The sequence below is a fragment of the Bacillus sp. ISL-45 genome (genome assembly GCF_018613195.1).
Lineage (GTDB): Bacteria > Bacillota > Bacilli > Bacillales > Cytobacillaceae > Mesobacillus.
On sequence record NZ_JAGGQQ010000006.1, the window covers coordinates 57,672 to 115,053 of the forward strand.

Consider the following 57,382-nt stretch of genomic DNA (forward strand, 5'->3'; position numbering starts at 1 on the left):
GGAAACTCCCCTGACTGAGAAGGGGATGAAGAATGAACAATTTGTTAAAGCAATCAGAAGAAATACAGCTCTAAGGCGAGCTGGCAATCCCGATGAAATCGCGAATGTGATTGCTTTTGTCGCATCAAGTGAAGCTTCTTACATGACGGGTTCAGACATTCTCGTTGATGGCGGCTGGTTGATTAAATAGGTTTATGATTCTATTAAAATCTGAGAAAGGGTGAACGCTATGACGAATGTTAAGACGAGTGACCATTTAATCATCAACAAAAATGGGGCAGTACTTTCCTTGACCTTAAACAGACCAGAAAGCTTGAATTCCTTCAGCCCGGAAATGATTCTTACACTGACGGAGGAATTAAGAGAGGCACAGAACAACCCAGAGGTAAAGGTAATCGTTTTGTCCGGTGCCGGCCGGTCGTTCAGTGCTGGCGGCGATGTAAAAACAATGGGCGAGGCACAAGCGACAGGCGTATATGACCATATCGGAAGGCTGAATGAGTGTATTCTTGCCATGAAAGCTACAGAGAAGCCAATCATTGCAGCAGTTCATGGTTTTGCTGCGGGTGCAGGATTCAACCTTGCCCTTGCTTGTGACTTGATTGTCGCTGCCGATGACAGTAAATTTGCGCTGAGCTTCTCGCAGGTTGGCCTCGTCTCTGACGGCGGTGGTTCCTATTTTGTCCCAAGACTAGTTGGACCGCATCTGGCAAAACAATTCATGTTCACTGCAGAACCAATTCCGGCAGAGCGATTATACCAGTTGGGCGTAATTAACTATCTCAAACCTGTAACAACTTTACAGGAAGAAACACTGAAGCTTGCCACTCAGCTGGCAAATGGGCCGACCAGAACATATGGGATGATCAAGAAGCTGGTTGACCATTCAATGACAGCAACTCTGGAAGAAATTCTTGAGCAGGAACGTATCACACAGACCATGATGGTATCAACTGAAGACCATCAAGAAGGCATTGCAGCCTTCAAGGAAAAAAGAAAACCAAAATTTACAGGCAACTAAGGAGGCAATTCATGAAAGCAATCCAACTGAAAGAATATGGCGGTCCGGAGGTTCTCCTATTGGCAGAGATGGAAAGACCAGTACCTACAGATCATCAAGTATTAATTGAAATCCATGCGATCGGAGTCAATTATGCGGACACAGCAAGAAGAGAAGGACTGTATGTCATTCCTACTAAACTGCCGTTTATACCTGGAGCAGAAATTGCGGGAATTGTAGTTGAAACAGGAGAATCCGTAACAAATGTTCAGGCCGGCGACCGCGTTGTTACCTTAATCGAATCTGGAGGTTACGCTGAATTTGCCCTTGCTGACAGCCGCGGGCTCATTCCTTTGCAGGACCATATGGAATTTGAACAGGCAGTCGCTCTCCCGCTTCAAGGTCTAAGCGCATATCACATACTGAAAACGATGGGACGGCTGGAAAAAGGTGAAACAGTGCTAGTCCATGCAGCAGCTGGAGGAGTAGGCACTTTGGCTGTCCAATTAGCAAAGCTATCAGGTGCAAGCAAAGTAATAGCAACCGCTAGCACTGATGATAAACTCTCTTTAGCCGCTGAAATGGGAGCTGATGTACTTGTCAATTACACTGAACAGGGATGGGAAGAAAAGGTTTTGGAAGCAACCGGCGGTAAAGGTGTGGATGTTGCCCTAGAAATGGCAGGAGGGGAAATTTTCAATAAAACGTTGAAATGCCTTGCCACGTTCGGTCGGCTGGTTATCTATGGAGTTGCCAGCGGGGAGCAGAGCCGCTTTTATCCATCATCCTTAATGGCCAGAAACCAGTCAGTCATCGGGTTTTTCCTGCCGCAAATCATGAGAAAGCCGGCGCTGATCCAATCAAGTATGGCTGAAATGCTTGGATATTTATCGAAGGGCCAATTAAAACTGACAATTGGAGGCGTTTATTCGCTTGAGCAGGCAGCAGAAGTCCATCGCCTTTTGCAATCACGGCAGACGAAGGGAAAACTGATTCTAAAACCTTAATAAGGGGTGTGCTGAATGGCAAGTATTAATACGGTAACTGGTCCTATTAAAGCGGAGCAATTGGAGAAGACGCTTATTCATGAGCACTTTATCTTTGGGTATCCTGGCTTCCAGGGTGATGTGACATTGGGTGGATTTAATGAAGAATCAGCTCTCGAAGAGGCAATCAACATTGCCAGGTACATGCAGAGCTTTGGGGTAAAGACAGTCGTGGATCCGACCCCAAATGAATGTGGAAGAAATCCAGAGTTTTTAAAGAAAGTCTCGGAAGCTACCGGTCTCCAGATTATTTGTGCCACTGGCTATTATTACGAAGGGGAAGGAGCAACCCCTTATTTCAAGTTCAGGCAGGCATTGGGCACCGCGGAGGAAGAAATCTATCAAATGTTCAAGAAAGAGTTCACCGAAGGTATCTCAGGTTCGGGCATTAAGCCTGGAGTGATCAAACTGGCGTCCAGCAAAGGTGAAATCACAGAGTATGAAAAGATGTTTTTCCGCGCGGGCGCCCGTGTACAACAGGAAACAGGCGCAGTAATCCTCACCCACACCCAGGAAGGAACAATGGGTCCTGAACAAGTAAGGTTACTGATTGAACACGGAGCAGATCCTGGAAAAATCATCATCGGCCATATGTGTGGAAATACCGACCCCGAATATCATAAACAGGTTCTGGACCAAGGCGTCCGGATTGGCCTGGACCGTTTCGGCATCCAGGGTATGGTAGGTGCACCTTTTGACCATGAACGGGTACAGACTCTGCTGGCATTACTGACTGAAGGGTACGAAGATCAAATTTTACTTGCACATGATACCGTGAATATCTGGCTCGGCCGCCCGCCTGTTATGCCGGAGCAGGCCGCGAAGATTATGGAAAACTGGCAGCCAGGCCATATTTTCAACAATATCTTGCCACAGCTTAGAGAAAATGGAGTGTCAGAAACGCAAATTGATAAGATGCTCGGCGGAAATGCTGTTGGACTTTTCACTGGGGCTCCGGCAAAGGTAGTATCCTAGAAACAGTTCTCAGAGCTGATTCAAGATTCTAGTAGAAAGGGGCGATGACCTATCCAAACAATTATACCTCTTACGCTGGATTCGCCTTTTTCTGAAGGGATCGTGGTAGTGTATGCCGTTCTTGGTGAAACAGCAACACTTATAGATACAGGCAATCCAGGCGAGAAATCCTTTTACCAGCTGAAATCACAATTAAGAGAGCATAATCTCAGTTTTAAAGACTTTGACCATATAATCGTGACCCATATGCATACGGACCATTGTGGAGGAGTCAGCCTGATCCAGCAGGAAGCGAGCCTTCCCGTGTATGTACATGAGCTTGCAAGGCCAGTGATCACTGGAGGAGAACCAGAGTTTAATAGAATCAATCAGTTTTTTAGTGATTTTCTAAAGGAATGTGGTGCTGACCCTACTGTTCATCAGCATGCACGGAAATACAAAGAAGAAATCTGGCAGAATGTCCAATATGTCAATGAAGGCGATGAAGTACACATAGGAGGAAGACCCTACAGTGTGTTGCATGTTCCCGGACATAGCCAGACAGATATCCTTCTGATTGATGAGGAGCAGGGGATTACATTTGTCGGTGACCATATCATTCCCGAGCTGGCCGTCAACGCCTTTATTGAGCCTCCGGTACCAGGGGGAAAGCATCGTCCGTCTCCATTGATTCAATACAGGGAATCCCTGATTCGGTCAAAGGGGAGAAACCTGGGAAGATGTTATTCAGGACATGGACTTCCCTTCACACAGCACATTGAGCTCATTGGTAAAAGATTGGCTCAGCAGGATGCACGCTGTCAGCAAATACTTCAGGTTTTAAATGAGCGTGATAAAAAAGTTTTCGAGATTTGCCAGGAGGTCTACCCGCACTTGAAGGGGGAAATCGTTTTTCTTGGGCTCTCACAAATACAGGGGCATCTGGATTTGATGGAATCCCGAAATGAGGTGATGAAAGAGGTACAGGATTCAATTGTTTCTTATAAGCTGATCTGATAGTTGCCAAGGCTTCTTATACTTTTAACAGGAGAGGATTAAATGAAGCTGAAAGAGCTGCTTGAAAATAATATCAGTAAATACGGGGAATATCCATTTATCTATTATAAAGACCTGCAATATACAAACATTGAAACGAGGCAGTACGCTGACCGGATAGCGAATGGTCTCCAAAAGCTCGGAGTGGGAAAAGGCGACCGAATTGTCGTCTGTATGCCAAATAACCCAGAAGTGATATTTTCCTATCAGGGCATTACCAGAAGCGGTGCCATCATTGTTCCAATTATGTTCACCCTTCATCCGAAAGAAATTCAGTACATCATTAAAAATTGTGAAGCCAAAGTTGTCATTGCCTCTTCCTATACAGCAGAAAATTTGAAAAAGGCGTTAGAAGCCCTGGAAGTCAAACCAACCCTGGTCGTTACAGATCTTCCTGGTAGTAATGATTTTTTAAACCTCTATGATCTGATGTCTTCGGAATCAGCTGACTCCGAGGATGATTCTGACGAAAACGAAACCGCCGTGATTTTATATACCTCAGGAACGACTGGAAATCCGAAAGGCGTTCTATTGACCCACAAAAATCTCTACACCAATGCAGTCAACTCCGCAGCCCATAATGAAACCGAAAGAGGCGTTACGATTGGCGTCCTTCCGTTAGCGCATGTATATGGTCTTACCATATCGAATACGTGCTATATAACGGGAAGTTCAGTTGTTGTTTTCGCCCGGTTTGATCCAGAAGAAATTTTCAAAGCTATTGAGACTTATAAAGTAAAAGCTTTCTCCGCAGTCCCTGCTATGATTCATGCAATGGTTGGCAGCCCAAAAGCCGACCAATATGATACATCCTCCCTTGAGTGGATTGGCTCAGGGTCCGCACCGCTGCCTATCGCGCTCCTGAACGGTTTTACCCAGAAGTTCGGCGCGAAAGTATTTGAGGGTTATGGATTATCAGAAGCAGCCCCAATCGTAACAGCGCATAATAAAAAAATTGAAATAAAACCAGGTTCAGTCGGAATACCGATTCCAGGGGTCAACATAAAAATTGTTGATGATCAGGGAAGTGAAGTCCCTGCAGGAAAGGTTGGCGAATTGATTGTCTCAGGTGACAATGTTACCCGGGGATACTACCAGAATAGTGAAGAAACAAACAAGGTAATCAAGGAAGGCTGGCTTTTCACCGGTGATATGGCCAGAGTTGATAACGAAGGCTATCTCTATATTGTCGACAGAAAAAAGGATTTGGTGATCAGGGGCGGCTTCAATGTATATCCTCGTGACATTGAAGAGCTGCTGAACGCCCATGAGTCTGTCTCGGAAGCCGCGGTTGTCGGTATACCTGACGAAATGATGGGCGAGGAAATTGTTGCATGTGTCGTGAAAAATGCGGGCGCATCACCAACAGAAGAAGAACTGATCCTTTACTGCCAGGACAATCTGGCCAAAAACAAAACACCGAAGCGGATTGTTTTTATGGAAGCTATGCCACGGAACGGAGTCGGCAAGATCCTCAAGACCCGTCTAAGAGAAACAACTGCTACTATCATCACAAAATAAGCGATTTACCGAGGAGGAGTGCAAGTGGAACAAAGAACAATATTAACAACCAGCAAGCGGGGGTTGCAGACGGACTCATTCCCATTCCGTCTCTATCAAAAAGCGAAGAAATTCGGCATCTGGAACCCTGCTGACATTGATTTTACCCAGGACCAACAAGACTGGAGGCAGCTTGACGCCGAACAGCAAAATGATATTCTGCGCCTGATTTCACAGTTCCAGGCTGGTGAGGAAGCCGTTACCCTCGATTTGCTGCCGCTGATCATGGCCATTGCTAAGGAAAACAGGCTGGAGGAGGAAATGTTTTTAACCACCTTCTTATTTGAAGAAGCCAAGCATACAGAGTTCTTCCGGCTTGTCCTGAATGCGCTGGGTGAAACAGGTGACCTATCAGGACACCATACAGCTACGTATAAAACGATTTTTTATGAAATCCTGCCGACTGCGATGGACAGGTTGCTTTTAGACCAATCACCTGAAGCTATTGCCGAAGCAGCGACTGTTTACAATATGTTCGTTGAGGGAGTCCTTGCTGAAACAGGCTACTACTCATTCTATCAAAATCTTGAAACACTCGGTTTGATGCCAGGACTGCTCAGGGGGATTGGGAATTTGAAAAGAGATGAATCCAGGCATATTGGCTATGGGACCTTCCTGCTGCAAGATTGATTTGTGAGCATCCACATTTATACGAGTTTGTTGAAGGTAAAATGCAGGAATTGACCCCGCTTGCCATCCGTTTGAACCAGGAGGGATTCAAGGGGAAGGATGTAAGTACTTTCGGAAATCAGATCGAAGATACAATGAATTTTACAATGAAACAGCTTTCTGTCCGGATGGAAATCCTCTCCCGTGCAAGGGGCAAGCGGATTGAAGAGATTTATAGAGTTACAGAAACCGAGATGGGTGTTCTATAAAGAAATAACCAATTTAAAAGAGATAGAGGAGGAAGCAAAATGACTGTAAATCTCGATGTAAAAACGTTCCCGTTATTCATTAATGGAAAATGGGAGGCAGCGAGCAGCCAGGAAACATTTGATGTTTATAATCCGGCGACTGGAGAACTGGTGGCACGAGTGGCAAAAGGGAATGCAGCCGATGTGGACAGGGCCGTTGACGCAGCACGTAAGGCATTTGATGAAACCGACTGGAAGGATATGAAGCCAAAGGACAGATCGAAAGTGCTTTATGCAATTTCCTATCAAATAGCTGCCCATGCAGAAGAATTGGCTTACCTTGAAGCGGTCAGTTCCGGCGGTACGGTGAGGAGAATTGGCGCAAATGATATTCTGCAAATGGTCGATTTGTTCCAGACATTAGCCAAGTTCGTTGAAGAATATGAATTCTCGGAAACGCTGCCAAGTCCGCCATTCCCGGGACCGGCACATAATTTTATCTGGCGCGAACCAATCGGAGTTTGCACAGCGATTACTCCTTGGAACCTGCCAATGGTGATCGCTACATGGAAAATCGCTCCAGCTTTGGCAATGGGAAATGCGGTTGTCGTCAAGCCGGCAAGCTACACTCCTTTATCGACTTTGAAGCTGGCTGAAATCATTTCACAGGTCGTCCCTCCTGGAGTCATTAATGTCGTGACTGGCCCTGGTGCTGAAGTTGGGGAAAAGCTGGCAAGTCACCCAAAAGTTGATAAGGTTGCCTTTACAGGGTCGACTGAAGTGGGCCGAAAGGTGATGCAGCTGGCCGCAGGGACAATTAAGAACACAACACTTGAGCTTGGCGGTAAGTCACCTAACATCATTTTGGAGGATGCTGACTTAAGCATCGCACTGCCAGGAAGCTTATTTGGAGTGTTCCTCCACTCGGGCCAGCTTTGTGAATCGGGCACGAGACTGTTTGTTCCGGATCATTTGCATGATGTGATCGTTGAAAATCTTGTCAAGCTGGCTGGGAAAATCAAGCTTGGCAATCCACTTGACCCTGCAACTGATGTGGGACCGGTCATTTCCAAAAAGCAAAAAGAAACGATTTTATCTTATATTGAAGCAGGAAAAGCAGAAGGAGCCACCCTAGTTTGCGGCGGAAACGAAGCTATGGTTGCTGGCTGTGAAAATGGACATTTTATTCAACCAACAATCTTCACAAATGTAACCAATGACATGAAAATTGCCCGTGAAGAAATCTTCGGTCCGGTCTTGTCTGTGATTCGATATACAGATGTTGATGAAGCAATCAAAATGGCGAATGACTCGATCTACGGTCTAGCTGCCGGCGTATGGACCAGGGATGTGAATAAAGCTTATGAGGTTGCCCGCAAGCTGCAGGCAGGTGTGGTCTGGATCAATGACTGGCATATGCTGCGCAATGATGCCCCATTTGGCGGATACAAGCAGAGCGGAATCGGCCGCGAAATGGGCAAGCATTCACTGGATGCCTACACTCAAGTCAAGCATGTGCATACCTCGATGGTTCCTGAAGCACATAAGCGAACATGGTATGGACTGCTTTTATCCAATACAGCTGAATAAACGATTTTCAAAAAATTCATATGAGGTGAAAAGGATGCAAACGACAACATTATCACAGTTCTCCCTTCGTTCAGCAATCTACAGTGGAACAAACTCTCGTGCAATGGTACCTGATTTGTTCAAGGGCTTAGGGTCTAAAAGAGTTGTTCTTTTTAGCGACAGGGGTCTGGAAAAAGCCGGAGTAGTAGATAAAGTCGCACAGATTTTCGAGTTGACAGGTAAAGGTACTGGACCTGAACTTGCTGGGATTTACGTCGACATTGCCCAGGATGCTGAAAGCCGTTCGGTGAATGAAGCTCTCCGGTATGCGAGGGAAGTGGGGGCTGACGGATTGCTCGCTGTCGGAGGCGGCAGCGTGCTTGACACAGTTAAGGGAGTAAAGTATGCCATGCATAAAGGGCTAACCGACATCAAGGAAGCGATCCCCGGCGGCTTTTTATTCGAGCAATTCCCAAAGGCAACCCATATCCCCATCCCGCACATTGCCATTCCGACAACTGCGGGAACAGGATCCGAGGTGTCGCCGATCGCGGTCATTTACAATGAGGACATCCAGATGAAAGGCAATATCATCAATCCTTTCCTCAGTGCGGACATTGCAGTGCTTGACCCTGACTTGACAGTAGGACTGCCGCCGGCAATCACGGCTTTTACCGGCTTTGATGCCCTCACACATGCAATCGAGGCATTTGCATCTCCGAGTGCTACAGCACTGACAGATGCCCATGCCTTGCATGCAATCAGGCTGATTGAAAAAAATCTTCCGATCGCAGTAGCAGAAGGTTCCAATCTTGATGCGAGAATGGAAATGCTTCAGGCCAGCTTAATGGGAATAACCGCCTTCAGTTTTGCCTTGAATGCCATTCCTGTCCATAACTTCGCCCATGCATATGGAGCCTTGTTTAGAATCCCACATGGACTGGCAAATGCCATTTTCCTGCCTGTGGTGATGGAATATGTACCAAGCTTGTATCTTCCAAAGGTAAAAGAGCTAGCCTCAGCATTGCGGGTTGACTTTGATGCTCATGAAGAAAATGAGGACGTACTGGCAAAAGTGATTGAAAAGCTGCGCCTTCTTCAGCATAAGACTGGATTGTCATCGGACTTTACAGAATTCAATTTAACCGAGGAAGACCTTGAGCGGGTTGCGGGTGCCGTTGCCAGGGACCCTGCAGCCGTATCCTTCCCGATGCCAAAAGAACTGATCCAGGCTGTCGGCCAGCAGGTCGTCCCATTAGGTGTAAAATAAAATGGATATAAGAGGGGAATCCGTCTTTGATTCACCCTCTTTTTACAGTTTTCTAACAGCTAAAGTTTATAAAGGAGTGGTTAGATGATGAATTTTGATTTTACTGAGGAGCAAGAGCTATTAAGAAAAACGGTCAGGAGCTTTGTCGATAAGGAAATCATGCCTTATATAAAAGATTGGGATGAGAAACAGCATTTTGAAACAAGTATTTTAACAAGGCTTGCCGACCTGGGACTCATGGGTGTCTGTATACCAGAACAATATGGCGGCAGCGGCATGGATTATAATTCCCTTGCGATCGTATGCGAGGAACTTGAGCGCGGCGACACGGCCTTCAGGACAGCGGTATCGGTGCACACCGGGCTGAACAGCATGACCTTGCTACAGTGGGGGAATGAGGAACAAAAGCATAAGTACCTGGTTCCTCAGTCAAAAGGACAGAAGGGTGGAGCGTTCGGGCTTACCGAACCAAATGCAGGTTCTGATGTAGCCGCCATGCAGACAACGGCGCGTGACGCAGGAGATCACTACGTACTCAATGGATCAAAAACATGGATTTCATTATGTGATGCAGCAGACCATTTTCTGGTGTTTGCCTATACGGATAAAAGTAAAAAACACCACGGCATTTCTGCCTTTATTGTGGAGAGAACCTGGGAAGGATTTTCATCCAAAGCGATAAAAGGAAAGTTGGGTATTAGGGCCGGAAATACCGGTGAAATTTTCTTTGATAATGTAAAGGTCCCTAAAGAAAATTTGCTGGGTCAGGAGGGGGATGGGTTTAAAATTGCAATGTCTGCATTGGATAATGGCCGCTTTACTGTTGCTGCGGGGGCTTGTGGCACAATTATGGCGAGCCTTGAGGCTAGTGTGAAGTACTGTCATGAACGAAGCACTTTTGGCAAAGAGATCGGCAGACACCAGCTCGTCCAGCAAATGATCGCCAAGATGGAAGCGGGGTTGGTACAATCACGATTGCTCGTTTACCGTGCAGGCTGCCTTAAAAACCAGGGCAAGAGGAATACCCGGGAAACCTCGCTTGCCAAGTGGCAGGCATGCGACTATGCCTATGAAGCCGCAAATGATGCCGTCCAAATCCACGGTGCATATGGTTTCTCCAACGAATATCCGGTTGAACGGTATTTAAGGAACGCCAAGGCACCTGTCATTTACGAAGGAACACGAGAAATCCACACAGTCATGCAAGGAGAGTATGTATTAGGATATCGAATCGACAAGCCCTTATCCAATATGCTTCCAGCCTGGCCGTTTGAGTCCGTTACCGAAGAGGCCGTGAAATAAAGAAACGGGAGAGAGTGAGAAGGTACCTCAGCTTTTACCAATATCTCATACAAAAAAGGTGATCACTTCATTGCAGTGATCACCTTTTACTCTTATAAAATCATGTCAGATTGGACGTAGTGGTACAGGAGTTTCGCTGTGTTTTCGATAGAATCCTTATGTGTTCTTTCGAAAGCGTGGGAAGAGTCAATCCCCGGCCCGATAAGGCCATGGATGATATCATGTCCTGAACGGATAGCGGCAGATGCGTCTGATCCGTAGAATGGGTAAATATCGAGTTTGTAGCCGATTTCATTGTCGATTGCAAGCTGAGTCAGCCTTTTCCTCAGCTCGTAATGATATGGGCCACTTGCATCCTTTACGCAGATGGAGACTGTGTACTCATCGGTAGACTGGCCATCACCCATTGCTCCCATATCGACCGCCAGATACTCAACGGTTTCCGGCGTGATATTAGAATTTCCGCCATAGCCAATTTCTTCGTTATTGGATATCAAAAAGTGTGTTGTATAAGGAAGTTCGATGTTTTCTGTCTTAACTTGTTTGATCAACTGAAGCAGGATCGCGACACTTGCCTTATCATCAAGGTGACGTGATTTAATGTATCCTGATGGTGACATTTGAACACGCGGATCAAAAGAAACAAAATCTCCTACTTCAATTCCAAGTGCCCTCACGTCATCCACGCTATGTACTTTTTCATCAATTCGAACTTCCATATTGTCCTGGTTGCGTTCTGCTTTGCCTGCATCCTTGTAGACATGCACAGATGTCTGGTGCATTAAAATCGTTCCGGTAAACTTTTTGCCGCTTGAAGTTTCAATTTCACAATACTCGCCTTCAATCGAGTTATACTTGAAGCCGCCAATCAAATCAAGCTTTAGGCGCCCGCTTGGCTTAATTTCTTTTACAATCGCTCCGAGAGTATCAACATGGGCTGTCAGCATTCTGTGGTTCTGCTGGTCCTTGCCAGGAAGAGTGGCAATCAATCCGCCTTTGCGGTTTCGTTTCGTTTCAACCTGTAGTTCTTTTAAATAATTTTCTACATATGTAATGACTTCATTCGTATTTCCTGAAGGACTTGGGATGCTGACCAATTCCTTTAATAAACTCAACGTTTCCTCTGTATTAGGATATGCCATAATCAAACTCCTCTCATAATAATCTTAACATTCATATTATAAACTTATTACTTGAATCAAAGGAAACATTTATCTTGTTTTACTGTAATCACCTATCAGTTCTGTTCATATTTTGATTATGGATGCTGTTTTGGGGAGGAGATAAAATGAACGGGTATTGGTACAAATATTCATTGCTGCAATGGTGCAGCGAGATGGAAGCGAGATTGGGTTCATATAAAGGGCAGCTCAGGGGATCTGGTGATGAGGCCATATTACAAAAATGGAAGGAAAACCTTCTGACATTGAAACAAGATACGCAACACTCAGTCGATGACGAAGCACTGTATGCTCAGGCGAGAAACTTATATGACGAACTGGACAGTTATTTGGGTGGGTCTGACTTGGAAAGTGAGCGCCAGCAAGGCCAGAGACTTCAGCCTGTCCCTATAGGCGGCCACAGACTTCCTCCGTTGCCTTATGCTTATGATGCGCTTGAGCCTGTGATTGATCAGGAGATAATGAGACTTCACCATTTAAAGCACCACAAGAGCTATGTGAATGGATTGAACAAGGCTGAAAAAGAAATGCAAAAGGCAAGACAAACTGGGGATTTTGGTTTGATTAAACACTGGGAAAGAGAAGCAGCCTTCAATGGGGCTGGACATTATCTTCACACAATCTTTTGGAGCATCATGAGCCCAAATGGCGGCGGCACCCCAAAAGGACAGCTCGGAAAAGCGATCAACGACTCATTTGGCAGCTTTGATGCATTCAAAAAGCATTTTTCAGAAGCAGCGAAAAATGTTGAGGCTGTTGGCTGGGCAATCCTGGTTTGGTCACCGCGTTCCCATAGGCTGGAAATCCTCCAGGCAGAAAAACACCAGAATTTATCGCAATGGGATGTTGTCCCTTTACTTGTCTTGGATGTTTGGGAGCATGCTTATTATCTGCAGTATAAGAACGAGCGGGCTAAATATGTTGAAAACTGGTGGAAGGTAGTCAATTGGAAAGAAGTCGAGCAGCGGTTCAATAAAGCCCGAACATTGGCATGGCAGCCTTTTTGAGGAGTGACTTATTGTCACCCTTTTTTTGTCTAGCTCTTCTGTTAAAGCCCAATGTTGTTATAAAGCCCTGTTGATTAGTGGACGGCGCAGAAAATCAACAGTCGATTTAAACAGAGCATTTTGTATAAAAATCTCCTTATAGCGAACACTAAACATATGTTCGGGAGGTGTTTTTATGGAAAGTAAAGACTTTAACCAGATTTACAATGATTATAAGGAGCAAACCCGGGAGCAAGCGGAACTGGAAGCAAACACACCACAATCAGGAAAAGAACAAATCGTTGCCGTCCGTAAAAATGATGATGGCGACCTGATTGCTTTTAAAACAGAAAGCGGAAGAGAGCTTGATTATATTTCCGCCCTAACTGAGGCTAAAGCGGGGAAACTGGACCATGTGGATGTATTCCATAAATATGGCCGGGATATTCTCAGGAGCGAACCTGATGGAATTAAAGAAAACAACCTTGATCATTTACCACATTTCTAGCAGGGAGTATTCCCTGCATTTTTTATTTTTAAGTAATTTATAAGATGATTTAGTTATGGATAACTACAGGTAGTTTTCATAATCCAACTCCAGCGCTTGTCGAGGCTGGACAAGGCGCTTACGCTTTTTATATAAATAACTTGATTTTTCAGAAATTTCACTCTAAAATAAAACTTACATACCAACCGGTAGGTATGTAATTCGGAATCCAGACATATATTTTTAATAGACTTTCAGAATTGAAGAATACGATGGGAGTGACTTGAATGCATTTACGCCTTACAGAAGAACAAAAAATGGTGCAAAAGACCATTCGCCGATTTGTAGAAAAAGAATTAGTGCCGCTCGAAAATGAAGTGTTAAGAAATGAAAGAGAAGGACGTCCAAGCCTTCCTCCCGGAAAAATGCTTGAACTGCAGCTGAAAGCTAAAGAGGCGGGATTCTGGGGAATCAATACACCGGAACAATATGGCGGTGCAGATTTGGGCCAGATGATGATGGCCATCGTCCTGATGGAAGTTTCTAAAACGTTCGTGCCATTCCAATTTGGCGGTTCAGCAGACAACATTCTTTATTATGGAAATGAAGAGCAAAAGCAGAAGTACCTGATTCCAACCATCAATGGTGATAAAAAATCGTGCTTCGCGATGACAGAGCCTGGGGCGGGGTCGGATACAAGAAATATAAAAATGACGGCTGTGAAGGACGGGAATGAATGGGTCCTGAATGGTGAAAAGACGTTCATAACAGGCGGAAACGAAGCAGACTTTGTCATGGTCATTGCGATCACTGATAAAGAAAAACACCGTGCCACAGGCCGTGACGGGGTAACCTGTTTTATCGTCGACCGTGAAATGGGCTGGAAATCAGAATTCATACATACGATGGGCGAATGGGGACCGGCGGGGCTGGTATTTGATAACGTCCGCGTACCAGAGGAGAATATCCTGGGCGAAGTCGATGGCGGCTATAAACTGGGATTGGAATGGATCGGATTCGCAAGATGGGTTGTTGGCGCCAGGGCGATTGGTGCCGCTGAGCGCTTGCTGCAAATGGCCATTGATTATTCCAAAGAGCGGATTACCTTTGGCAAACCGATTGCTGAAAGACAAGCTATCCAGTGGATGATTGCCGATTCTGCTGTGGAAATCGAAGCGGCAAGATGGCTCGTGCTTAATGCGGCTTATACACTTGATGCCGGTGAAGATAACAGGCATATGGCATCGATGGCAAAATTGTATGGCTCAAATATGGGCAACAGAGTTGTCGACCGAGTCATGCAAATTCACGGCGGTATGGGCTACACAAGGGAATTGCCAATCGAGCGCTGGTACCGTGAAGCCAGACTTTGGAGAATTTACGACGGCACGGATGAAATACAGCGGATGATCATTGCCAGGGACCTATTGAAAGGGCATGTGAAGATTGGCCAGTTTGTATAACGGACAAATGAAAGCGTTAACAGTTCGATAGATAGAGGAGGAAATAGAATGGCAGGAAGATTTGAGGGAAGAGTTGCTTTTGTGACGGGAGGCAGCAGAGGAATCGGAAAAGGGATTGTTCAGCTTTTCGCCGAGGAAGGAGCAAAGGTAGCTTTTATTGACTTGAATGAGGAGGCATTGGCGGAAACAACAAACGAGTTGCGCGAGAAGGGATATGACGTTTACTCCAAGGTAGCGAATGTGACGGACTCCGAGCAGGTTGAACAGGCAATGAAAGAAGTGCAAGACACTTTTGGCTCTGTCGACATCCTTGTGAACAACGCCGGCGTTATCCGCGATAACCTGCTTTTTAAAATGACGGATTCCGACTGGCAAACCGTCATGGACGTTCACCTTAAAGGTTCATTCAATGCAGCGAAAGCAGCTCAGAAGTATATGGTTGAACAGAAATATGGCCGGATTATCAATATATCCTCAACCTCCGCCCTTGGAAACAGGGGCCAGGCAAACTATGCAGCTGCCAAGGCAGGTCTCCAGGGTTTCACTAAAACTCTTGCAATCGAACTTGGCCGTTATGGAATAACAGCCAACTCGGTCGCACCTGGGTTTATTGAGACAGAAATGACGAAGGAAACTGCAGCTCGTATCGGAATCTCATTCGATGACCTGATTAAACACAGTGTCGCTGGCATTCCGGTCGGCAGGAGCGGAAAACCTGCGGATATCGCCAACGCAGTCGCGTTCTTTGCTGATGAAAAATCGTCCTTTGTCAACGGCCAGGTCATTTATGTAGCTGGCGGTCCAAAAAATTAATGTGAGGTGACAAGTCAGTGTTCAAAGAGCATATTGGCAAACAATCCAATAAAGTAAAAAACTTTGTGGAACGCGGCGCTGTCAGGAAATTTGCCGAAGCCATCGGAGATCTTCATCCCATTTTCATTGATGAGGAAACAGGCAAAAAGTCACGATATAACAGGAACATTGCGCCGCCTACATTTCCAAGGGCTTTCGATTACGGAACAATACAGGGGCTGAATCTTCCTAATAAAGGTCTGATCCATGGGGAACAGACTTATCACTACGAGCGACCATTGCTGGTAGGTGAAGAAATAATCTGTTACTCGGTGGTCAAAAATTATTTCGAAAAGAAAGGAACCCAGGGTGAAATGGGCTTCCTGGTATTAGAAAGCTTTGGTGAAGACGAAATGGGGAAACTAGTCTTTTCCTCCACGCAAACGGTCATTATCACAGAAGCGGTAAGGAAGGTGCTGATCGGATGAGCAGTTTAGCAGGATTGAAGGCAGGAGAATCCCTGAAGGAGGTTCAGCTAGATCCGGTCGACCGGATTACCCTGATTAAATATGCCGGTGCTTCAGGAGATTACAATCCAATCCATACAATCGATGAAGAAGCGAAAAAAGCGGGGCTGCCGGGAATCATTGCTCACGGCATGTGGACAATGGGGAACCTGGCAAAGCTTTTCACCGAATTTTATGAGGAAGGATTCATTCAAGATTATACAATTCGTTTTAAAGGAATGGTCTTCCTGAATGACGTCGTCACTCTCAAGGCAGAACTGGCAGAGGAAAATGAAAACACCCTTAGGTTCAACGTTAGAGCAGTCAATCAAAATGGCAATGAAGTCATTAAGGGAGATGTCCTGTACCATCGGTATGCTTCTTAATAACCAAAACCCGGCATAGAATTGCTGGGTTTATTCCTATAGCGGAGGCTTGGATGCCATTTAGGAATATAACGGGATTTTTGAAAATAGTTTTCAGGATTAAAACAAAAATTTCAGGAATAAAGCCCCGAGTTTCAGGAATAAACACATATTTTCAGGAATAAAGCCGCGAGTTTAAGGAATAAACACAAATTTTAAGGAATAAAGAGGTTAGATTCTGTCCTAAACCCCTATTTCAATAAAGAAATAGCAGAAACGAGGTGTTGAACCCAAGTGAACTTTGATTTTGACGAGGATTTACTGACATTAAAAAGAAATGTCCGTGATTTCATCCAGAGTGAGATCGAGCCTGTTGCGATGAAAATTGAAGAAGAGGAAAAAATCCCGGAAAACATCATCCAGCTTTCCAGGGAAATAGGCCTTTTCGGATTAAGCATACCGGAGGCATACGGCGGGCTGGGTATCGGCATGGTGGAGAAATGTGCATTGTATGAGGAAATCGGCCAGACCCACAATGGCTATACGACTTTGATTGGTGCCCATACTGGGATCGGCACAGTCGGGATTGTCGAGCTGGGCAATGAGCAGCAAAAGCGAAAATATTTGCCTGCTATGGCCAGCGGAGAGAAAATCGGTGCCTTTGCCCTGACAGAACCTGATGCCGGTTCGAATGCAGCTAATTTAAAGACGACTGCTGTGAAAAAAGGCGATATATATGTGCTGAAAGGTTTGAAGCACTATATTACGAATGCATTAGAGGCAAGTGTATTTACAGTGATGGCAGTGACAGACCATGAAAAAGGAGCGAAAGGAATCACTTCGTTTATCGTCGAAAAGGACTTTCCTGGCTTCAAGGTCGGAAAAACGGAAAAAAAGATGGGCCTAAAGGGATCCCATTCTGCTGAATTGGTGTTCGAGGATTGCGAGGTTCCGGTTGAAAATGTTCTTGGGACTGAAGGGCATGGTTATGTAAATGCCTTGAAAATACTGGCCAATGGAAGGGCAGGCCTCGCGGCGCGTAATCTGGGGTCCTCCCAAAAGCTCCTTGACATGTCTGTTGCCTATGCCAAAGAGAGGATCCAATTCGGGAAGCCAATCATCAAGCATCAGGCAGTAAGCCATATGCTGGCGGAAATGGCTGTTGAAATCGAAGCACTCAGGTCTTTTACATACCGAGTTGCCTGGATGGTTGATTCCGGACAGAAGGTCATCAAGGAAGCTGCCATGTTAAAGCTATATGGATCCGAGGTTTACAACAGGGTCGCCGATAAAGCAGTGCAGATTCACGGCGGTCTCGGTTATATTTCTGATTATCCGGTCGAAAGATATTTCCGTGATGCACGAATCACAAGAATTTATGAGGGCACGTCGGAAATCCAGAAAAACATTATCACTGCTCAGCTGGAAAAAGAATATTAGGACTTGAACATACCTACTAGTTAGTATGAAAAAGAAAGAGGTGGTATGGATGAATTTTAACCATACGGAGAAGGTCAAGGAATATCAGGCCAGGCTGACTGAGTTCATGGATGAATACATTTATCCAAATGAGAAGGTGTATAAAGACCAAATTGACAAAAAAGACCCCTTCTCCAAAGTTCCCCCAATCATGGAAGAACTTAAGGAGAAAGCGAAAGAAAAAGGGCTCTGGAATCTGTTTTTACCAGAGAGTGAATACGGTGAAGGTCTAACCAATCTGGAATATGCACCACTATGTGAAATCATGGGAAGGTCAAGTATTGCGCCAGAGGTGTTCAACTGTGCTGCGCCTGATACCGGCAATATGGAAGTCCTTGTACGTTATGGAACTGAAGAGCATAAGGAGCAATGGTTAAAGCCTCTCCTGGATGGCGAAATCAGGTCCTGCTTCTCGATGACAGAGCCTGACGTCGCTTCCTCCGATGCAACGAACATCCAGGCAAGCATCATCCGTGATGGAGATGAGTATGTCATTAACGGAACGAAATGGTGGTCTTCAGGTGCTGGAGATCCACGCTGCAAGATTGCCATTGTGATGGGTAAAAATGACCCCGATGCCCCGAAGCATGAGCAGCAATCTATGATTCTTGTTCCTCTTGATACAGCGGGAGTAACGATTAAAAGGATTCTGCCTGTATTCGGATACGACCACGCCCCTCATGGACACGCGGAAATAGAATACAAGAATGTGAGGGTGCCTGCCTCCAATATGCTATGGGGGGAAGGAAAAGGATTTGCGATTGCCCAGGGCCGTCTTGGTCCAGGCAGAATCCATCATTGCATGAGAACGATCGGTGCGGCTGAACGGGCACTTGAAGAGATGTCAAAACGGGTTCTGCAAAGAACTGCATTCGGTAAAAAGCTTGCCGATCAGGGCGTCATACAGGAGTGGATCGCGGAAGCAAGGATTGATATCGAGCAGGCGAGACTCCTTACTTTAAAGGCAGCCTACATGATGGATACAGTCGGCAACAAAGAAGCCAAGGCCGAAATTGCGATGATCAAAGTGGTTGCGCCTAATATGGCCCTCAAAATCATCGACAGGGCGATCCAGGCATTCGGAGCGGCAGGTGTAAGCGATGACTTCACGCTCGCAGCTGCATGGGCGAATATCAGGACTCTAAGATTGGCGGATGGTCCGGATGAAGTACACAAACGAGCGATTGCAAGATACGAACTGAAAAAATACTTGTAAGGAGGATTCATCAATGCATGTATCTGAACTATTTTCACTAAAAGGAAAAGTAGCGATTGTCACAGGCGGAGGCAGGGGTCTCGGGGAGCAAATCGCTATTGGATTCGCAGAGGCAGGTGCGAATGTGGTCGTTTGCTCAAGACGTGTCGAAGCATGCGAAGAAGTTAGCGGGAAGTTGAAGGAAATCGGAGTTGACTCGCTTGCTTTGAAATGTGACATCACCAACCCGGAAGATGTGAAAAACGTAGTAGAACAGACCGTCGAGAAATTCGGCAGGATCGATATCCTTGTCAATAACAGCGGAGCTTCCTGGGGAGCGCCGGCGGAGGAAATGCCGCTTGAAGCATGGCAAAAGGTCCTGAATGTCAATGTAACAGGAACGTTCTTAATGTCACAGACGGCGGGAAAAGTGATGCTGGAGCAAAAATCAGGCAAGATCATCAATATTGCTTCGGTTGCAGGGCTGAAAGGGTCCAATCCCAAAGTTATGGATGCGATTGGATATAACGCAAGCAAAGGTGCTGTCATTACTTTTACAAAGGACCTCGCAGCAAAATGGGGACCGCGAGGAATTTTCGTTAATGCTATTGCACCAGGTTTTTTCCCGACCAAGATGTCAAAGGGTCTGCTTGAAAAAGGCGGCCAGGCGATTCTTGAAGGAACTCCGCTGCGGAAATTCGGATCTGACACTGACCTTAAGGGTGTAGCAGTATTCCTGGCAGCACCAGCATCGGATTATATTACCGGTGATGTAGTGGTAGTCGATGGCGGAACACATGTACTGTAAAAGGAGGCAGCATCCATGAACAGAGATGCAGTGATTGTATCTGCAGTCAGGACAGCAATCGGCAGGCAGGGTGGAGCACTTGCTTCGGTACCTGCCCATGTGTTTGGGGCAGAGGTTATCAAAGAGGCAATCAGGAGGGCAAACGTACAGCCTGAAATGGTCGAGGATGTCATCATGGGGAATGTCATCAGCGGAGGCGGGAACCTTGCCAGGTTGACTGCTCTGCAAACAGGACTTTCACTTGAATTGCCTGGCTTGACGATCGACCGCCAGTGCGGATCAGGTATCAATGCAGTCAATCTTGCAGCCCAGGCAATTAGGGCAGGGGCGGGTGATATCTATGTTGCTGGCGGCATTGAAAGCATGAGCAGGGCACCTTATTTAATGGATAAACCGGAAAGACCTTACAGCCCTGTGCCGCCAGGTTTCAGGAAGTCCCAGCTGTCACCGAAAGAAATCGGCGATCCGCCAATGGGAATCACAGCTGAAAATCTAGTAACAAAATATTCAATCAGCAGGGAAGAACAGGATCAATTCGCGCTTAAAAGCCAGCAAAAAATGGCGGCAGCGATGGCTGAAGGCCGGTTTGACGAACAGATTGTCCCAATCACAATACCAGTCCGAAAAGGTCCACCAGTTATTTTTAACAAGGATGAGCATCCGAGACCGCAAACGACTTTGGAAGCCCTGGCCCAACTTAAGCCAGCTTTTTTACCGAATGGGTCGGTCACAGCCGGAAGCAGTTCTGGCTTGAATGACGCTGCGGCAGCGTTAATTGTTATGTCAAGAATGAAAGCACAGGAATTAGGTGTTAAACCAATGGCGGTCGTAAGGGAGCAGGCAATAGCCGGGGTGGATCCAAATATCATGGGCATTGGACCGGTACCTGCAGTCAGAAAAGTACTTGAAAAGTCTGGTCTGACTCTTGATGACATGGACATCATCGAGATTAACGAAGCATTTGCTGCGCAGGTGATCGCCTGTGACAGAGAGTTAAACATGAATCATTCTAAAGTCAATGTCAATGGCGGGGCAATTGCCCATGGACATCCATTGGGAGCAACAGGAGCGATCTTGATCACAAAAGCGGCTTATGAGCTTGAGCGAAGAGGCGGACGTTACGCCCTCATCACTGCTTGCATTGGCGGCGGCCAGGGAATCGCCACAATCATAGAACGCGAATAAATATTTCATCTAAAAGGAGGAATGGTACTTATGGCTTCTGATACGATTCCAATCAGACAAGGGGAAGAACTTGATACCAGAGCGATCGAAAATTACTTAAGGGAGCATTTACCGAATCTTCCTGAAGTAAACCTGTCGATACAGCAATTCAGCTTTGGAAAATCAAATTTAACCTACCAGCTGAAGATGGGTGACTGGGAGGCGGTTTTACGGCGTCCCCCGCTTGGTCCTGTGGCACCAAAAGCGCATGATATGGAAAGAGAATATAAAATCCTGAAAGAGATCAGCCCTCATTTCGATGCTGCTCCGGAACCTTTTCTATTTGCTGATGAAAGTGTCATCGGAAGTCCATTTTTTGTGATGGAGAGAAAGCGCGGGATTGTCCTTGACACTGATTTTCCTAAAGGCATTACGCCTGGCAGAGAGATATGCAGGTCTTTGTCAGACACAATGGTCAACCACCTTGTAGAGTTGCACAGCATTGATTATACAAAGACAAGGCTTACGGAAATGACAAAACCCGACGGCTTCATGAAAAGGCAGGTCATAGGGTGGATTCGCCGGTATGAACGAGCGGAAACGGATATCGTTCAAGGCGTTGAGCAGTTAAAGCAATGGATGCTGAAGAATGTGTCTGAATCTGAAACGCCGGCAATTATCCATTATGATTACAAATTGAACAATGCCATGTTCAATGAGGAAATGACCGAAATGGTTGGATTATTCGACTGGGAGATGACAACTGTAGGTGATCCGCTAGCTGATTTGGGTGTTGCGATGAGCTATTGGATCGAACCCGACGACTCCGATCTTTTGAAAAAAGGGTTGGGAAAGCCTCCGGTCACGGTAACACCCGGGTTCATGACTCGTGATGAATTTTTGGAGCATTACGCAAGAAAAAGCGGCAGGGATCTGGCTAACATGAATTTTTATCAAACATTTGCTTATTTCAAGCTTGCAGTCATTTGTCAGCAAATCTATTACAGGTGGAAAAAGGGACAGACGAAGGATTCACGGTTTGCACACCTTGATAAGTTTGTCAGCAGCCTGATCCAATATGCCCTTTACATTGCAGAAAAAAAATGACAGAAAGGGCTGAAGGATGATGAAGGTCCACCTTTTGCTAAAAAAAGAGGACATCGATAAACAGAAAATGGCTGACAACAAAATCGCTGTTGTTTTCGATGTACTGCTGGCAACATCTACTATCGCGTCAGCACTTCAGTTCGGCGCGAAAGAAGTAATCCCAGTCCTGGATGGAAAGGCTGCTGAACAGGAAGCTGCCGGCAGGGATAAAGACAGTTTCGTTCTCGTTGGTGAATACCAAGGAAAAACGATCGACGGGTTCCTTTCTCCAAATCCTCTGGAATTGAAAGAAAAAATTGACGGGAAATCTGTCATACTATCTACCACCAATGGGACGGTCGCGCTCAAGAATTCTGCAGAAGCCAACGCAGTATATGCTGCGTCCCTGTTGAACTGCAAGGCAGTTGCCAACCATATTATAAAAAGATATCAGGGTGAGACGATCGTAATTGTCTGCTCAGGTTCTTCCAATGAATTTAATGTAGAAGATTTCCAGGGAGCGGGCTGCTTTATTGACGCCCTCATCAAGCAATTCGGCGGCGAGTTCTTTCTAACTGATTCAGCCTATGCTGCGTACAGTTTCTACCATGGGCACAATCAAAATAGTGATGATATTTTAAAAGCTTCCCGAGTTGGACGGATGCTGAGCAAACATGGGTTTGAAAAGGAGCTTGAATTCGTTTCCCAGCAAAATATATTTAAAAAGGTTCCTATGCTTATAGATAAAAAACGGATCATCGCGGTATAAAATGATAGCGTTTACATAAAGGGGAGGAGAGTATATGCAATTAAAACCTGAAGTAAAAGCGCTTCTCGAAGCATTCGCCAACAACCCTGTTCCGCCACTTGAACAGCTGCCATTGGAGGAAGCCAGAAAGGGATTTTCACAATCTGCTAAACAAATGAGCAGAGCTGAAAAACAGGCAAAAACAGAAGACCGGAAGATTACTGGATTTAACGGAGAAATAAAGATCAGGATCTACAACCCTGCGGAAACTGGAGAGTCGAAGCTGCCAGCCATTGTTTACTACCATGGAGGCGGCTGGGTGATCGGCAACATTGAAACACATGATGCCCTCTGCCACACCTTATCAAATGAAGCTGAATGTATAGTCGTTTCTGTGGATTACAGTCTTGCAACCTGAAAGCAAATTTCCAGTAGCAGTTGAAGATTCATATCTAGCTGCTAAATGGGTGTTTGATAACGCTGAAGAGCTGAATATCGATGAAAACTTTATCGCAGTCGCAGGTGATAGTGCAGGAGGAAATCTTGCAGTTGCTGTCAGCTTTCTTTCAGTAGAAAGGCAGACACCGTCGATTGCTTACCAAATGCTGTTTTACCCATCTACAGGCTTTGAATATACGCCATCTTATGAAAAATACGGCGAAGGCTATTATTTAACAAAGTCCACAATGAACTGGTTCCGTGAACAATACCTGAACACACCAGCCGATACACAAAACCCTCTTGCCGCACCTTTGCTGATTCCTGATGATGTAACTGAAAAACTTCCGCCAGCTTTTATTATGACAGCAGAGCTTGACCCTTTATGCGATGGCGGTGAACACTTTGCCATGAAACTGAAAAATGCCGGAGTAGAAACAGAATATGTGTGCGTTCCAGGAATGCTCCATGGTTTCCTCGGAATGACTGAATTTCTGCCAGACGGCAAGAAATCAATCAAAGATGCAGCAGAAGCCTTTAAGAACAGAAAATCCCTTAAACCAGTTGAGTAAAAAAAGGAGGAATGAATGATGCCTAATCTTCATTTTGAGCATTGGCCGAAAATCTCTAAATCTCTGAAATTGCCAGAAACATCACTCTATGAAAATTTAAAAGTCAGTGCAGCGAGATATCCTGATCAGAGTGCGATCTACTATTATGGCAATGCAATTTCCTATAAGGAGCTCAATGAGGAAGTCAACGCCCTTGCAGGCTTCCTTCAGCAGAAGCTGGGAGTTGCAAAAGGGGAAAGAGTCCTGTTATTCATGCAGAACTCCCCGCAATTTGTGATCGGATTCTATGCTATTTCAAGAGCCGATGCAGTTGTTGTGCCCATCAATCCCATGCTTACTGCAGAAGAGCTGAGCTTTTATATCAAGGATTGCGGCATCAAATCCGCACTCGTCGGCCAGGAGCTTTATGACAAGGTCGAGCCGCTCGTAGGAACAACTCCATTAAATAATGTGGTGGTTGCGGCTTATTCTGATTATAAAGGGGATAGTTTCAACGGAACAGTGCCCCCGGAGGCAGAGGCAGCAAGAAAAACTTACGGCCAGTCGGGACATTTCCATTGGAAGGAAGCCATCGAGGCACATTATGAACCTGGAAAGCATACGACCGGGGCAGATGACCTTGTTGTGCTGCCTTATACTTCCGGGACAACCGGGCTGCCAAAAGGCTGTATGCATACGAACCGAACTGTGCAGGCGAATACAATCGGCGCATATCACTGGTCTAGTTCTACCACAAGTTCTGTTCATTTAACCACTCTGCCATTGTTCCATGTTACCGGAATGGTCCACAGCATGCATATGCCGATCTATTCAGGCAGCACAATGGTGCTGATGACAAGATGGAACCGCGAGGCAGCAGTTGAATTGATTCAATCGCAGGGATGCACGCACTGGGTGGCAATTGCAACAATGATCGTCGACTTCCTTGCAAATCCTAAACTAAAAAAAGAGGATATCGCAACGTTAACCTCGATATCAGGCGGCGGTGCAGCGCTCCCTGAGGCTGTTGGAGAAAAACTGTACAAACTTACAGGCCTGAGGTTTGTGGAAGGCTACGGACTTTCAGAAACAATAGCCCAAACCCACTTCAACCCGCCTGACAGGCCTAAGATGCAATGCCTTGGAATCCCGTCTTTTGATGTCGATGCAAGAGTCATTGAACCGTCAACCGGAAAAGAACTTGGGGCAGGAGAGATTGGTGAAATTGTTGTGAATGGCCCTCAGGTAATGGTTGGCTATTACAACAGGGAAGATGAGAACAGGAATTCATTTCTAGACATAGACGGCAAAAAGTTTTTCAGGACAGGGGACATAGGCCGCTTCGATGAAGAAGGATACTACTTCATGGTCGACCGCGTCAAAAGGATGATCAATGCCTCCGGTTATAAGGTATGGCCAACTGAAGTGGAATCGTATCTTTACAAACATCCGGCGATACAGCAGGCGGTGGTTGTTGGTATCCCAGATCCAAGAAGAGGGGAATCCGTGAAGGCCTTCGTCATACTAAATGAGGGGTACGATGGTGCAGTAAGTGAAGATGAAATAATTGAATGGTCCAAACAGCATATGGCGGCGTACAAATATCCGCGTGAGGTCGAGTTCCGGTCACAGTTCCCAATGACAAGCAGCGGCAAGATATTATGGCGTAAATTACAGGAAGAAGAACGGGAAAAGGCTGAAAAGCAGGTCAGGTAAAAAAACCCGTCCAAGGCAGCTATCAAATTTTAAGGAGGATCTTGATGGAGATTTTGGTTCAACAGCTATTCAATGGGCTTACCATAGGAAGTGTTTATGCACTGGTGGCCCTTGGGCTGACTCTAGTTTACGGTATCCTTCATATCCCGAATTTCGCCCACGGTGCCCTGTATATGATGGGTGGTTATATCACATTGATGATGATGGTCCAGTATGGCCTTCATTATTGGCTGGCAATCCTTGTTTCTGTCATTGTTGTCGGACTTATTGGCGTGCTGATGGAACGATTGGTTTTTTACCCATTACGGCACGCACCGCCGATACACGACAAAATTGCGGCAATTGGAATTCTGTTGTTTCTGGAAGCTTTTGCTCAGTATGTCTGGGGAGCGGACTATCAAACAATGCCAACTCCCTATGGCCAGGTCATCCAGTTATTCGGTTTGACCTTTACTATGCAAAGACTGCTCATCATCATTGCGGCGATAGCTGTGATGGTTCTGCTTAATCTTTTCCTGAAAAAGACGTATACAGGGGCATCCATCATCGCCATGTCACAGGACCGTGACGGAGCTAACCTTGTGGGCATTAATACCAACCGGGTCGCGATGCTGACGTTTCTGATATCCGGAGGGCTTGCGGCGATTGCCAGCTCTCTGGCTGCGCCTATCAATCTGGTTTTTCCCGGCATGGGACAGCTCGTCATCTTAAAAGCATTTGTTATCATCATTCTTGGCGGTATGGGCAGCATTCCAGGAGCCATCATCGGCGGTTACATTCTAGGTTTCAGCGAAAGCCTGGGTGCAACGTATATATCAAATGATTATAAAGATATTATCGCGTTCATCCTGCTGGTGATCATTCTATCAGTAAAACCAACAGGTCTCTTTGCAAAGGGGGGACACTAGTGGTGAAGATTATCAATAAACGGAATATCTTTCTGGCCCTTGTGGTTTTTGCCGTCGTTTTTCCATTTGTGACGCAAAATGACTATTTCATCCATATTATGACTCTCTCTTTCATCTGGATGATTGGTGTCTACGGCCTTAATCTATTGGCCGGATATACAGGGTATCTATCATTGGCACATGCTGGTTTTTTTGCTGTTGGTGCGTATTCCCTGGGACTTTTGACAGTAAAAGCGGAGATGAATTTCTGGCTGGCTTTTGTTCTCGCCCTGATCATCACCAGCATTCTTGGATTTTTGGTTGGATTGATTGCACTAAGGACAAAAGAGCACTTCTTTGCCATTTATACGCTTTGTGTAGGGTATATCCTTTACCTTGTCATTGATAAGTGGGACAGCTTAACAGAGGGCGTCCGAGGACTTATTGGGATTCCGGCACCGTCAAATATCGGACCGATTTCCTTTGAAACACCCTTATCACAATATTACCTTGTCCTCGTCATCCTGCTTGTTGTCATCCTGATTGTTTACCGAATTGTGCATTCCCTTACAGGAAGGACTTACATTGCAATACGCAATAGTGAGGATCTGGCGCAAACCATCGGTATATCCACTATGAAAAATAAACTTGAAGCATTCGTACTCTCAACTTTTTTTGCAGGATTATCAGGAGCACTCTATGCTTCATTCATCCGCTTCATCGGCCCTGATATCGGCAATATCGTCATCACATTTGATTTGCTGACCTACCTGTTGATTGGCGGAATCGGCACGCTTTCAGGTCCCATCGTGGGGACTGTTTTGGTCGTCTGGATATCACAGCAGCTGCAATTTCTCCAGGATTACCGCATGCTTATTTTTGGGCCAATTCTTACACTGCTGGTGATCTTTTACCCCCGAGGTATTGCAGGTTCGATTGCTGGATGGAATGCAAAACGTGCTGAGAAAAAGCTTGCACAAGCTCAGCTGGACGAACGGTTTTCACAAAGCACAATTGCTGCAGAAAATCAGGTGAAGGAGGGATAAGGATGTTCCTTGAAACTAAGAGTCTAACAAAGAAATTTGGCGGGTTAACAGCAGTTAATAATGTTGATTTTTCAATTGAAAAGGGTAAAATCAATGCCATCATCGGACCTAATGGTGCCGGAAAGTCTACTTTTTTTAATTTAATCAGCGGCTTCCACCCTCCGAGTTCAGGCAGCATTATGCTGAAAGGTCTGGATATCACCAATATGCCTCCTAATAAAATAGCTGAATTGGGAATCGCGCGCACCTTTCAAACAACCAATCTGTTTGAACAGTCCACTGTACTTGACAATGTAATCGTCGGTCACAGGTTAAGAACAAAATCAAATTTGCTGGATGCGGTTTTTAGATCAAAGAGGTTGAAAAGAGAAGAAGAACAATGCCGTGAAAAAGCTCTTGAAGTGATTCGTTTTACCGGTCTGGAAAAGGTTGCCGGGAAATTGGTTGGCAGCTTGACTCAGGAAGAGAAAAAGCGGACGGCCTTTGCGCTGGCCCTCGCGACAGAACCAGAGATTGTTTTTCTTGATGAGCCTGCGGCCGGCGTCAACCCTGATGAAACCGAGGGGCTGGCTCAATTAATGAAGAAAATGGTTGATATCGGGATTACTGTCTGTCTTATTGAGCACAAAATGCAAATGATCATGAAGCTGGCAGATAAAATCATGGTTCTCAACTACGGAGAGAAAATCGCTGAGGGTACAGCGGACGAAATCAGGAATGATCCCGCTGTCATCAAGGCTTACCTGGGAGGGAGCGCCAGTGCTTAAACTGCAGGATGTTTCAGTAAAATACGGAAGTTTCACAGCTGTCCATCATGTTCAACTTGAGGTTCATCCTGGTCAAATCGTTGTTTTATTAGGGGCAAACGGGGCAGGGAAAAGCACTATTTTCAAGACGATCAGCGGGCTGCACAAACCATCTACTGGAAGTGTCGAATATGAAGGCGAAATCCTTAACAAACGCTCTCCTGATAAAATTGTCCAGTCAGGCATTGTCCAGTGTGCAGAAGGACGCAAACTGTTCCCTTCAATGACAGTAGAGGAGAATTTGAAGATGGGAGCCTATGTCCATAGAAAGCACAAGAAAGGGATAAAGCAGTCGATGAAACACGTATTTGAACTTTTCCCTATTTTAGAAGAGAAGCAGGATGATATGGCTGGTTCACTTAGTGGGGGACAGCAGCAAATGCTTGCGATTGGCAGAGCACTCATGGCAAAACCGAAGCTGATGCTTCTCGACGAACCTTCGATCGGACTCGCTCCGTTGATTGTTGAACAGATGTTTGATGTAATTAAGACCATCAATCGGGAGGGCACCACGATTCTGCTTGCGGAACAAAATGCCAATGCTGCGTTGAAAATTGCCGATAAAGGATATGTTTTTGAAAATGGGGCTATTGTGCTGGAGGGTACTTCAGAGGAGCTGTTCGCAAATGATGAGATTAAGAAAGCTTATATAGGTGCTTAATACAACTTCTGTCTATAGGGAGGTGGTTGCGAAGCGGTTTATGACGATGTTTCTGAATATTAAGAAAACAAATTAAGGGGGAAAGCAAATGAAGAAGTCTAAACTGTTATTAGTCTTAAGTGTGATGTTTGCTTTGATTTTCAGCCTTGCCGCTTGCAACAACTCGAAAAAAACAGATACAGGAGGAACAGATGCTGAAGCTCAATCAGGAGAAGGAACGATTAATATTGGATATACAGGACCGTTAAGCGGACCTGCAGCCTTTTACGGAGAACGTACATTGAATGGCGTAAAAATGGCAGCCGAGGAAATTAACAATGCTGGCGGAGTCGAAGTAAATGGAAAGAAATATAAATTCAATGTCGTCTCCCTGGATGACAAATATTTGCCAAATGAAGCTGGAGCGAATGCCAAGAGACTGATGCAGGAGAACAAAACGCCAATTATTTTCACACCGCACAGTGGCGGAGTAGCTGCAATGCAGGTGTTTAACCAGCAGGAAAAATTCATCATTGGCGCCTATACAAGTGAACCTAAGGTAACAGAAGGCGGCAATAAATTAACGGTCAGAATACCTCCTCGTTATGATGGCTATCTTGAGCCATTTACAAATTATACAATGGAGAAATTCGGCAAGAAAATCGCCTTCCTTCCGACTGCTTCACAATACGGGAAGGATTGGGCAGAAAAGCTGCAGCCTCACTGGGAAAAGGCGGGCGGTAAAGTCGTGTATAACTCTTCGATCGACTTCGCGAAGGATACTGATTTCTTCACGATCATTACAAATGCACTGAAGGAGAAGCCTGATGTATTATTTATTGGCGGACCGTCCGAGCCAACTGCAAAAGTTGCCAAACAAGCGAGAGAACTTGGCTTCAAAGGCGGATTCATTGTCATGGACCAGGCAAAGTTCGATGAAATGAAGAAGGTTACCGGCAGCTACGATGTCCTTAATGGAGCAATTGGAGTTATGCCGCTTGTTGATTCTGACAGTCCAGGTATTCCAGAATTCGTGAAGAATTATCGTGCCAAGTATAATGAGGACCCCGGTTCAGAAGCTGGCTTGAATTATATCGCGATGTATGTTTTTGCGGAAGCGATAAAAGCGGCAGGCTCTGTAGACGACCCTGAAAAAATCATGGCGCATATGCAGGATGGCCTGGATAATCTGCCAGAAGACAAGAAAGTATATGTCATTCCAAAGATTGACCCGAACGGCGGATTTGAAGGCGAACTGATTGTTGCAGCGATTGAGGACGGAAAAGTCGTTCCGATCAAGGCTGAATAAAAAGTACTCCAAGGGCCGACAGGAGTGTTAGCGGCTAAATTGTTACAGGTCTCCTGCCAGTTTATTATCATTACAACCCATAATACTGGCATAGTACTCGCAATTAGCACGATCTGCTGGTCAACCCGTTTTTGTTTTATAGCTAATGAGCGGCAAGACAGCTAATGCTAGAAGCGGCAGTTTAAAAGGAACTGCCGCTTTTTCATTGATTTCAGGTTTTCCGGAGTCTTACAATAGGAAGTAAAATAAACCTTGGGTTATATTCCTGAAAGGAGATTCCTCATGAATCATAGTATTGGCATAGACGCTGGAGGAACTTTAATAAAAATAGCTTATGTAGAAAGGGGCAGAATGCATTTTCGAAAGCAGTCGGTCAGTGAAATGGATGATGCTTTTGAATGGTTGAAAATTATTTCCTCAAACAAGACAATCGTCCTGACAGGCGGGAGAGCAGGTAAAATTAAAAAAGATTTTTTTCCTGAAGCAGAGATTGTCGATGAATTTACCGCAGCATGTGAAGGTGCGAATTATTTAATGATGAAAGAAGGCTTGAATATTGGCGAAAAGTCCCTGCTTATAAATATAGGTACAGGCACTTCATGGTTTAAAATTGAAGGGGAACATTACGAGAGGGTTTTTGGCAGCGGAGTCGGCGGTGGTACTTTTATGGGATTTGGAAAACTTTTAGCCGATTGTAGTGATTTTCCAAGTCTAGTGAGTTTGTCTGCATCAGGAGAAAGAGGAAGCGTGGACCTGCTGGTGAAGGATATTTACCATCCAGAAGAACCCCCGATTCCTGGCGATTTAACTGCGAGCAACTTCGCAAAGTCAGAAGCAGTCATCTCAAGCTCCTCGGCTGATAAAATGGCCTCAATTTTGAATATGGTTGCAGAAACCATAACACTCCTAACTGTACAAACAGCAGCTAATCACGAGACAAAAAAAGTCATTTTCATAGGAAGTACGCTGGCAGGAAATAAGCCATTGCAGGAAAGCCTGGATTTTTATTGTAAAATGTCAGGTCTCGATCCGTTTTTTCTGCAAAACGGGGAATTCAGCGGAGCAATTGGAGCAATGCTGAACAAGTAGCCCGATTTGTTCAAATTTTCATTGCTTGAACTATTGTTATTTTAAAGTTAGAGTTATTTTATACATATTAAAAGAAGGTGTCAGCATTTGAGCAAGAGGTATTTTACCATCGGGATGGCTGGACATATTGACCACGGGAAAACGTCACTGACTAAAGCGCTGACGAACGTGGACACCGACCGCCTTAAAGAAGAAAAAGAACGGCAAATTTCCATTGAGCTTGGCTTTGCGCCATTATATGAGGATGAGGAACTTCAAATTTCCGTCGTGGATGTGCCCGGACATGAGCGTTTCATCCGCCAGATGATTGCCGGTGTTGCTGGAATCGATCTTGTAGTACTGGTAGTTGCAGCTGATGAAGGTGTCATGCCTCAAACAAGGGAACACCTGGATATTCTAGGGTTCCTGGGAATACGTTCAGGTATTATTGCAATTACCAAGATTGACCGGGTTGAAGAAGAATTCGTTGAACTTGTGAAGGACGACATCCTTGGAGAACTTGAAGGCACAGTATTTGAGAATGCCCCTTTTATGATGGTTGACAGTCTATCTAAAAAAGGAATCCATGAATTAAAAGAATTGATTATAGAAACGCTGAAAGAGCAGGATATGCGTGATGCCAAGGGGGCATTCCGGCTGCCGATTGACCAGGTATTTACGGTCAAAGGACAAGGTACCGTTGTCCGAGGGACTGTTTACGAAGGGACAGTTGAAGAGGGGCAGTTGTTAAAAGTCCTGCCATCCAGACTTGAAGTCAGAGCGCGTCAGCTGCAAGTCCATCATCAGCCGGCAAAAACCGCATATGCAGGGCAGAGGGCAGCCATCAATCTGTCCGGTGTTTCAAGAGATGATCTGGAACGTGGTGAAGTCCTTGTTTCATCTGAACATTTTATCGTAACGAATACGATTGATGTCGCAATCAGAGTGGTTGAGGACCTTGAGCATTTGGTAAAACAAAGGACGCCTATTAAGTGTCATATTGGCACGGCTGAAGTAATGGGCCGGATAGTCTTTTTTGACCGAAATGAACTAAAAGAGGACAATGGGGAAATCCTTTGTCAGCTGCGTCTTGAGGAAAAAATCGTCACGAAGCGTGGAGACCGGTTCATCGTCCGCAGGCCAAGTCCGCAGGAAACGATTGGCGGCGGATGGGTAATTGATCCGCGTGGAAATAAATATCGATTTGGTCAGCAGACGATTCAAGAGCTGGAGAAAAAGAAGGCAGGCACTCCTATTGAACGAATTAACGCCGCTTTATATGAAGCGAAGAGTTTATCTGTCGAGGAACTGATAAAGCGAACTGCTCTTGATGAAGGATCGATTTTGGCCAATTTGAGTGATGATCAATTCGTCCAGATTTCGAATAAGGAATACGCTCTTGTAGCTGTTGTCGAAGTCATTGAAGAAGATATCAAGGACCGGCTGGAAGATTATCATCAGGAAAACCCTATGAGAGCTGGGATAAACAAAGCAGAATTGCTACAATCACTGCAAAAATCTTTTTCTAAAACCCTGCTTGAATTCATTATCGATAATGGAATCAACAAGGGGTTATTTAGAAGGAAAGAACAGTATATTTACCTGGCAAACTTTGTACCCCATGTCCCGAAAAACTGGGAGAAGCGTACAGAGAATATGCTTAACGAACTAAAGTCAGATGGCCTAAAAGTTGCTTATCTGAACGATTATATAAAAAATGCCGGAATCCCGGATTCCATAGCAGTTGAGTTGAAACGCTTCCTAGAAGACCAGGGTGAGATTGTCCTGCTTGATGATCAATATGCCTGGTACGGAGCTCTTTTTGCGGATGCAGTTGAGAGACTAAGAAAACATACAGGGGATGAGTTTGAGGTATCCCAGGCTAAGGAAGCAGTGGAGTTATCGAGGAAATATATGATTCCTTTCCTGGAGCGTCTCGATGCACTTGGATATACCAGGCGAGTCGAGAACAAGAGGGTATGGAAGAAATAATTCAGGTGATTTAACATTGGTTGTTGCCCTTAGAGCATTCCCGCAAACATAGTCTTCAAGTTGTAGTCATCTTTTCGAGGCAGCTGCTAAATGCTATTAAAGCAGCCGTAGTTTTGTCCGTACCTGAGTAGACTTCGGACAACTTAAGGTCAATTATTTTTTTCAATCTTAAACAGCAGATCCTCAGGGATCTGCTGTTTTCCTCATGTTAAAGTTACAAAATATTATTTAACTCTCTGTGGATTTAACTCGCAATGGAGGAGGTATTAGCCAACCTTTAGTTTTATTCAATTTGAGCATCTTAGCTCCGAATGTCGCTTTGGCCATATGGAACTGCCCATACATTACTGCAATGTCCTCCCTGATGGCTTGACCAATCATCGTGCTGGCAGCGACTAAGCCTTCTGCAACATCCTTCGAAACAGCTGCCGCAATTTCAGGATCACTGAATCTTGCCCCTGGAGGGATATCTTCCAGGTGGGCAACCGGGCGTTCCGGCAGCGCAGGAGGAAGGCCAATCCCATTTGCTTTAAGCAATTCCTCAACCTGCTTGTTTTCATCCTGCATTGTTTCAATGGCTTCCTGAACAAGCTTTTTCAGATCCTCATCACCGATATGATTGATAAACGTCTGGTAAGCTGCAATTAGTCCGTGATTGACGGATAGATGGCTCCATGTGCCGTATACCTCACCATAATGCATTGGTTCATCTTTAGGATTACCGCTTAATATACCCATGATTGCACTCCTTATCGTTTCTATATTCATGTTATTTCTCCTTATGAAAGGAAGTTGGTCCCATTGATTATTTTGGTTTACACAAAGGTATTTATACCTTAATCCAAATGGAAATTTATACATGTTGTAAATGCAGTCAATTTTAATGGATGATATCCAGCCGGAAATCGAGAAGATTATTCTAGAGGTTAACTATGGGGAGTATAATGCCGAAATCATAACAAGCAATAGCAGGAAATACTGGTACCATCAATCTGATGGTGTAAATGCCCAAAGCTTTGCGACTAAAATCTCTGCATATTCAACAGAAGGAAAATTAATATATAAAGATTACCTAGGCTTGGAAGAATGAAAAGGAGCTTGGTTTTTCCCAAGCTCCTCCTCATTTACCGAAAAAACCTTCATAAATTTTGCTGAGGTCTTCCCTTAGCTTTTCAACCTGGACAAACCTGGCTTCCCTTAAATACTCTCGCCCATCTGCATAAAGGACGAGCACGGGAACGGTGAAGGCCATCAGGAAACCCGCAATTTCTTCGACCTTTCCAGCATTGACCAGACCGGTTTCAATTTTCGGGAAATCTTTCATCACTTCCTCAACCTGAGGAAGCAAACCATGGCAGACGCTTCAACTGTCGGTTAATACATAAATAAAGCTTAACTCATTGTCACTAATCAAGCTTTTAACCTCGTCCATCGACATTAATTCTTTCAACTTATTCCACCTCCTTATCTTTTTTACCCAATAAAAAATAGGTTAGCCTTATGTTCTTTAATCATACTAAAAAAAGGGTATTGGGTATAATAATAAGGAAGGAATGAGAGTATGGAAAATTCATGGCATGAGCGTTTTAGCTCTGAACAATATGTTTATGGTGAAGAGCCGAACCTTTTTATAAAAAAGCAGGCAAACAGGCTGGAGAAGGGAAAAAAAGTGGTATGCTTCGCGGAAGGAGAAGGCAGGAATGCTGTTTACCTTGCCAGACAAGGTCTTGAAGTTACAGCCTATGATTATGCGCTGAATGGCTTAAAAAAAACTGAAGCACTGGCTGATCGTTATGGAGTCGATATCACAACAAAACAAAAAGATTTAATCCAAGATCAGGTCCCAGTTGAGGAATTTGATGCAGCCATTATGGTTTTTGGCCATTTTTCCAAGCAAGATCAAAAAACAGTATTTGATAAATTAGTATCTGCTGTTAAACCTGGAGGCATAGTGATGCTTGAAGTGTATTCCGAGGACCAGGTAAGATATGGTACAGGCGGTCCAAAAAAAATAGATATGCTATACGATCCAGCAGACCTTTTACAATGGCTGAAAGGGTTTAAAATAATCCATTTCTTTTACGGAGAACAGGAACGAGTTGAAGGTCAATTGCATACCGGAGTAGGTCATGTGATCCAGGTTATTTTGGAAAAATAAAGATTTTTACATTAAGCGATTCTTCTAAAAAGAAGGTCGCTTTTTTCTGTTTTTACAAGGATTTTCCAAAGATTTGTCGAATTAACTATAAAGGTGGAATGAAGGGAAAAAGGTCATGAAATTTAAAATTGATAGAGACAGTTTTTATGAAGCATTATCTGAATTAAGCAGAAGTATATCAGCTAAAGCAGAACCGCAAATCTTGAATGGGATGAAAATGACAGCTCATGCTGAAGGGTTGACTCTTATTGTCAGCAATCATTTATTTTTTGTTGAAAAAACCATTCCGTTCGGGGCTGGAGGGAAGTTGACTGTTAACGAAACAGGAAGCGTTGTGGTTCCTGCCAAATATTTAGTTGAATTGGTGAAAAAGCTGCCAGAAGAACTGACGGTCGAGTTAATTGATCTGCATAAACTATCAATCAAGACTGAGGAAATCTCTGTAGTGTTGAGCAGTTTCGACGTTGAGGCATATCCTAACACTCCAGTACTGGTCCATGGTAAGAGTGTCAAAATACCTGGCCTTCTTTTAAAAGAAATGATAAGCCAAACGGCGTTTGCTGCTTCGTCAATTGATACCCGCCCAGTTTTGACCGGGTTGCTGGTCACTTTACAGGAAAACAAAATCATCTGTGCAGCCACTAATTCCCACAGATTAGCGATGAGAGAAAGCGAAGTTGAAATTGATATCGAAGGTTCCTATGTGATACCGCTAGCATCAGTTAAAGAATTTATGAGACTATTCAACAGTGCTAATGACTTGATTACTATATATGTTAGTGAGAATTATCTCGTATTTAAAACTCTTAATCTGGCAATGTACACAAGATTAATTGAAGGAAATTATCCTAATCTTAACAGTCTCATCCCAGCACATCCAAAGACAATGATTACAGTCCACACATCCAAATTTTTAAAAGGAATCGACCGCGCCAGTTTATTTAACCGGGAATCAAGGAACAACAACGTTAAATTGGAATTAATAAATGGAAGCACCGTTAAGATTACCTCCTATTCCCCGGACTTTGGAAAAATTGAAGAAACACAGCAAATCATTGAATTATATGGTGATAAGGAATTATCGCTATCGTTGAACAGCACCTTTTTAATCGATGCGCTAAAAGCTTTTACGGAAGAAGAGGTTACGTTGAACTACTCGGGGTCGATGAGGCCGATATTGATCAAGCCAAATAGCAACAAGCGTCACTTCCACCTTATTTCACCGGTGAGAGGATAAATAACAGAGTATTGGGGAGGTATGTTATGAAAGAAACAATACATAGCTATGAGGATTTATTAACAATGCTAGATCATCTTCTGAAAGAAGAAAGTCAATTTAATTGGGATAATTTTTACTCTGACCGAGAAAGAAAAGTACCTTTTTTTGAAAACCATCCCGACGAGAATTTAGTGGAATATATCGAAATGAAGAGACTTGTGGCGGGCAAAGTGCTGGACTTAGGCTGTGGACCCGGAAGAAATGCAATCTATCTGGCCAGGAATGGCTTTCAAGTGGATGCAGTCGACCAATCATCAGAAGGACTGGAATGGGCTAAAGAAAGGGAAAAAGAACAAAAGGTACAAGTGAATTTTATTCAACGAAATATTTTTGAAATGGAAATTGAAGAAGGTACATATGATCTTGTCTATGATTCAGGGTGCTTCCACCATATCCCGCCACACAGGAGGATGAATTACATAGAGTTGGTTAAGAGAGCTTTAAAGCCTGGTGGTTTATTCGCGCTAACCTGCTTTGTCGAGGGGGGTGAGCTGGGCGGAGCAGCTATTTCTGATTGGGAAGTGTATAGAGGTAAAAGCATGCGAGGCGGTTTAGGATTTACTGCTGAAAAACTTACGAGGATTTTTCACGAATTCACAGCGGTTGAAATCCGGAAAATGAGTGATATGGAACATGAGACCAAACAATTTGGAAACTCAGCGTTAATAGCTGCGTTATTCAAAAAAGAAACTTGAGCTCATTGTCCCTGAGTGGAGAAAGGTAATGAAAAGAGGTGTTCAAATGATCGCTGAACAAAGATGGGAAGATTTCTATTGTGATGAGGTATTATCCGGCAATACCCAGGTGGAAAAGGTGTTTGAAACGGAGCACACTCTCGCGTTTTATCACACTCGGCCATATTATGAGGTACATATTATTGTCATTCCCAAAAAACATATTTTATCTTTTTTATCAGTATCCAATGAGGAAGCCGAGATAATGAGTGATGTTCTTCAGGTAGTAAAGCAGGTTGCCTCTAAGCTAGAAAAGGAGTATGGGGCCTGCACGCTTTCTACGAACATTGGAAACTACCAGAGCAATAAGCATATGCACTGGCATGTCCATTTCGGTGCGAGGGTACGTGACGAACAAGGACGATTACTACATGGTCACGAAACAAAATAATGGTTTTGAATTGATAGAAATTCTAGAAATAAAAGAAATGGATATGTGGCAATACCAGCCGCTGGCAGGATCGTATGCCATTATCAAGGTGAAGGGGAGATACCTGATTGGATACAACTCCTTCAGGCAGCAATGGGAAGTTCCGGCTGGAAAGAGGGAGAAAGGTGAAACACCTTTAGGTTGCGCTCGAAGAGAACTTCTTGAAGAAACAGGACAATCCGTCGTTGATCTTAAATTTGTTGGCCTGGCAAGGGTGAAAAATCTTCTGAACGGAGCCGAAAAGTTCAATCCTTTATACTATTCGACAACTGATTCTCTACGCCCCTTCCAACAAAACGAAGAAATGTCTGATATAAGACTCTGGGACCTTAAAGACGCTGTACACATCGACCAGGTAGATTTGGCAATATTAGATTATGTGAGTCTATTAAAATCAAAGGGGTTAAAATGAAAAAAAAAATTAAATTTCCCTCAGGTGCTTTAACGAGCTTTTTTGTCGCTACAATCCTAACCTTTTCCAATCATATCCATTACTTGGGAAAATAAAATCCACTCTGGTATTTTTGCGTTTATTATCAGTATAGCTGTTTTCAGTATCTCACAGAAAATATTTAAAGTTTAATTGAAAAAGGACTTAAGGCTAAGTCCTTTTCTGTTGTAAGTAAACTGTTTATATAAAATTGGCATGGCAGTGGATGGCTGCCTTGAAAAAAATTCATGTGGATGGCAGAAGGAGAAGAAGACTTATGCTAGCAGCAGGAATTCATGGTTTCATCCTTGCTTTCGGGCTGATCCTTCCGTTAGGAGTCCAAAATGTGTTTGTCTTCAACCAGGGATCGATACACAAACAATATAGGAGAGTATTGCCCGTTATTCTTACAGCTTCGATAAGTGATACACTCTTGATCACTTTGGCTGTTTTAGGAATATCGGTAATCCTTCTGCAGATTGCCTGGCTGACTGCATTGCTTTTAACAGCTGGGATACTATTTTTAATCTACATGGGTTATTTAACCTGGAGAAGTAAGCCATCTGAAGTTACAGCAAAACAGGAAGCCTTTTCCGCCAAAAAACAAATAACCTTTGCTGCTTCAGTTTCTTTGCTAAACCCACATGCGATCATGGATACAATCGGAGTAATAGGAACGAGTTCACTGACATATTCGGGACCTGCGAAAATCACCTTTGCTCTGGCCTGTATTTTAACTTCCTGGATGTGGTTTTTCGCCCTTGCTTTTGTTGGCCATCAAGTGGGGAGGTTAAGGAAGTCAAATGGTTTTCTCGATATCTTAAATAAGATATCCGCTGCGATTATGTGGGGAACTGCTATCTATTTGGCACTGACTTTTTAAAGATTAAGCTCTTCCCGCACAAAAATAGAGTTCTTCATTGAATGAAGGACTCTACTTTTATTCACCGTCTCCTCCTTCGTTTAAGATATTGGACAGTCTCCTCAAGTTCTTCTAAACGTTTGTTTTTTTCTGCTAACTGCGTTTTGGTTTGGTTCAGTTCCTCCCTAACTTCGTTCATTTCGGCAGAAAGCTGTTCAACCTTAAGTTTTAAGCTGGAACTTTTGGAATCTTCTTTTTTCAATTCTGATTGATTCAAGGTTTTGGAAAGCAATGATAAAGTAGCTGGATTTAAAAAGCTTTGAGCAGATGCCACCAGTGTATCAAGTGTGTCTGCATTCAATTGATTATTCCCATCTGCTTTAATATGATCTGTTACTTTTCCCTCGTCCGGTTTTTCTGATGATTTCTTAAGCACCGCCTGTGTAAAATTAAGGATTTCATTCAATGAAGGATCTTTTTTTAAACGGTCAATATGCGGCTTGATATCATTCTCATTCATAAAATACACCCTTTCTATCTAAAATTAAGATCTCCCCGGCTAATACCGGTATAGCCAGGGAGACTGTAAGGAACTTCAGGTCACAAATCTTTCAGAGATTAAGCAGCACCGTTTTCGGCAGCAATTACTTCGCCGATGCAAGTGTAAAGGACATCAGCAAGTGCGTCTTGGTTCAACAGAATTGCAACGACCAAAGCAAGTGCCAGCAAAAGAACAACAATCGCAGTGATTAACATCTCTTCACCTCCTTCCTTTAAGAAGATAGGTAAGATCCGAACCTTACAACAACATCATATGAAAAAATATCGGACGAGCATCAGCTTGTATCATAGATTAAAAAAGTCGGGCTGCCTATTTTAAAAAATTAGGTTATTATTTGAAAAATTGCACAGTTTCTTATATGGTGGAGTTAGAAAATCGAGGAGGGATCGTATAATTGTCCGAGCCAATTGCGCTAACGAAGATAACAGTGTTCCAAAAGGATACTCCTAATAAAATCAGGGAGGCTTACATTGATGGTTTTAGTGAGCCTTTGATTTTTGGCGTCCATGGTGGTGTGAAGCAATTTTATGGTGTGAATCCAGAGGTAGAATATCCGTCAACGCTAGACCATATTGTTTCTGCAGCAGGCGGCTGACTGGTAGGAACCCTGTCTGGCGCGCTGGAGGCGCGTAAAATACCTACTTCACCTGATAAGGTCAAGGCAAACGTCCAAGGAACAATTGAAGCACCGGAAGGAGTCCTAAAAATCACGAAAATCAGCTGTCACTATGAATTGAAGGTCCCTGCCGGAAAAAAAGAAGCTGCCGAAAGAGCATTGAATGTTTTTGAACGAGGATGTCCAGTCGCACAAACATTAAAGGGCTGTATCCAGTTCACACATACTTGGCAAATAGAAGAATATTAGTATAATGAGTCCTTATCTAATTAGATGAGGGCTCATTTTTACTTTATAAACAGGGGGATTTTAAGATCATTTTAATGATAGGCTGTTTTCGTAAAGATTGTTGTTAAAATCCTAAAGCCGATTTTAACTTAATGTAAAGCCGTTTTGCAGGTCGGTATTAAGTATGGATGCTCTTTTCTAACAATAGATTCAACTTTGCGGAGTAAAACAGGTCATTCAATCCTATTTTGTAGTCAATCGCAACAATGTTTGAGAAAAGAGCCTAATGATAAAAAGGATTTTCGGTTAAATGCACGAATTCTTAGTCATAGCTTTTAAAAAAGGCTGTTTTCGTAAAGATTGTTGTTAAAATCCTAAAGCCGATTTTAACGTATTATAAGGCCATTTTGCAGGTCGGTATTAAGTTGGCATGCTCTTTTCTTACAAAGGAGTCAATTTTGCGAAGAAAAATGGGTCATTTAATTTTATTTTGTAGTCAAAAGCAACAAAGTTTGAGAAAAGAGCCTTAAAAAAAGGGGAATCCATGTGATTGATTTAGTGCGTGTTAAAGAAGAGGATGAAGCAACTCTTCAAAATTTAGTTCAATTTTATATTTACGAATTTACCGTCTTTCAGGATATCAAGCTTGAAGTGAATGGCAGCTTTGCTCCATTTGATTTACAACCATATTGGACTGAAGCTGATTTACATGCCTTTTTTATCATGCATGATGGGGAACTGGCGGGTTTTGCAATGGTCGAAAGTGGAGTTCCCAATGTCATCCTTGAATTTTTTATCATGAGGAAATTCTACCGGAAAGGATTTGGGACGGATGCGGCCGTCAAGCTGTTTGACTTATTCCCTGGGAACTGGAGTATTACCCAGGTTCAGAAAAATGAGCCGGCCAGAAACTTCTGGCGCAAAGTGATTGGCGATTATAACGGCGGCAACTATATTGAAAAGTACGATGAACACAAACGTTCGATTCAAGAATTTGATTCGCTTTTGACAGTGAAAAATTGATTGCAAAATGTCTTCTTGATTGTTTATAATGGTAAAAATATCAAATCGATGAAAAAGAGAGTAATTATTCTATATTTGCTATAGCGAGCCAGGGACGGTGGAAGCCTGGTGCATATGAATGATGAAGCGCACTTTTGAGATGCTTGCCTCAAATCGAGTAGGGCCGGCCGGGATTTACCCGTTATCAATGAAAGCAGGTTCCTTATGCTGGAACAATTTGAGTGGTACCGCGGGATTTACTCTCGTCTCTTATATAGAGGCGGGAGTTTTTGTATTTATAAGGGGGTTTTTTAATGGAATATGTAAAACTTTACTCAGAATTGCTTGCCGCTGTGTTGGAGGAAGTTCATACTTCTTATGAGATAGAGCGGTTAATTGAGAAACCAAAATTTTTGCAGCAGGGAGACTTAGCTTTTCCATGTTTCCAATTGGCGAAAACGACGAGAAAGCCACCACCTGAAATTGCCAAAGATTTATGTTCCCGCTTGCAAAGCGGGGTCAAAGGACCATTCGATCGTTTTGAAGCAGTTGGCGGCTATATAAATGCGTTCTTAAATAAGGGGCAAGTCGCCAAAGAACTATTAAATGAAATACGGCAAAAGAAGAATCATTATGGTGATCTCGACATTGGTGAAAGTCAGACTGTAACAATTGACCTTTCCTCGCCAAATATCGCTAAACCATTTTCCATGGGTCATCTGCGGTCAACCGTTATTGGAAATTCGCTTTCGCTTATTTATGAAAAATGTGGATACAGAACAGTCAAAATCAACCATTTAGGGGACTGGGGTACTCAGTTCGGCAAACTTATCACGGCATATAAGCTGTGGGGCACAGAGGAAGAAGTAAAGAAGAACCCGATACAGGAGCTGCTTGAGCTTTATATAAGATTTCATGAGACCGCAGAAAGTCAGCCGGAGCTTGAACAAGAAGGCCGCGACTGGTTCAGACGCCTGGAGAATGGGGATGCTGATGCTCTTGAGCTTTGGAAATGGTTCAAGGATGAATCACTGAAGGAGTTTAAGAAGATATACGATCTTATGGGGATTGAGTTTGATTCATATGCAGGGGAAGCCTTCTATAATGATAAGATGGAACCAATCGTGGAAATACTGCAAGAAAAGGGACTGCTTGATGAATCCGATGGGGCACAAGTAGTCAAATTGGATGACATAGAACTTCCACCTTGTCTTATAAAAAAATCTGATGGCGCCACCTTGTATGCTACAAGAGATTTAGCCGCGGCCATGTACAGATTCAAAGAGTATTCTTTTGTTAAATCATTATATGTGGTTGGCAATGAGCAAAGCCTTCACTTTAAACAGATAAAAGCAGTGCTTGCAAAAATGGATTTCCAGTGGGCGGACGGTATTACTCATGTTCCATTTGGCATGATGTTAAAGGACGGGAAAAAAATGTCCACAAGAAAAGGCAAGGTCGTTTTGCTTGAAGATGTTCTCACTGATTCAATTCAGCTGGCAGAAAAAAATATTGAGGAAAAAAACCCCTCTTTGGACAATAAAATAGATATTGCCAAAATGAATGGTACCGGTGCCGTTGTATTTCATGACCTTAAGAATTTTCGGATGAATGATATTGAGTTTTCCCTTGAAGAGATGCTAAAAGTCGAGGGCGAAACAGGACCTTATGTTCAATATACAAATACCCGGGCACAATCATTGTTGAAAAAGGGGGCACTTGAAGATACGAATGGGGACGAAGAGCTGGCTGCTGTTGCTGAATGGCCAGTGATCACTGAGCTGCAAATGTTCCCGGATACAATCAAGAGAGCGCTTGAAAGAAATGATCCCTCCCTAATTGCTAAATATGTTCTTAATCTGTCCCAGGCGTTTAATAAATACTATGGAGAAGTGCGGATCCTTGGAGATGATCCGGAAAAGAATGCGCGGCTCCATTTGGTCCATGCTGTCAGCATTGTCCTCGAGGAAGGCCTTAGAATATTGGGGATCAAAGCTCCGAAAGAAATGTAAAAAGAGTCCCGGGTCAATGCCTGGGACTCAATTGGGATTAATTTTGTTCTATATAATTGGCGAATATTTCACCAGCGGTGTCGCTGTATTTAAGTTCAACATCTGTCTCATCAAAAAACCAAGTATCATTCGCTTCTACATAAAAGGTAATTCCGTCAATCTCCTGCTGTTCGGCGGCAATGGCAGGTGCTTCAAGCGAGAAGGCCAGGCTATAGCCCTTGTTCTTATCGCCAAACCCGGCATATTGAGGGTAAAGGCGGATGTGAAACGGTTTTGGTGTATCAAATTCATTTTCAAACCATTTGTATGCGTTTTGATCAATCTTGATTGTCATCTTTGCACCATCCTTTCGTTAGTTTTATTGTAAAACCTGAAAGGTACTGACTGCCGTGCTTTATGTCACAGTTTTGGCGATGTCATGAAAGTGTCAAAATATAAGGCTGTTTTCGTAAAGATTGTTGTTAAAAAATCCTAAAGCCGATTTTAACGTAATAGTAGGCCATTTTGTTGGTCGGTATTAAGTTTGCATGCTCTTTTCTCACAAAAGAGTCAACTTTACGAAGAAAAATAGGTCATTCAATCCTATTTTGTAGTCAATAGCAACAAAGTTTGAGAAAAGAGCCAAATATAAAGACCAGCTCCGGCAAAAGGAGCTGATGATGTTAAACTGTTGTTTCCTTTTTACGAATTGCTTCCGGAATATAGACACAGAATTGTTCGCTGTCCATATAGTCTCCGGTCACTGCGTATGTTCTTGAGCGTGAACCCCCGCAGACAAAGCGGAATTCGCATACACCGCATTTGCCTTTATATTTGTCAGGGCTTCGCAAGTCCTTGAAAATAGGGGAGTTTCGATATATATCAGCCAAAGGCTTTTCGCGGACATTCCCGCCGACAAGCGGCAGCAGTCCTGAAGGCATGACCTCACCAGTATGGGAAATAAATAAAAATCCATTTCCGTCATTTACTCCTTTAGGTGCTCGCTTCAAGCCATCAGTCATAGAGGCCATATCTTTAGTCAAGGTATCCTCATACCGGATCCCATCTTCTTTATTAACCCTGTTTTCCCGAGCCTTTTGTTGAAATACTACACGTCTGTAATGCTGAGCTGCAGTAGTTTTAATTTCGTATGGTGCGGTTTTGCTTAGTTCATAAAGCCACCGGAACACCTTTTCATGTTCAGCTGGAGTCAGGCAGGCGTCCAACTGCCCGCGGCCTGTAGGTACCAGTAAAAAAATGTACCACATCACGACCTTGAGTTCTTTCATTAACTCCGCCATTTGTTCAAGATGGTTGTAATTGTAGCGGGAAATAACTGTATTAAGCTGTAAAGGCATGTTTAAATCATTCAAGTATTTTACCTTTTCAATTGTAAGGTCAAACGATCCAGGAGTGCCGCGAAAATGGTCATGGATTTCAGGGGTAGGACCATCAATGCTGAAAGCCCATCTAGAAAGTCCGACCTCCTTGGCTCTTTGCATTTTTTCTTTAGTCACATTATCTGTGGCGCTTGGTGTCATGGAAACCCGCATTCCTTTTTTTATTGCATAGTCCGCGAGATCAAAGAGATCCTCACGCATCATACAGTCTCCACCAGTAAATACGAGCATGGGATTTCCTAAGTCAAAAATTTGGTCAATCAGGTTTATACCTTCTTCAGGTGTCAATTCCCTTGGGTCAGGCTTATTCTGTGCATCTGCCCTGCAATGCAGACATTTAAGCTGGCAGGCCCTAGTCACTTCCCAGATAACGATGTAAGGATTTACATCAAAATCAACCACAGCAGGATGTCCAGAAAATCGAACTTCATGCATATTCATCACCAACTTTTTATCAATTATTTATTCATTATAAAATAAGAGATTCTATCCGCATGTAATGAATGTTACATAATATCGAAATTGGTTACGAATTAACGGATAAGAATATATAAGTCTCCCCCTATGAACCTTAGAACGCCGAAAAGCCAAACACAAAACATTCATTTAAATTAATCGAATAATTTGAAACTTATCCTCAGACCTCAACGTCTATATATAGGGAGCAATCAGGATTCGGGAAAAGGGGGATATCAGTGAAAAAGTCTGTTCCGTGGATCACCTTGTCTATATTGGTTATTTTCAGCTTATCGAGCTGGATCACTTATACCCGTTATAAACCTGTCCCTCCCGAATTAGAAGTTGTTGCAGCCAAACATGCTTTGGAGGTACAGCCTGTAACTTATTCCTTAAGGAAGTGGGGAAGGACTGCTTCAGCAGATATCAATACTGAACCAGCTGTCCTGGTAAGAGAATCCACTCCACTCATTGTTGATCCAAATGACAACATCGAGCTTTTATTTAATCACTCACCTGATTCGGTTAAATGTTATTTATGGGAAATGGACACGGGAAAACTCGCTTATAAAGAACTGACGGCATACCCTTTAAACTTAGAGGCGTCTAATATAGCTTCTGGGGATTACGCCTTGGAGGTTCGTGCCAAATGGGAAAATGGCTATGTACTGTATAACGCAAGAATTATTGTAAACGGTGATGAACATTGACCAGCCATGGGCCTGCAGAAAAGCATACTCATGGCTTTTTACATTATGGATCTTTATGTAGCCTCGAATAATTTATTTCAGCCATGCCATACTAAAACAGTACCAATAATTCTGTAGAAAGAAGGGACCATGCTGACAGTTGGAGCGCAAGTAAAACAAACAATTGCTGGTCTTAAAAGTGCTCAGGCAAGTTTGGAGACTTTTGCACTTGGTACGGATAATCAACAAGCCAAGCAACTTTATCAGACAGCTGCTCAACAAACACAAGCAGTTATTGATAGCATTCAACCTCGTCTGCAGGAAATTGAAAAAGAAGAACCACAATATAAACAATAAAATGCAGGGAGGGGGGCAGGTTGAACCAGCCCTTTTCCTTTTTATAGAGGTGATGAAAATTGACAGTAGCATCCGACATTAATCAACTCCTTTCTACAATTAAAGGAATTGAAGCACAGTTATCATCAATGGCGTTGAATACCAATATTCCTGAAGCGAGCAAAGTCTTTCATGAAACAATGTTGGTCATCGGGGAGATTAAAACCGACCTGCAAGACAGGAAGACACAGATTGAAATAGAAGAGCCCCAATATAAAAGCTAGAAGGTGAGACAATGAATGACTGGATTCACATTATAATATCGTCTGTGTTGTTTGTAGTGACATTATTTGCGATTACGAAAATGGGCGGGAAGAAGCAGCTGTCGGAGTTGTCTTTTTTTGAATATGTTTCGGGTATCACCATAGGAAGTATTGCTGGTGAAGTAATCATGGGCCTGGATGGGAATTTGTTTCATGGAGTATTGGCCATTGTAATATTTGGTACCTTTACATATTTGCATGACCTTCTTGGGATCAAGAGCAAGAAGTTCCGGGATTTAGTTGAAGGAAAGTCAACAGTAATAATAAAAGATGGAAAAGTATTAGAAGAAAATTTAAAAAAGGAAAAATATACTCTCGATGAATTGAATTCACTATTAAGACAAAAAAATGTTTTCAAAACAGCAGATGTTGAGTTTGCTGTTTTGGAGCCAAAAGGCGATCTAAGTGTACTGCTAAAAAAAGAATTGCAACCTCTATCACCAAAGGATTTAAACTTGTCTGTGGCCCCTGAAAAGGAATCCTACACTGTCATAATGGATGGAAATGTCTTGAACGACCAATTGGCATCGGCTGGTAAAAGTAAAGGATGGCTGGATATTGAGCTAGCCAATCTAGGAGTGACACTTGATAATGTGTTTTTAGCCCAGGTAGATTCTTTTGGAAAATTATCCATTGATACATACGATGACCAAATTCAGGTTCCATCCCCTCAACCGAGAAAACTTTTGTTGGCTATGCTTAATAAATGTCAGGCAGACCTAGAATTATTCGCTCTCGGGACAGAGTCTTCAAGTACTAAGGCAATGTACAATAAGAATGCAAAAAAATTGCAAGAAGCCATCCATAGATTGAAGCCATTTTTGAAAGAATAAACAGCTTTTTATGTAATCTTTTTCCGGAATATCGATCGGCAGAAATCAAATACTAATTGATGGGGGAGACCGACTCCTCTAATTCAAAAAGGGGTGCTGCCGTATGAATAGAACTGCATGGATTTCTGCGTTAATGAGATCGAATATACCTCAAAACATGATGAAAATGTTCGGAAACAGACGTAAAAGAAATCGCTCCATGACGTATTCGATTATGGGAGTTGTAGCCAGTGCTGCTGCAGCGTATCTTTTTCGAAATCGAATGGGAGATGGAATGAGGCAGCTTTTCCAAAATTCCAATGCTGGAACAGCTTTTAACAAGCCCATGGCTGCAGGGATCACTGAATTTGCAAAAGAATTCACCTCTGGTCTAGATACAAATAAGGCAAATAAAACAACAGGTTTCCAATCGGCAACCTCGACAAATCCAGAGAGCAGTCAAATGATCAATCAAATTGCTTCAGCTGCTCAAGAAGCAGGCAATAGCCAACAGGTCGATCACTTAGCAAATCAATTAATTAAACGCAACCTCTAATAAATGTGTAACACCCCGCTAAGAAGCCAGCGGGGTGTTTTTGTATTTTTTTAACTACATATAAATGAAAAACATTGTTTGTTCAATTAATTAGTCCTTTTTTCCCTTGTTATACAGACAGGATAGGTAAACTGACATATCCAAAGAAAGTTACAGCCAGATTAAGCTTATATTTCATTCATGTAACAAAAAACTAATTTAAAAGGAAAAATGCGCCTGTATTCCCTGTAAATTAAGCGTTTTGGAGACCTACTGGCATGTAAACGGTATTTTTACCAAAGGAAAACTATTCCTCACAAACCAATATTTATAGATTCAAAACTAGTTTGGGAAACTCTACTATTAGTTTGTAATCGAAATCAAAGGAGTTGCTCTAACATGAAAAAACAGCTTTTGACGGTGGCTGCAACAGCCGGGATTTTATTTACATCATTAAATGGTTCAGCAAGTGCTCATGAAAAATTATACACAGTCCAATCTGGAGATTCTTTATGGAAACTTTCAAATATATATAACGTTGCTATAAATGATATTCAAAAATGGAATAATCTATCAAGCACTACCATCTATGTAAATCAGAAACTATCAGTTCTTGCACCTCACAGTCACACGACAGCACCAAACACAAGCGTAAGCACATCTTCTGATATTTATGTTGTAAAGTCAGGCGATACTTTATGGGGAATTTCAAAATCATATGGGATGTCCATCAGCGGACTTAAATCATTGAACGGACTTAAATCTGACGTTATCTATTCAGGACAAAGATTAAAAGTATCTGGAACTTCCGCTGCAGCTGCAGTATCAGCACCCGCCAGCTCATCCAGTACATATACAGTCCGTAGCGGTGACAATTTGTCAACGATTGCTGCTCGCCATAACTTATCGCTATCACAATTGATGTCATTCAATAACTTGAATTCTCATCTAATTTTTCCTGGACAGGTATTGAAGCTATCCGGTTCGGCTTCTACACCAGTTGCCACGAATGTATCAACTGCAACTGCTCCAGTGGCAGCAACATATGCATCAACTTCGAAGGTAAATGCATTGGTAACAGAAGCCAAAAAGTACATTAGCGTTCCCTATGTCTGGGCTGGCAGCACACCAGCAGGCTTCGATTGTTCAGGTTATCTAAACTATGTTTATAGCAAAGCAGGGATTTCGATCCCGAGAACAGTTTCGTCTATTTGGGATGCTACAAAGTCTGTTTCATCGCCGCGTGTAGGTGACCTAGTGTTCTTTGAGACGTATAAGCCAGGTCCATCACATGCAGGAATTTATCTAGGTAATGGCAAGTTTATTCATTCTGGTTCATCAAGAGGAGTAGAAATAAGTGACATGAGTAACTCATATTGGAAGCCGCGTTACCTAGGAGCAAAAACCACATTTTAATCTGGTTTTTTAACCTATACCCAGCCATTTAAATTTTGAAACCTCCTTTTAGGAGGTTTTTTAATTTATTTTTTATTTACTGATATTTTTGGAATAACATATAGAAAGCGCAGCTTTTAATTTGTAAACCACTTTATATATAGCGTATAATCCAATTAAAATCTTATTTGCTAACGTGCAAGTGTTTGGATGCAGCCCATCTTGAATTAAAATTATTTGTACATAGTGAATTCTGGTGAGTTTAATGATTTGGAGGCATATAAAGTGAGAATTCCTATATTAAAATTAAAAGATTATTTATTAGTTTCAATTCAAGTAGAACTAGATGACCAGACGGTACTGACTTTTCAGGAGGACTTGTTAAACAAAATTAAAGATACAGGAGCAAAGGGCGTTGTAATCGATTTGACTTCTGTCGATATGATTGATTCGTTCATTGCAAAAGTATTGGGCGACGTGATAGTCATGACAAGCCTGATGGGCACTAAAGCTGTACTGACAGGTATCCAGCCTGCAGTCGCCATTACTTTGATAGAGCTTGGCATAACAATGGAAAATGTCCATACAGCTCTGGATCTAGAACAAGGAATTTCGATATTAAGCCAATTGTTAGAGGGTTAGCCAAATGACAGAACCGATTATTATTAATATTAATAATGAATTTGATATAGTGCTTGCCCGTCAGAAAGGGAGAGAGGTTTCGAAAGAACTCCTATTTGGTGGCGTTGACCAGGCAAGAATAACGACAGCGATTTCTGAGCTCGCAAGAAACATTTATTTATATGCAGGAAGCGGCCAGATTACTATTGACGTCTTAGAAGATAACGGTAGAAAAGGGATTCAGATTTCTGCTGCTGATAATGGACCAGGCATAAATGACATAAGGATGGTCCTCCAGGATGGTTTTTCCACTTCAGGCGGTCTTGGTGCAGGACTACCAGGAGTTAAAAGGTTAATGGACAGTTTTGATATTGATTCGATGCCAGGAACTGGTACAAAAATCACGATTACCAAATGGGCAAGGTAAGAAGATTTGCATGGAGATGAACAAAATACATCACGTCTCCATGAACTGCCAAGATTATGAAAAATTTAAAAAATTTCACAAAAGTTGTACCCCGTATTTTCATCCACTTTCCTTTCTTAAGTACAATCAATACTAAATTTCTAGCCTCAAAATTCAGTAAAAAGGATGTTCAGTACAAGCCGAACATCCTTTCCATTATTTATATTGTCCATTGCTTTAATACTTGTTCCCGTGCCTGCTCCAGAATTTCTTCCTCAGAAGTATCTCGATCTGCGATGACATTAGTTAAATAGTTTTTTCCTTTTAAATCCACTGTAACCGTAACTTCTTTCATATAACATTTTCCTTTCTTTTTGTTTAAGTGCTTAATTTTATGACTGTTATATTTATTACCTTCTAGAAGGATAGAGTAAACATCATGGACTTGCAATTTTTATCCTTCCGTCCCTATGGGTATGCTACCAGGTTTGCTCTTTACTCATGAGGGAATAAGACAAATATCATGCCTAAGGAGGGAAACATGCATATGAGCAATGAGAACAATAACAAGCAAAGCTTGGTTGATTATGAACGAGAGAAATTAGGCAATGGTAAAAAGGTAGATGAGTTCAAGGATCAGGGTAGAGTACCCGACCAGCAAAACAGATTGAAGGACCAAGAAAACCTCAGGAAATGATTTAATTGGTAAAGTGGTTGAAAGCACCTAAGTTTAGAAAAAAAACTGCACTAAAACAAGCTGGAATATACTCCGGCTTGTTTTTAGTGTGTTTTTTTATTCAATATAAATTTACTCCATTTCACTTTAATACAAAATTTTGGTTTAATTGTTTTGAAAGGAATGTAAAATTTTTCATTCACCGTTTCCAAGATAGAAATGAGGACAAGCAGGACTTTAAAAGTTAATACACTAGTTGTCGTACGTGGTGCAACCGGTGCATGGATAAGATAAAAAATTATGGGTAATTGTTAAGTATATTACTTATTGGAGGAGTTAACATGCCTTGCAGAACGACTGATGAGTTGAATGAATTGGTAAGAAAAGCAAAGGATTATACTGGCGGCGGGAAGATAGCTGATTATATACCTGCGCTGGCAAAAGCGAATCCAGAAGAACTGTCTGTCGCTATTTTCCATGATGATGGTACATGTGTCTCTGCTGGGGATATACAGCAGAAGCTAACATTGCAAAGTGTCTCGAAAGTGTTAACATTGGCCCTTGCACTAATGGATTATGGAGAAGAAGCAGTCTTTAACAAAGTAGGGTATGAGCCGACTGGTGACCCCTTTAATTCGATTGTAAAGCTGGAATTCAGCCCATCCAAACCGCTGAATCCTATGATCAATGCAGGTGCACTAGCAGTTACTCATATGATTAAAGGAATCAGTGTGGAAGAACGTTTTGGGAGGATACTTTCCTTCATTCAACTGCTGGCCGGTAATTCCTCCATTGGGTATTCAAGAGAAGTTGCTCAATCTGAATACGAAACTTCCGATCTTAACAGGGCACTGTGCTATTTTTTAAAACAACATGGTGTCATAGATGAAGATGTAGAAGAATTATTAGAGGTATACACGAAGCAATGTGCAATCGAGATGGATTGCCTGGACCTGGCGCGTATTGGCTGTGTTTTCGCCATGGATGGAATAGAACCTGTTACGAACCGCCGGCTCATTCCTGCGCATGTGGCCAGGCTATGTAAAACTTTCATGGTAACGTGTGGAATGTATAATGCGTCAGGTGAGTTTGCTGTAAGGGTTGGAATCCCAGCAAAAAGTGGTGTATCAGGCGGAATAATGGGCTCAGTACCAAATCGGTTTGGAATCGGAATTTTAGGACCTGCATTAGATGAAAAGGGCAATAGTATAGGTGGAATCAAATTATTAGAGATGATGTCCGCAAAATATAATATGAGCATGTTTTAAATTGATCATATTAATGGGTCCTCAGCGATGTAATTCGTTTTAAGTTTGCCTCTTTTCTTAAACTTCGTTGCTTACAGCTAAAAATCGGGACCTGGAGTTTTTACGAGTCTGAAAGCAATTCATGCTTTAAAACTTCTGCTTGAAAATAGCCTAATCCAAAAAGTAAAGGACGTGCACGAATGTACCGTCCTTACTCTTTTTGCACTGTACAATAGTATCTATCCCGATACTTGGCACTGCCAAAAGCTTATGTTGTTTGAGGTATATGGCTTAAAGTTTGAGCGGAAATACGCGTTGGACTAGGGCAATTCCGAGTTTTCGATTATCCTCCAAAGGCTTCAAGAATATCCTCAACTTCCTTCAAATTAAGCAGTTTTGCCGCATCTGTTGATTCGTTTACATGTTTTGGTTTTGCGGCAGGCTGTATCTGGTAAACCCCATTCTCTAGTATCGACCTTATTTCTGCAAGCTGCTGCAGGATTTCCCCTGAACCTCCATTAGATACAGGCTTTTGGTTCAAGTATTGATGAAGAGCTGATAAAACAAGGTGAATGAGTGTACTGTTATCAGCATGGTATTCTATCTGATCAATTATTTTGGATGAAACAGGGTGTGACTCACCAGTTTTAACATCAATATATCGTTCAGGGACAGTTATCGCAACTTTGTTCTCGTAATCCGTATATATGTTTGACATACCGATCATCCTTCAACGGAAATTAATTCCTCGGTATTCTCATGTTGTTTTTTTAGTTGATTCATCTTGGCTAAAATCATGAGTCCGAAGACATTCAGTTTTTCAAGATTTTCTGGAAAGGTGAGTTCGATGGGCCTGCCCTTTTCAGACCATCTGACTGCAGCTTCCTGGATCTGTTTTTGCGCAAGCTTTGCTGCACCACCGACAGCAATATAGCGCGATGCACCTTTGATTTCACTCGAACTGCTTCGGGCACGGTCAAAGTGTTCGAGGTATTTGATCGCCATGATTCTTAATTGCGGTATGACATACTTGCTAATGTCTTTTTTAACCCCTGCAAAGGGTTCTACATACCATTCCGACTGCCCAGCATACAGCTTTTCTTCTAGTTCTGATCTTGAATCAAATGTGTATAGTTCATTCTTGCTTACTTTTTTTATAATTGTATCTAGGAACAAATTAATTCCAAAATGGTCACCTTCTACTGATGCAACAGGTTTATTATTCTTGATTCCTACAAAATCGACAGAGTCGCCGCCCAAATCGCCAATAATGATTCCCTTTTTAGAATCCTTCAAAAGGTTATCATCCTTAATTGCTAGTGTGTCAATGTCCCGTATCAAACCTAAATAAGCACAGGCTCCTTCGGCTCCAACAATTACATCTTTAACCTCAAGCTTTACTGTCAGCTCCTTTGGCTCTGGAATACCAGGGACTTTATGGAGTATGACAGTATGGCTTCCAGTAAGCCTCTGTTTTAATACTTCTTTTCTATCCTTATATTGTGTAGTTGGGAGGGATACAGCTAATTGGTCAATGCAATAAGTTATTTCAATATCATCAGGTTTGATGATTGATGCATGATAAGCAGCGGCAGCAAACAGAAGGATATACGTTCGATCCTCATCTGCCTTCTGATTGTTGCTTGCAGTCAAGCTGACGTTTCTCTGTTTGGCAGCTGATTTGCCTGCATAAAAAATTTCTCTTTTGTTAATGACCGCCGGGCTTTTTACCTCTACGATCATGTTTTCTTCGAGGTCAATATCTTCCTCGTCATAAGGCTTTTCGTAAAATTCATCATCATATAGTGCAATAGCGTTCGGTATATGGTATTCGGCAAGCTCTCCTTGATCAGAGGCCAAAACTTTATACCAGCTATTGCCTATATCGACAGCAAAGAAATTATAATTGTTCATTTTATCCTCCTCCTTTTGAATTCTATGCACAAGGCATGTTCAACTGTGCAAGTACCCATATTGATTAGGAGAATGGAATTTAAAGAAACGATTTCTTCTATCTTTATAAAAATCCGCATTTGTTCTGATTCATTTATCTATGCCAAAAAAACTAGTAGGAATAGGATAAATTGTACAAGAAATTTTAAAGGAGGAAAAAATGAATGACTAATGAGCATAAAGGTCCACGTGGTTGTGTGAATGTGAGAAAGTCTGCATCCATGAATGAATGCGCCAATACACCTGCAGTTACAGCTGGGGACTTTGCTAATATTGCTGTAACCTTAGCTGATATCAATGTAACGGATCATCTTGTTGCAGAAATCTCTTTTCCTGATCCAGTTCTAGAGATCAAGGATATTAAAAAGCGGGTGAAAATTGTTCAGTGCAGATTGCTTTTATCTCCGCTACCTGATAACGGCGATTTCCCTGCAACCGGAATTCCATTATTCATTAAGGGCTTCATTCGGAAGAATATTCAATACGCTACACCTTGCTATCATGCAAAAAGCGATTGTGTATCATCTGAAATGCGCTCTTTGACAGTGGATGTTCCATTTGAGTGTGTTACTATTCTTACAGCGGACGATTTCTTAAATCTGCCTGATTTCCCTTTATCTAATACTCGCGAAGAATTCGACTTCTTCAGGTCACAAAAGCTGGGCCATGGATACCCTGAAAAGGATCATTTATTGTCAAGTGACCTGTCACAGTTCCATCAAGTCAGCACACAATTCTACAATCAGATTCCATATTGTGAATTAGTGAGAAGCGATATTATTCAATGGGATGAATCCATCGACCGCTATCCGCTGGAGCACAATGCCCCATTTGAAGAAGGTACATTCCACACAATTGTTGAAAAAACCCTGCTCCAATTCCGAGTAAGAGTATACCAGAATCAGCAAGTAAACCTTAATGGATTTATAAATGGTTGATTCTCTTTAGAAAAACTAATTAAATGACAAAATTAAAAGCATGGCATAAGCCGGTAAGCCCCGGTAAATGCATGCTTTTTCTATTGTATAATTCATACATATTCCTGGCCGCATATGTTTGCAATACCAATAGAAGCAAAAAAAAACAAAAAAATTTTTCTGAGCCTTGGAGCAAGTACAGTTCAAGTGAGATAAAGGGCGAAGAGTGGGTACTTGCCTAAAACCTGCTAATGCTTACGGGCATATGCCTAGACCCAATTTATCATAGTGCATAGGATAGAACATCTTCACTCTAAGGAGTTATAAGGAGGAGCCCAAATATGTTTGAATCAGATAAAAAGAAACCCGATTTCGAGTGTGCACCATCTAAGGATCATTTTGAATGCAAACCGCATCATCATCATCCACATGTCAGTCTTGGAAAGATGGTGACAAAGGTACCGGTAGTACTTGCCGAGCTAACCCTTCAGGCGAATGTTGATACGAAGATTAATTTTCCGGAGCCAGTGTTGGAAATCAAAGATATCAAGAAAAGATTGAAGTTAACACAGTGCCGATTACTTCTGCCGACAAGCAAGCTTTTTATTAAGGGTTTTGTCAGGAAGAATATCCAATACGCAAGCCCTAGCATGGAAATTCAGGAAACAACATCTTCTACAGTAGCTTCCGACCTTCACTCATATACAGTAGATATTCCTTTTCAGCTAGTCACCGATATTAGGGAGTATCTATCAAAACCTGTTCAGCCGCATATGAACAATCGTAAGGAATTTGACTTCTTTGTGTCAAAGCCTTTATCAACGGGATATCCTGAGAAGGATGAACTGTTAACAAGTGATTTATCACAATTCCATCAGGAAAGCACCCAATTCTATAATGAATTGCCTTTCTGTGAATTGGTATCAAGCCAAATAATCGAATGGGATGAGGCGATAGATCGTCAGCCGCTTCCAACATCTTCACCGATTGATGAGGGATACTTTAATACAATTGAAGAGAAAATGGTTATCGACTTTACAGTCAGAGTCCTGCAAAACCAACAAATCCGTGTATCTTCTGCAACAAACGATCATTCTTACTACGACGAGTCAGAATAATATATCAGTAAAAAAGGTGGGGGATTATACTAGGACTAAATAGTATATCCCCCCTTTTATACTTGAAAAAAGCAGAAAGGAGGGTTAGAAAGGATGCCACCTGAAACGCCTCCCTTTCGAGGCAGCTTGACAGCAAGAAGAGCCACTCCGACAACACCTAGAACGGAAGGACATATTCAATCGCCGGAAAGACGTAAAAAAAAGGCCGCAAACCCGTTGATCCTACAGCCTCCTAAGGTAAAAGGTATTGATTTGAAACACTCAGCCCCCAAAAAACAATTGTTCCGGGCAAAGCAGGAGAAAGAGCCCAATGATCCAGAAGAATCAGAGTTTGAAGAAAAGTCAGCTGACAGCATAGTTAAAGAAGACTTAATAGATGTCTTCTTAGATGAAGAGAGCTCAGACCACATCATCAGCAAAGAGGAAAGCTCCGAATATTTATATTACAAAGAAGAAAGTTCCCAAGAATTTTCTCTAAATGAAGAAAGCTCTGAACAAAATTACACGGAAGAAAATTATGAACAAGAAATTGGCAACGAAACAGATCTTTTGAACAGGAAGTCCTATGAATATCCATTGCTCGGATCAATGAAGGAGATGCCGGATGAAACTGAAAGCTCAAATGAGAGCGATGCTACACCAAATTCATTTGAATCATTGGAGAAATTGCATTGCAGACCTGGAGAAAGAACTCAGGATATCAAGGTTAAACTTCCCGTTAATTTAGCTCACGTAAATTTAGAAGTTGACATATTTGATGTATTTACCTTAATCAAACCAATAGCATCTGTAACAACTGTTGAATGGTCCATTCATTCAATCGATATGGATATTATTCTTCCAACTAGAAATTTTTTCTCAAAGGGTATCTTACTTCTT

Annotated in this window: 65 protein-coding genes, 1 pseudogene and 1 other annotated feature (2 of these 67 only partly in view); of the genes and pseudogenes, 56 read left to right on the forward strand and 10 right to left on the reverse strand. The window is 42.9% G+C overall.

All coding sequences use genetic code 11. The features are described 5' to 3' along the window. The 10 genes and pseudogenes from J7E35_RS08465 to J7E35_RS08510 form a co-directional block, all read left to right on the forward strand. Positions 1–190, forward strand: the 3' portion of a protein-coding gene (locus J7E35_RS08465) for an SDR family NAD(P)-dependent oxidoreductase (protein ID WP_214778842.1). It extends 590 nt beyond the left edge of the window; the window shows 190 of its 780 coding nt (coding positions 591–780); its start codon lies beyond the left edge, outside the window; the stop codon is at positions 188–190. A 39-nt stretch (positions 191–229) separates the two neighbouring features. Then, entirely contained in the window at positions 230–1,021 is a 792-nt protein-coding gene (locus J7E35_RS08470; RefSeq protein WP_214778844.1) for an enoyl-CoA hydratase/isomerase family protein, read from the forward strand. A gap of 11 nt (positions 1,022–1,032) precedes the next feature. Beyond that, positions 1,033–2,007 carry a quinone oxidoreductase family protein gene (locus tag J7E35_RS08475; protein WP_214778846.1) on the forward strand — a complete coding sequence of 325 codons (975 nt, stop codon included), beginning with the start codon at positions 1,033–1,035 and terminating at the stop codon, positions 2,005–2,007. 15 nt (positions 2,008–2,022) lie between these two features. Continuing rightward, complete coding sequence (locus tag J7E35_RS08480; protein ID WP_214778848.1) at positions 2,023–3,021, forward strand: phosphotriesterase family protein; 999 nt, start codon at positions 2,023–2,025, stop codon at positions 3,019–3,021. 102 nt (positions 3,022–3,123) lie between these two features. After that, positions 3,124–4,017: an MBL fold metallo-hydrolase gene (locus J7E35_RS08485; RefSeq protein WP_214778850.1), complete on the forward strand. Its 894-nt coding sequence runs from the start codon at positions 3,124–3,126 to the stop codon at positions 4,015–4,017. A 42-nt stretch (positions 4,018–4,059) separates the two neighbouring features. Next, entirely contained in the window at positions 4,060–5,577 is a 1,518-nt protein-coding gene (locus tag J7E35_RS08490; RefSeq protein WP_214778852.1) for a class I adenylate-forming enzyme family protein, read from the forward strand. A gap of 24 nt (positions 5,578–5,601) precedes the next feature. Continuing rightward, positions 5,602–6,494: pseudogene (locus J7E35_RS08495) on the forward strand (R2-like ligand-binding oxidase). Between the two features lie 39 nt (positions 6,495–6,533). After that, positions 6,534–8,063, forward strand: coding sequence for an aldehyde dehydrogenase family protein (locus J7E35_RS08500; RefSeq protein ID WP_214778854.1), 1,530 nt, complete (start codon positions 6,534–6,536; stop codon positions 8,061–8,063). A gap of 34 nt (positions 8,064–8,097) precedes the next feature. Further along, positions 8,098–9,312 carry an iron-containing alcohol dehydrogenase gene (locus tag J7E35_RS08505; RefSeq protein WP_214778855.1) on the forward strand — a complete coding sequence of 405 codons (1,215 nt, stop codon included), beginning with the start codon at positions 8,098–8,100 and terminating at the stop codon, positions 9,310–9,312. An 87-nt stretch (positions 9,313–9,399) separates the two neighbouring features. Further along, the gene (locus J7E35_RS08510; RefSeq protein WP_214779334.1) at positions 9,400–10,614 is read left to right on the forward strand and encodes an acyl-CoA dehydrogenase family protein; all 1,215 of its coding nucleotides are present in this window, start codon (positions 9,400–9,402) and stop codon (positions 10,612–10,614) included. A gap of 92 nt (positions 10,615–10,706) precedes the next feature. Here J7E35_RS08510 and J7E35_RS08515 read toward each other — a convergent pair whose 3' ends face one another. Beyond that, the gene (locus J7E35_RS08515) at positions 10,707–11,756 is read right to left on the reverse strand and encodes a M42 family metallopeptidase (RefSeq protein ID WP_214778857.1); all 1,050 of its coding nucleotides are present in this window, start codon (positions 11,754–11,756) and stop codon (positions 10,707–10,709) included. A 146-nt stretch (positions 11,757–11,902) separates the two neighbouring features. On the opposite strand from J7E35_RS08515, the gene J7E35_RS08520 reads away from it, so the two are divergent. From J7E35_RS08520 to selB, 22 genes are all read left to right on the forward strand, one after another. After that, positions 11,903–12,802 carry a superoxide dismutase gene (locus J7E35_RS08520; RefSeq protein WP_214778859.1) on the forward strand — a complete coding sequence of 300 codons (900 nt, stop codon included), beginning with the start codon at positions 11,903–11,905 and terminating at the stop codon, positions 12,800–12,802. 175 nt (positions 12,803–12,977) lie between these two features. Continuing rightward, positions 12,978–13,289, forward strand: a complete 312-nt coding sequence (locus J7E35_RS08525) for a DUF3892 domain-containing protein (protein ID WP_214778862.1) — start codon at positions 12,978–12,980, stop codon at positions 13,287–13,289. Positions 13,290–13,555: 266 nt separating this feature from the next. Then, the gene (locus tag J7E35_RS08530) at positions 13,556–14,731 is read left to right on the forward strand and encodes an acyl-CoA dehydrogenase family protein (protein WP_214778864.1); all 1,176 of its coding nucleotides are present in this window, start codon (positions 13,556–13,558) and stop codon (positions 14,729–14,731) included. 48 nt (positions 14,732–14,779) lie between these two features. Then, on the forward strand, positions 14,780–15,544 hold the full coding sequence (locus J7E35_RS08535) for a beta-ketoacyl-ACP reductase (protein ID WP_214778867.1): 765 nt from the start codon (positions 14,780–14,782) through the stop codon (positions 15,542–15,544). Positions 15,545–15,561: 17 nt separating this feature from the next. Beyond that, entirely contained in the window at positions 15,562–16,011 is a 450-nt protein-coding gene (locus tag J7E35_RS08540; protein WP_214778869.1) for a MaoC family dehydratase N-terminal domain-containing protein, read from the forward strand. Beyond that, positions 16,008–16,415, forward strand: coding sequence for a MaoC/PaaZ C-terminal domain-containing protein (locus J7E35_RS08545; RefSeq protein ID WP_214778871.1), 408 nt, complete (start codon positions 16,008–16,010; stop codon positions 16,413–16,415). Before J7E35_RS08540 ends, J7E35_RS08545 begins: the two co-directional genes overlap by 4 nt. 273 nt (positions 16,416–16,688) lie before the next feature. Next, complete coding sequence (locus J7E35_RS08550; protein ID WP_214778873.1) at positions 16,689–17,834, forward strand: acyl-CoA dehydrogenase family protein; 1,146 nt, start codon at positions 16,689–16,691, stop codon at positions 17,832–17,834. 49 nt (positions 17,835–17,883) lie between these two features. Beyond that, positions 17,884–19,089, forward strand: coding sequence for an acyl-CoA dehydrogenase family protein (locus tag J7E35_RS08555; RefSeq protein WP_214778874.1), 1,206 nt, complete (start codon positions 17,884–17,886; stop codon positions 19,087–19,089). Between the two features lie 13 nt (positions 19,090–19,102). Beyond that, positions 19,103–19,876, forward strand: coding sequence for an SDR family oxidoreductase (locus J7E35_RS08560; protein WP_214778875.1), 774 nt, complete (start codon positions 19,103–19,105; stop codon positions 19,874–19,876). 15 nt (positions 19,877–19,891) lie between these two features. Further along, entirely contained in the window at positions 19,892–21,061 is a 1,170-nt protein-coding gene (locus J7E35_RS08565; protein ID WP_214778876.1) for a thiolase family protein, read from the forward strand. Between the two features lie 30 nt (positions 21,062–21,091). Next, positions 21,092–22,147 (forward strand): phosphotransferase family protein, encoded by a 1,056-nt coding sequence (locus tag J7E35_RS08570; protein WP_214778877.1) that lies wholly within the window; start codon positions 21,092–21,094, stop codon positions 22,145–22,147. A gap of 34 nt (positions 22,148–22,181) precedes the next feature. Then, positions 22,182–22,895 carry a 2-phosphosulfolactate phosphatase gene (locus tag J7E35_RS08575; RefSeq protein ID WP_251009558.1) on the forward strand — a complete coding sequence of 238 codons (714 nt, stop codon included), beginning with the start codon at positions 22,182–22,184 and terminating at the stop codon, positions 22,893–22,895. A 34-nt stretch (positions 22,896–22,929) separates the two neighbouring features. After that, positions 22,930–23,292 (forward strand): alpha/beta hydrolase, encoded by a 363-nt coding sequence (locus J7E35_RS08580; protein ID WP_214778880.1) that lies wholly within the window; start codon positions 22,930–22,932, stop codon positions 23,290–23,292. After that, entirely contained in the window at positions 23,282–23,884 is a 603-nt protein-coding gene (locus J7E35_RS08585; RefSeq protein ID WP_214778882.1) for an alpha/beta hydrolase, read from the forward strand. Before J7E35_RS08580 ends, J7E35_RS08585 begins: the two co-directional genes overlap by 11 nt. Positions 23,885–23,902: 18 nt before the next feature. Next, positions 23,903–25,579, forward strand: a complete 1,677-nt coding sequence (locus J7E35_RS08590; protein WP_214779336.1) for a long-chain fatty acid--CoA ligase — start codon at positions 23,903–23,905, stop codon at positions 25,577–25,579. A gap of 44 nt (positions 25,580–25,623) precedes the next feature. After that, positions 25,624–26,487: a branched-chain amino acid ABC transporter permease gene (locus tag J7E35_RS08595; protein WP_214778883.1), complete on the forward strand. Its 864-nt coding sequence runs from the start codon at positions 25,624–25,626 to the stop codon at positions 26,485–26,487. Further along, complete coding sequence (locus J7E35_RS08600; protein ID WP_214778885.1) at positions 26,487–27,512, forward strand: branched-chain amino acid ABC transporter permease; 1,026 nt, start codon at positions 26,487–26,489, stop codon at positions 27,510–27,512. Before J7E35_RS08595 ends, J7E35_RS08600 begins: the two co-directional genes overlap by 1 nt. Positions 27,513–27,514: 2 nt before the next feature. Beyond that, the gene (locus J7E35_RS08605; RefSeq protein ID WP_214778887.1) at positions 27,515–28,279 is read left to right on the forward strand and encodes an ABC transporter ATP-binding protein; all 765 of its coding nucleotides are present in this window, start codon (positions 27,515–27,517) and stop codon (positions 28,277–28,279) included. Further along, positions 28,230–28,979: an ABC transporter ATP-binding protein gene (locus tag J7E35_RS08610; RefSeq protein ID WP_251040847.1), complete on the forward strand. Its 750-nt coding sequence runs from the start codon at positions 28,230–28,232 to the stop codon at positions 28,977–28,979. The genes J7E35_RS08605 and J7E35_RS08610 overlap by 50 nt, the downstream gene beginning before the upstream one ends. A gap of 88 nt (positions 28,980–29,067) precedes the next feature. Next, entirely contained in the window at positions 29,068–30,267 is a 1,200-nt protein-coding gene (locus J7E35_RS08615; RefSeq protein ID WP_214778892.1) for an ABC transporter substrate-binding protein, read from the forward strand. A gap of 282 nt (positions 30,268–30,549) precedes the next feature. Continuing rightward, positions 30,550–31,356 (forward strand): type II pantothenate kinase, encoded by an 807-nt coding sequence (gene coaW / locus J7E35_RS08620; RefSeq protein WP_214778894.1) that lies wholly within the window; start codon positions 30,550–30,552, stop codon positions 31,354–31,356. A gap of 87 nt (positions 31,357–31,443) precedes the next feature. Beyond that, positions 31,444–33,327 (forward strand): selenocysteine-specific translation elongation factor, encoded by a 1,884-nt coding sequence (selB, locus tag J7E35_RS08625; protein ID WP_214778896.1) that lies wholly within the window; start codon positions 31,444–31,446, stop codon positions 33,325–33,327. 228 nt (positions 33,328–33,555) lie between these two features. On the opposite strand, the gene J7E35_RS08630 is transcribed toward selB, so the two are convergent. Next, entirely contained in the window at positions 33,556–34,065 is a 510-nt protein-coding gene (locus J7E35_RS08630; RefSeq protein WP_214779337.1) for a DUF3231 family protein, read from the reverse strand. A 130-nt stretch (positions 34,066–34,195) separates the two neighbouring features. Between J7E35_RS08630 and J7E35_RS08635 the strand changes: the two genes are divergently transcribed. Beyond that, complete coding sequence (locus J7E35_RS08635) at positions 34,196–34,417, forward strand: hypothetical protein (RefSeq protein ID WP_214778897.1); 222 nt, start codon at positions 34,196–34,198, stop codon at positions 34,415–34,417. 30 nt (positions 34,418–34,447) lie between these two features. Here the strand turns inward: J7E35_RS08635 and J7E35_RS08640 are convergent, their stop codons facing one another. Further along, complete coding sequence (locus J7E35_RS08640) at positions 34,448–34,651, reverse strand: YbbN family protein (RefSeq protein WP_214779339.1); 204 nt, start codon at positions 34,649–34,651, stop codon at positions 34,448–34,450. A 237-nt stretch (positions 34,652–34,888) separates the two neighbouring features. Here J7E35_RS08640 and J7E35_RS08645 point away from each other — a divergent pair, with 237 nt between their 5' ends. The 6 genes from J7E35_RS08645 to J7E35_RS08670 all read left to right on the forward strand — a co-directional run bounded on the left by J7E35_RS08645 (position 34,889) and on the right by J7E35_RS08670 (position 39,241). Continuing rightward, positions 34,889–35,485 carry a class I SAM-dependent methyltransferase gene (locus tag J7E35_RS08645; RefSeq protein ID WP_214778898.1) on the forward strand — a complete coding sequence of 199 codons (597 nt, stop codon included), beginning with the start codon at positions 34,889–34,891 and terminating at the stop codon, positions 35,483–35,485. Between the two features lie 115 nt (positions 35,486–35,600). After that, entirely contained in the window at positions 35,601–36,722 is a 1,122-nt protein-coding gene (gene dnaN / locus J7E35_RS08650) for a DNA polymerase III subunit beta (RefSeq protein ID WP_214778899.1), read from the forward strand. Positions 36,723–36,748: 26 nt separating this feature from the next. Then, positions 36,749–37,459: a class I SAM-dependent methyltransferase gene (locus J7E35_RS08655; protein WP_214778900.1), complete on the forward strand. Its 711-nt coding sequence runs from the start codon at positions 36,749–36,751 to the stop codon at positions 37,457–37,459. A 28-nt stretch (positions 37,460–37,487) separates the two neighbouring features. Next, positions 37,488–37,889 carry an HIT family protein gene (locus tag J7E35_RS08660; protein WP_251009560.1) on the forward strand — a complete coding sequence of 134 codons (402 nt, stop codon included), beginning with the start codon at positions 37,488–37,490 and terminating at the stop codon, positions 37,887–37,889. Next, on the forward strand, positions 37,870–38,340 hold the full coding sequence (locus J7E35_RS08665) for an NUDIX hydrolase (RefSeq protein ID WP_214778901.1): 471 nt from the start codon (positions 37,870–37,872) through the stop codon (positions 38,338–38,340). Before J7E35_RS08660 ends, J7E35_RS08665 begins: the two co-directional genes overlap by 20 nt. Before the next feature lie 295 nt (positions 38,341–38,635). Continuing rightward, positions 38,636–39,241 (forward strand): LysE/ArgO family amino acid transporter, encoded by a 606-nt coding sequence (locus J7E35_RS08670; protein WP_214779344.1) that lies wholly within the window; start codon positions 38,636–38,638, stop codon positions 39,239–39,241. A gap of 61 nt (positions 39,242–39,302) precedes the next feature. Here the strand turns inward: J7E35_RS08670 and J7E35_RS08675 are convergent, their stop codons facing one another. Continuing rightward, the gene (locus J7E35_RS08675; protein WP_214778902.1) at positions 39,303–39,740 is read right to left on the reverse strand and encodes a hypothetical protein; all 438 of its coding nucleotides are present in this window, start codon (positions 39,738–39,740) and stop codon (positions 39,303–39,305) included. Positions 39,741–39,838: 98 nt separating this feature from the next. Further along, on the reverse strand, positions 39,839–39,976 hold the full coding sequence (locus J7E35_RS08680; protein ID WP_214778904.1) for a hypothetical protein: 138 nt from the start codon (positions 39,974–39,976) through the stop codon (positions 39,839–39,841). Positions 39,977–40,176: 200 nt separating this feature from the next. On the opposite strand from J7E35_RS08680, the gene J7E35_RS08685 reads away from it, so the two are divergent. The 4 genes from J7E35_RS08685 (at position 40,177) to argS (ending at position 43,640) form a co-directional block, all read left to right on the forward strand. After that, entirely contained in the window at positions 40,177–40,377 is a 201-nt protein-coding gene (locus J7E35_RS08685) for a hypothetical protein (RefSeq protein ID WP_214778906.1), read from the forward strand. A 12-nt stretch (positions 40,378–40,389) separates the two neighbouring features. Beyond that, the gene (locus J7E35_RS23670) at positions 40,390–40,647 is read left to right on the forward strand and encodes an OsmC family protein (RefSeq protein WP_353050001.1); all 258 of its coding nucleotides are present in this window, start codon (positions 40,390–40,392) and stop codon (positions 40,645–40,647) included. Positions 40,648–41,172: 525 nt separating this feature from the next. Then, positions 41,173–41,649 carry a GNAT family N-acetyltransferase gene (locus tag J7E35_RS23225; protein WP_214778908.1) on the forward strand — a complete coding sequence of 159 codons (477 nt, stop codon included), beginning with the start codon at positions 41,173–41,175 and terminating at the stop codon, positions 41,647–41,649. Between the two features lie 39 nt (positions 41,650–41,688). After that, positions 41,689–41,902, forward strand: a binding site (T-box leader). A 40-nt stretch (positions 41,903–41,942) separates the two neighbouring features. Continuing rightward, on the forward strand, positions 41,943–43,640 hold the full coding sequence (gene argS, locus J7E35_RS08700; protein ID WP_214778910.1) for an arginine--tRNA ligase: 1,698 nt from the start codon (positions 41,943–41,945) through the stop codon (positions 43,638–43,640). Positions 43,641–43,677: 37 nt separating this feature from the next. On the opposite strand, the gene J7E35_RS08705 is transcribed toward argS, so the two are convergent. Together J7E35_RS08705 and J7E35_RS08710 are read right to left on the reverse strand one after the other, a co-directional pair. Then, the gene (locus J7E35_RS08705; protein ID WP_214778912.1) at positions 43,678–43,974 is read right to left on the reverse strand and encodes a HesB/YadR/YfhF family protein; all 297 of its coding nucleotides are present in this window, start codon (positions 43,972–43,974) and stop codon (positions 43,678–43,680) included. Positions 43,975–44,302: 328 nt separating this feature from the next. After that, positions 44,303–45,454, reverse strand: a complete 1,152-nt coding sequence (locus tag J7E35_RS08710) for a TIGR04053 family radical SAM/SPASM domain-containing protein (RefSeq protein ID WP_251009561.1) — start codon at positions 45,452–45,454, stop codon at positions 44,303–44,305. 260 nt (positions 45,455–45,714) lie between these two features. On the opposite strand from J7E35_RS08710, the gene J7E35_RS08715 reads away from it, so the two are divergent. The 8 genes from J7E35_RS08715 to J7E35_RS08750 all read left to right on the forward strand — a co-directional run bounded on the left by J7E35_RS08715 (position 45,715) and on the right by J7E35_RS08750 (position 50,613). Next, entirely contained in the window at positions 45,715–46,185 is a 471-nt protein-coding gene (locus tag J7E35_RS08715; RefSeq protein ID WP_214778916.1) for a hypothetical protein, read from the forward strand. A gap of 132 nt (positions 46,186–46,317) precedes the next feature. Beyond that, positions 46,318–46,521 (forward strand): DUF1657 domain-containing protein, encoded by a 204-nt coding sequence (locus tag J7E35_RS08720; RefSeq protein ID WP_167832543.1) that lies wholly within the window; start codon positions 46,318–46,320, stop codon positions 46,519–46,521. Positions 46,522–46,580: 59 nt separating this feature from the next. Further along, positions 46,581–46,784 carry a DUF1657 domain-containing protein gene (locus J7E35_RS08725; RefSeq protein WP_214778918.1) on the forward strand — a complete coding sequence of 68 codons (204 nt, stop codon included), beginning with the start codon at positions 46,581–46,583 and terminating at the stop codon, positions 46,782–46,784. A gap of 11 nt (positions 46,785–46,795) precedes the next feature. Then, positions 46,796–47,656 carry a DUF421 domain-containing protein gene (locus tag J7E35_RS08730; protein ID WP_214778920.1) on the forward strand — a complete coding sequence of 287 codons (861 nt, stop codon included), beginning with the start codon at positions 46,796–46,798 and terminating at the stop codon, positions 47,654–47,656. Between the two features lie 103 nt (positions 47,657–47,759). Beyond that, a complete protein-coding gene (locus tag J7E35_RS08735) occupies positions 47,760–48,191 on the forward strand; it encodes a hypothetical protein (RefSeq protein ID WP_214778922.1) in 432 nt (143 codons plus the stop codon). A gap of 378 nt (positions 48,192–48,569) precedes the next feature. Next, entirely contained in the window at positions 48,570–49,586 is a 1,017-nt protein-coding gene (locus J7E35_RS08740; RefSeq protein ID WP_214778924.1) for a C40 family peptidase, read from the forward strand. Between the two features lie 264 nt (positions 49,587–49,850). Further along, entirely contained in the window at positions 49,851–50,207 is a 357-nt protein-coding gene (locus J7E35_RS08745; protein ID WP_041965776.1) for an STAS domain-containing protein, read from the forward strand. A 4-nt stretch (positions 50,208–50,211) separates the two neighbouring features. Beyond that, complete coding sequence (locus J7E35_RS08750) at positions 50,212–50,613, forward strand: anti-sigma regulatory factor (RefSeq protein ID WP_214778926.1); 402 nt, start codon at positions 50,212–50,214, stop codon at positions 50,611–50,613. Between the two features lie 199 nt (positions 50,614–50,812). Here J7E35_RS08750 and J7E35_RS08755 read toward each other — a convergent pair whose 3' ends face one another. Next, positions 50,813–50,947 (reverse strand): BA3454 family stress response protein, encoded by a 135-nt coding sequence (locus tag J7E35_RS08755; protein ID WP_214778928.1) that lies wholly within the window; start codon positions 50,945–50,947, stop codon positions 50,813–50,815. A gap of 192 nt (positions 50,948–51,139) precedes the next feature. Between J7E35_RS08755 and J7E35_RS08760 the strand changes: the two genes are divergently transcribed. Continuing rightward, on the forward strand, positions 51,140–51,289 hold the full coding sequence (locus J7E35_RS08760; RefSeq protein ID WP_214778930.1) for a hypothetical protein: 150 nt from the start codon (positions 51,140–51,142) through the stop codon (positions 51,287–51,289). Positions 51,290–51,609: 320 nt separating this feature from the next. Continuing rightward, positions 51,610–52,536 carry a glutaminase A gene (glsA, locus tag J7E35_RS08765; RefSeq protein WP_214778932.1) on the forward strand — a complete coding sequence of 309 codons (927 nt, stop codon included), beginning with the start codon at positions 51,610–51,612 and terminating at the stop codon, positions 52,534–52,536. Positions 52,537–52,858: 322 nt separating this feature from the next. On the opposite strand, the gene J7E35_RS08770 is transcribed toward glsA, so the two are convergent. Both J7E35_RS08770 and J7E35_RS08775 read right to left on the reverse strand, forming a co-directional pair. Further along, positions 52,859–53,233 carry a hypothetical protein gene (locus J7E35_RS08770; RefSeq protein WP_214778934.1) on the reverse strand — a complete coding sequence of 125 codons (375 nt, stop codon included), beginning with the start codon at positions 53,231–53,233 and terminating at the stop codon, positions 52,859–52,861. Between the two features lie 5 nt (positions 53,234–53,238). Beyond that, a complete protein-coding gene (locus J7E35_RS08775) occupies positions 53,239–54,429 on the reverse strand; it encodes a ParM/StbA family protein (protein WP_214778936.1) in 1,191 nt (396 codons plus the stop codon). 203 nt (positions 54,430–54,632) lie between these two features. Here J7E35_RS08775 and J7E35_RS08780 point away from each other — a divergent pair, with 203 nt between their 5' ends. The 3 genes from J7E35_RS08780 to J7E35_RS08790 all read left to right on the forward strand — a co-directional run. Then, positions 54,633–55,406 carry a CsxC family protein gene (locus J7E35_RS08780; RefSeq protein ID WP_214778937.1) on the forward strand — a complete coding sequence of 258 codons (774 nt, stop codon included), beginning with the start codon at positions 54,633–54,635 and terminating at the stop codon, positions 55,404–55,406. 320 nt (positions 55,407–55,726) lie between these two features. Further along, a complete protein-coding gene (locus J7E35_RS08785; RefSeq protein WP_214778939.1) occupies positions 55,727–56,503 on the forward strand; it encodes a CsxC family protein in 777 nt (258 codons plus the stop codon). Between the two features lie 93 nt (positions 56,504–56,596). Continuing rightward, a protein-coding gene (locus tag J7E35_RS08790) for a hypothetical protein (protein WP_214778941.1) crosses the window boundary here: on the forward strand, positions 56,597–57,382 show its 5' portion. Its footprint extends 360 nt past the window's final position; 786 of the gene's 1,146 nt are visible here — the first part of the coding sequence; its start codon is at positions 56,597–56,599; its stop codon lies off the right edge, out of view.

Coding starts and splice junctions, on each gene's coding strand:
- J7E35_RS08470 (WP_214778844.1), top strand. CDS start 230: ATGACGAATGTTAAGACGAGTGACCATTTAATCATCAACAAAAATGGG.
- J7E35_RS08475 (WP_214778846.1), top strand. CDS start 1,033: ATGAAAGCAATCCAACTGAAAGAATATGGCGGTCCGGAGGTTCTCCTA.
- J7E35_RS08480 (WP_214778848.1), top strand. CDS start 2,023: ATGGCAAGTATTAATACGGTAACTGGTCCTATTAAAGCGGAGCAATTG.
- J7E35_RS08490 (WP_214778852.1), top strand. CDS start 4,060: ATGAAGCTGAAAGAGCTGCTTGAAAATAATATCAGTAAATACGGGGAA.
- J7E35_RS08500 (WP_214778854.1), top strand. CDS start 6,534: ATGACTGTAAATCTCGATGTAAAAACGTTCCCGTTATTCATTAATGGA.
- J7E35_RS08505 (WP_214778855.1), top strand. CDS start 8,098: ATGCAAACGACAACATTATCACAGTTCTCCCTTCGTTCAGCAATCTAC.
- J7E35_RS08510 (WP_214779334.1), top strand. CDS start 9,400: ATGAATTTTGATTTTACTGAGGAGCAAGAGCTATTAAGAAAAACGGTC.
- J7E35_RS08515 (WP_214778857.1), bottom strand. CDS start 11,756: ATGGCATATCCTAATACAGAGGAAACGTTGAGTTTATTAAAGGAATTG.
- J7E35_RS08520 (WP_214778859.1), top strand. CDS start 11,903: ATGAACGGGTATTGGTACAAATATTCATTGCTGCAATGGTGCAGCGAG.
- J7E35_RS08525 (WP_214778862.1), top strand. CDS start 12,978: ATGGAAAGTAAAGACTTTAACCAGATTTACAATGATTATAAGGAGCAA.
- J7E35_RS08530 (WP_214778864.1), top strand. CDS start 13,556: ATGCATTTACGCCTTACAGAAGAACAAAAAATGGTGCAAAAGACCATT.
- J7E35_RS08535 (WP_214778867.1), top strand. CDS start 14,780: ATGGCAGGAAGATTTGAGGGAAGAGTTGCTTTTGTGACGGGAGGCAGC.
- J7E35_RS08545 (WP_214778871.1), top strand. CDS start 16,008: ATGAGCAGTTTAGCAGGATTGAAGGCAGGAGAATCCCTGAAGGAGGTT.
- J7E35_RS08555 (WP_214778874.1), top strand. CDS start 17,884: ATGAATTTTAACCATACGGAGAAGGTCAAGGAATATCAGGCCAGGCTG.
- J7E35_RS08560 (WP_214778875.1), top strand. CDS start 19,103: ATGCATGTATCTGAACTATTTTCACTAAAAGGAAAAGTAGCGATTGTC.
- J7E35_RS08565 (WP_214778876.1), top strand. CDS start 19,892: ATGAACAGAGATGCAGTGATTGTATCTGCAGTCAGGACAGCAATCGGC.
- J7E35_RS08570 (WP_214778877.1), top strand. CDS start 21,092: ATGGCTTCTGATACGATTCCAATCAGACAAGGGGAAGAACTTGATACC.
- J7E35_RS08580 (WP_214778880.1), top strand. CDS start 22,930: ATGCAATTAAAACCTGAAGTAAAAGCGCTTCTCGAAGCATTCGCCAAC.
- J7E35_RS08590 (WP_214779336.1), top strand. CDS start 23,903: ATGCCTAATCTTCATTTTGAGCATTGGCCGAAAATCTCTAAATCTCTG.
- J7E35_RS08595 (WP_214778883.1), top strand. CDS start 25,624: ATGGAGATTTTGGTTCAACAGCTATTCAATGGGCTTACCATAGGAAGT.
- J7E35_RS08605 (WP_214778887.1), top strand. CDS start 27,515: ATGTTCCTTGAAACTAAGAGTCTAACAAAGAAATTTGGCGGGTTAACA.
- J7E35_RS08610 (WP_251040847.1), top strand. CDS start 28,230: ATGATCCCGCTGTCATCAAGGCTTACCTGGGAGGGAGCGCCAGTGCTT.
- J7E35_RS08615 (WP_214778892.1), top strand. CDS start 29,068: ATGAAGAAGTCTAAACTGTTATTAGTCTTAAGTGTGATGTTTGCTTTG.
- coaW (WP_214778894.1), top strand. CDS start 30,550: ATGAATCATAGTATTGGCATAGACGCTGGAGGAACTTTAATAAAAATA.
- J7E35_RS08630 (WP_214779337.1), bottom strand. CDS start 34,065: ATGGGTATATTAAGCGGTAATCCTAAAGATGAACCAATGCATTATGGT.
- J7E35_RS08635 (WP_214778897.1), top strand. CDS start 34,196: ATGCAGTCAATTTTAATGGATGATATCCAGCCGGAAATCGAGAAGATT.
- J7E35_RS08640 (WP_214779339.1), bottom strand. CDS start 34,651: ATGAAAGATTTCCCGAAAATTGAAACCGGTCTGGTCAATGCTGGAAAG.
- J7E35_RS08645 (WP_214778898.1), top strand. CDS start 34,889: ATGGAAAATTCATGGCATGAGCGTTTTAGCTCTGAACAATATGTTTAT.
- dnaN (WP_214778899.1), top strand. CDS start 35,601: ATGAAATTTAAAATTGATAGAGACAGTTTTTATGAAGCATTATCTGAA.
- J7E35_RS08655 (WP_214778900.1), top strand. CDS start 36,749: ATGAAAGAAACAATACATAGCTATGAGGATTTATTAACAATGCTAGAT.
- J7E35_RS08660 (WP_251009560.1), top strand. CDS start 37,488: ATGAAAAGAGGTGTTCAAATGATCGCTGAACAAAGATGGGAAGATTTC.
- J7E35_RS08665 (WP_214778901.1), top strand. CDS start 37,870: ATGGTCACGAAACAAAATAATGGTTTTGAATTGATAGAAATTCTAGAA.
- J7E35_RS08670 (WP_214779344.1), top strand. CDS start 38,636: ATGCTAGCAGCAGGAATTCATGGTTTCATCCTTGCTTTCGGGCTGATC.
- J7E35_RS08675 (WP_214778902.1), bottom strand. CDS start 39,740: ATGAATGAGAATGATATCAAGCCGCATATTGACCGTTTAAAAAAAGAT.
- J7E35_RS08680 (WP_214778904.1), bottom strand. CDS start 39,976: ATGTTAATCACTGCGATTGTTGTTCTTTTGCTGGCACTTGCTTTGGTC.
- argS (WP_214778910.1), top strand. CDS start 41,943: ATGGAATATGTAAAACTTTACTCAGAATTGCTTGCCGCTGTGTTGGAG.
- J7E35_RS08705 (WP_214778912.1), bottom strand. CDS start 43,974: ATGACAATCAAGATTGATCAAAACGCATACAAATGGTTTGAAAATGAA.
- J7E35_RS08710 (WP_251009561.1), bottom strand. CDS start 45,454: ATGCATGAAGTTCGATTTTCTGGACATCCTGCTGTGGTTGATTTTGAT.
- J7E35_RS08730 (WP_214778920.1), top strand. CDS start 46,796: ATGAATGACTGGATTCACATTATAATATCGTCTGTGTTGTTTGTAGTG.
- J7E35_RS08735 (WP_214778922.1), top strand. CDS start 47,760: ATGAATAGAACTGCATGGATTTCTGCGTTAATGAGATCGAATATACCT.
- J7E35_RS08740 (WP_214778924.1), top strand. CDS start 48,570: ATGAAAAAACAGCTTTTGACGGTGGCTGCAACAGCCGGGATTTTATTT.
- J7E35_RS08750 (WP_214778926.1), top strand. CDS start 50,212: ATGACAGAACCGATTATTATTAATATTAATAATGAATTTGATATAGTG.
- J7E35_RS08755 (WP_214778928.1), bottom strand. CDS start 50,947: ATGAAAGAAGTTACGGTTACAGTGGATTTAAAAGGAAAAAACTATTTA.
- J7E35_RS08760 (WP_214778930.1), top strand. CDS start 51,140: ATGAGCAATGAGAACAATAACAAGCAAAGCTTGGTTGATTATGAACGA.
- glsA (WP_214778932.1), top strand. CDS start 51,610: ATGCCTTGCAGAACGACTGATGAGTTGAATGAATTGGTAAGAAAAGCA.
- J7E35_RS08770 (WP_214778934.1), bottom strand. CDS start 53,233: ATGTCAAACATATATACGGATTACGAGAACAAAGTTGCGATAACTGTC.
- J7E35_RS08775 (WP_214778936.1), bottom strand. CDS start 54,429: ATGAACAATTATAATTTCTTTGCTGTCGATATAGGCAATAGCTGGTAT.
- J7E35_RS08780 (WP_214778937.1), top strand. CDS start 54,633: ATGACTAATGAGCATAAAGGTCCACGTGGTTGTGTGAATGTGAGAAAG.
- J7E35_RS08785 (WP_214778939.1), top strand. CDS start 55,727: ATGTTTGAATCAGATAAAAAGAAACCCGATTTCGAGTGTGCACCATCT.